The sequence below is a fragment of the Providencia sp. PROV205 genome, assembly GCF_028479505.1.
Classification (GTDB): domain Bacteria; phylum Pseudomonadota; class Gammaproteobacteria; order Enterobacterales; family Enterobacteriaceae; genus Providencia; species Providencia huaxiensis.
Window position 1 is genome coordinate 1 of the sequence record NZ_JAMPNU010000012.1, and the last position, 57,671, is coordinate 57,671.

The 57,671-nt window shown below is 40.8% G+C and carries 56 protein-coding genes (1 of these 56 running past the window's edge); 36 read left to right on the top strand and 20 right to left on the bottom strand.

All coding sequences use genetic code 11. The features are described from left to right. From PR800_RS08355 to PR800_RS08460, 22 genes are all read left to right on the top strand, one after another. A partial coding sequence (locus PR800_RS08355; RefSeq protein ID WP_272530555.1) for a PadR family transcriptional regulator occupies positions 1-532 on the top strand: 532 nt, incomplete at its 5' end. A 381-nt stretch (positions 533-913) separates the two neighbouring features. Beyond that, the gene (gene glnA, locus PR800_RS08360; protein WP_004262716.1) at positions 914-2,323 is read left to right on the top strand and encodes a glutamate--ammonia ligase; all 1,410 of its coding nucleotides are present in this window, start codon (positions 914-916) and stop codon (positions 2,321-2,323) included. A 156-nt stretch (positions 2,324-2,479) separates the two neighbouring features. Further along, positions 2,480-3,529, top strand: a complete 1,050-nt coding sequence (gene glnL / locus PR800_RS08365) for a nitrogen regulation protein NR(II) (protein WP_239978489.1) — start codon at positions 2,480-2,482, stop codon at positions 3,527-3,529. Positions 3,530-3,538: 9 nt separating this feature from the next. After that, on the top strand, positions 3,539-5,011 hold the full coding sequence (glnG, locus tag PR800_RS08370) for a nitrogen regulation protein NR(I) (protein ID WP_102138842.1): 1,473 nt from the start codon (positions 3,539-3,541) through the stop codon (positions 5,009-5,011). A gap of 551 nt (positions 5,012-5,562) precedes the next feature. Further along, positions 5,563-6,093 (top strand): fimbrial protein, encoded by a 531-nt coding sequence (locus PR800_RS08375; RefSeq protein ID WP_102138841.1) that lies wholly within the window; start codon positions 5,563-5,565, stop codon positions 6,091-6,093. A gap of 57 nt (positions 6,094-6,150) precedes the next feature. Then, on the top strand, positions 6,151-6,819 hold the full coding sequence (locus PR800_RS08380; protein WP_102138840.1) for a fimbrial biogenesis chaperone: 669 nt from the start codon (positions 6,151-6,153) through the stop codon (positions 6,817-6,819). 25 nt (positions 6,820-6,844) lie between these two features. Next, positions 6,845-9,367, top strand: a complete 2,523-nt coding sequence (locus PR800_RS08385) for a fimbria/pilus outer membrane usher protein (RefSeq protein WP_210844128.1) — start codon at positions 6,845-6,847, stop codon at positions 9,365-9,367. 14 nt (positions 9,368-9,381) lie between these two features. Then, a complete protein-coding gene (locus PR800_RS08390; protein ID WP_229597507.1) occupies positions 9,382-10,422 on the top strand; it encodes a fimbrial protein in 1,041 nt (346 codons plus the stop codon). An 8-nt stretch (positions 10,423-10,430) separates the two neighbouring features. Then, positions 10,431-10,946: a fimbrial protein gene (locus PR800_RS08395; RefSeq protein WP_166265975.1), complete on the top strand. Its 516-nt coding sequence runs from the start codon at positions 10,431-10,433 to the stop codon at positions 10,944-10,946. 15 nt (positions 10,947-10,961) lie between these two features. After that, positions 10,962-11,459, top strand: a complete 498-nt coding sequence (locus PR800_RS08400) for a fimbrial protein (RefSeq protein WP_102138837.1) — start codon at positions 10,962-10,964, stop codon at positions 11,457-11,459. A gap of 162 nt (positions 11,460-11,621) precedes the next feature. Continuing rightward, positions 11,622-11,900, top strand: a complete 279-nt coding sequence (locus PR800_RS08405; protein ID WP_195698053.1) for a helix-turn-helix domain-containing protein — start codon at positions 11,622-11,624, stop codon at positions 11,898-11,900. A gap of 31 nt (positions 11,901-11,931) precedes the next feature. After that, on the top strand, positions 11,932-12,252 hold the full coding sequence (locus PR800_RS08410; protein WP_195698052.1) for a helix-turn-helix domain-containing protein: 321 nt from the start codon (positions 11,932-11,934) through the stop codon (positions 12,250-12,252). 574 nt (positions 12,253-12,826) lie between these two features. Then, a complete protein-coding gene (locus PR800_RS08415; RefSeq protein ID WP_102138834.1) occupies positions 12,827-13,351 on the top strand; it encodes a fimbrial protein in 525 nt (174 codons plus the stop codon). Positions 13,352-13,410: 59 nt separating this feature from the next. Continuing rightward, positions 13,411-14,079, top strand: coding sequence for a fimbrial biogenesis chaperone (locus PR800_RS08420; protein WP_195698051.1), 669 nt, complete (start codon positions 13,411-13,413; stop codon positions 14,077-14,079). Between the two features lie 26 nt (positions 14,080-14,105). Beyond that, positions 14,106-16,616 carry a fimbria/pilus outer membrane usher protein gene (locus PR800_RS08425; RefSeq protein WP_206276008.1) on the top strand — a complete coding sequence of 837 codons (2,511 nt, stop codon included), beginning with the start codon at positions 14,106-14,108 and terminating at the stop codon, positions 16,614-16,616. A 14-nt stretch (positions 16,617-16,630) separates the two neighbouring features. Further along, on the top strand, positions 16,631-17,590 hold the full coding sequence (locus PR800_RS08430) for a fimbrial protein (protein ID WP_231068097.1): 960 nt from the start codon (positions 16,631-16,633) through the stop codon (positions 17,588-17,590). Between the two features lie 9 nt (positions 17,591-17,599). Next, positions 17,600-18,115: a fimbrial protein gene (locus tag PR800_RS08435; protein ID WP_239978511.1), complete on the top strand. Its 516-nt coding sequence runs from the start codon at positions 17,600-17,602 to the stop codon at positions 18,113-18,115. Between the two features lie 13 nt (positions 18,116-18,128). Then, positions 18,129-18,626, top strand: coding sequence for a fimbrial protein (locus tag PR800_RS08440; RefSeq protein ID WP_239978513.1), 498 nt, complete (start codon positions 18,129-18,131; stop codon positions 18,624-18,626). 51 nt (positions 18,627-18,677) lie between these two features. Next, a complete protein-coding gene (locus PR800_RS08445; RefSeq protein WP_102138829.1) occupies positions 18,678-18,974 on the top strand; it encodes a helix-turn-helix domain-containing protein in 297 nt (98 codons plus the stop codon). Then, positions 18,971-19,957 (top strand): fimbrial protein, encoded by a 987-nt coding sequence (locus PR800_RS08450; RefSeq protein ID WP_231068095.1) that lies wholly within the window; start codon positions 18,971-18,973, stop codon positions 19,955-19,957. The genes PR800_RS08445 and PR800_RS08450 overlap by 4 nt, the downstream gene beginning before the upstream one ends. Positions 19,958-20,145: 188 nt before the next feature. After that, positions 20,146-20,367, top strand: a complete 222-nt coding sequence (locus PR800_RS08455) for a helix-turn-helix domain-containing protein (RefSeq protein ID WP_102138827.1) — start codon at positions 20,146-20,148, stop codon at positions 20,365-20,367. A 99-nt stretch (positions 20,368-20,466) separates the two neighbouring features. Next, positions 20,467-20,754, top strand: a complete 288-nt coding sequence (locus tag PR800_RS08460) for a helix-turn-helix domain-containing protein (protein ID WP_102138826.1) — start codon at positions 20,467-20,469, stop codon at positions 20,752-20,754. A gap of 78 nt (positions 20,755-20,832) precedes the next feature. On the opposite strand, the gene PR800_RS08465 is transcribed toward PR800_RS08460, so the two are convergent. Then, positions 20,833-21,714: a LysR family transcriptional regulator gene (locus tag PR800_RS08465; RefSeq protein ID WP_210848635.1), complete on the bottom strand. Its 882-nt coding sequence runs from the start codon at positions 21,712-21,714 to the stop codon at positions 20,833-20,835. Positions 21,715-21,896: 182 nt separating this feature from the next. On the opposite strand from PR800_RS08465, the gene ampC reads away from it, so the two are divergent. Further along, a complete protein-coding gene (gene ampC, locus PR800_RS08470; RefSeq protein ID WP_272530557.1) occupies positions 21,897-23,039 on the top strand; it encodes a class C beta-lactamase in 1,143 nt (380 codons plus the stop codon). Positions 23,040-23,214: 175 nt separating this feature from the next. Here the strand turns inward: ampC and hemN are convergent, their stop codons facing one another. From hemN to greB, 14 genes are all read right to left on the bottom strand, one after another. Beyond that, positions 23,215-24,588, bottom strand: a complete 1,374-nt coding sequence (gene hemN / locus PR800_RS08475; RefSeq protein ID WP_166266009.1) for an oxygen-independent coproporphyrinogen III oxidase — start codon at positions 24,586-24,588, stop codon at positions 23,215-23,217. A 207-nt stretch (positions 24,589-24,795) separates the two neighbouring features. After that, complete coding sequence (gene yihI / locus PR800_RS08480; protein WP_102138823.1) at positions 24,796-25,311, bottom strand: Der GTPase-activating protein YihI; 516 nt, start codon at positions 25,309-25,311, stop codon at positions 24,796-24,798. A gap of 356 nt (positions 25,312-25,667) precedes the next feature. Further along, entirely contained in the window at positions 25,668-27,002 is a 1,335-nt protein-coding gene (locus PR800_RS08485; protein WP_102138822.1) for an NCS2 family permease, read from the bottom strand. A gap of 185 nt (positions 27,003-27,187) precedes the next feature. Further along, positions 27,188-27,940: an amino acid ABC transporter permease gene (locus PR800_RS08490; RefSeq protein ID WP_272530559.1), complete on the bottom strand. Its 753-nt coding sequence runs from the start codon at positions 27,938-27,940 to the stop codon at positions 27,188-27,190. A 1-nt stretch (position 27,941) separates the two neighbouring features. Continuing rightward, positions 27,942-28,694: an amino acid ABC transporter permease gene (locus tag PR800_RS08495; RefSeq protein WP_102138820.1), complete on the bottom strand. Its 753-nt coding sequence runs from the start codon at positions 28,692-28,694 to the stop codon at positions 27,942-27,944. A gap of 110 nt (positions 28,695-28,804) precedes the next feature. Next, the gene (locus PR800_RS08500) at positions 28,805-29,644 is read right to left on the bottom strand and encodes an ABC transporter substrate-binding protein (RefSeq protein WP_166266021.1); all 840 of its coding nucleotides are present in this window, start codon (positions 29,642-29,644) and stop codon (positions 28,805-28,807) included. Positions 29,645-29,983: 339 nt separating this feature from the next. After that, positions 29,984-30,700, bottom strand: a complete 717-nt coding sequence (gene phoU / locus PR800_RS08505; RefSeq protein WP_102138818.1) for a phosphate signaling complex protein PhoU — start codon at positions 30,698-30,700, stop codon at positions 29,984-29,986. Positions 30,701-30,713: 13 nt separating this feature from the next. Further along, entirely contained in the window at positions 30,714-31,490 is a 777-nt protein-coding gene (gene pstB / locus PR800_RS08510) for a phosphate ABC transporter ATP-binding protein PstB (protein ID WP_004262838.1), read from the bottom strand. Positions 31,491-31,528: 38 nt separating this feature from the next. Beyond that, complete coding sequence (gene pstA, locus PR800_RS08515; RefSeq protein ID WP_036958603.1) at positions 31,529-32,410, bottom strand: phosphate ABC transporter permease PstA; 882 nt, start codon at positions 32,408-32,410, stop codon at positions 31,529-31,531. A 1-nt stretch (position 32,411) separates the two neighbouring features. Continuing rightward, positions 32,412-33,368 carry a phosphate ABC transporter permease PstC gene (gene pstC / locus PR800_RS08520; protein ID WP_004262847.1) on the bottom strand — a complete coding sequence of 319 codons (957 nt, stop codon included), beginning with the start codon at positions 33,366-33,368 and terminating at the stop codon, positions 32,412-32,414. A gap of 130 nt (positions 33,369-33,498) precedes the next feature. Further along, positions 33,499-34,542, bottom strand: a complete 1,044-nt coding sequence (gene pstS, locus PR800_RS08525; protein WP_166266024.1) for a phosphate ABC transporter substrate-binding protein PstS — start codon at positions 34,540-34,542, stop codon at positions 33,499-33,501. A 473-nt stretch (positions 34,543-35,015) separates the two neighbouring features. After that, positions 35,016-36,347, bottom strand: coding sequence for a two-component system sensor histidine kinase EnvZ (envZ, locus tag PR800_RS08530; protein WP_102138816.1), 1,332 nt, complete (start codon positions 36,345-36,347; stop codon positions 35,016-35,018). Next, on the bottom strand, positions 36,344-37,063 hold the full coding sequence (ompR, locus tag PR800_RS08535; protein WP_004266122.1) for an osmolarity response regulator transcription factor OmpR: 720 nt from the start codon (positions 37,061-37,063) through the stop codon (positions 36,344-36,346). The genes envZ and ompR overlap by 4 nt, the downstream gene beginning before the upstream one ends. Before the next feature lie 116 nt (positions 37,064-37,179). After that, the gene (gene greB, locus PR800_RS08540; RefSeq protein ID WP_102138815.1) at positions 37,180-37,665 is read right to left on the bottom strand and encodes a transcription elongation factor GreB; all 486 of its coding nucleotides are present in this window, start codon (positions 37,663-37,665) and stop codon (positions 37,180-37,182) included. A gap of 183 nt (positions 37,666-37,848) precedes the next feature. On the opposite strand from greB, the gene PR800_RS08545 reads away from it, so the two are divergent. The 4 genes from PR800_RS08545 to PR800_RS08560 all read left to right on the top strand — a co-directional run bounded on the left by PR800_RS08545 (position 37,849) and on the right by PR800_RS08560 (position 43,345). Further along, on the top strand, positions 37,849-40,179 hold the full coding sequence (locus PR800_RS08545; RefSeq protein WP_272530564.1) for a Tex family protein: 2,331 nt from the start codon (positions 37,849-37,851) through the stop codon (positions 40,177-40,179). 341 nt (positions 40,180-40,520) lie between these two features. Then, on the top strand, positions 40,521-40,751 hold the full coding sequence (gene feoA, locus PR800_RS08550; protein WP_004262866.1) for a ferrous iron transporter A: 231 nt from the start codon (positions 40,521-40,523) through the stop codon (positions 40,749-40,751). A gap of 30 nt (positions 40,752-40,781) precedes the next feature. Then, positions 40,782-43,100, top strand: a complete 2,319-nt coding sequence (gene feoB, locus PR800_RS08555) for a Fe(2+) transporter permease subunit FeoB (RefSeq protein ID WP_102138813.1) — start codon at positions 40,782-40,784, stop codon at positions 43,098-43,100. 11 nt (positions 43,101-43,111) lie between these two features. Continuing rightward, complete coding sequence (locus tag PR800_RS08560; protein WP_102138812.1) at positions 43,112-43,345, top strand: FeoC-like transcriptional regulator; 234 nt, start codon at positions 43,112-43,114, stop codon at positions 43,343-43,345. 48 nt (positions 43,346-43,393) lie between these two features. Here PR800_RS08560 and bioH read toward each other — a convergent pair whose 3' ends face one another. Next, on the bottom strand, positions 43,394-44,173 hold the full coding sequence (gene bioH, locus PR800_RS08565) for a pimeloyl-ACP methyl ester esterase BioH (protein WP_102138811.1): 780 nt from the start codon (positions 44,171-44,173) through the stop codon (positions 43,394-43,396). A gap of 54 nt (positions 44,174-44,227) precedes the next feature. Between bioH and PR800_RS08570 the strand changes: the two genes are divergently transcribed. The 7 genes from PR800_RS08570 to PR800_RS08600 all read left to right on the top strand — a co-directional run bounded on the left by PR800_RS08570 (position 44,228) and on the right by PR800_RS08600 (position 51,340). Beyond that, the gene (locus PR800_RS08570) at positions 44,228-44,911 is read left to right on the top strand and encodes a DNA utilization protein GntX (RefSeq protein ID WP_166266030.1); all 684 of its coding nucleotides are present in this window, start codon (positions 44,228-44,230) and stop codon (positions 44,909-44,911) included. 63 nt (positions 44,912-44,974) lie between these two features. Beyond that, positions 44,975-45,553: a Fe-S biogenesis protein NfuA gene (gene nfuA, locus PR800_RS08575; RefSeq protein ID WP_004266130.1), complete on the top strand. Its 579-nt coding sequence runs from the start codon at positions 44,975-44,977 to the stop codon at positions 45,551-45,553. A gap of 89 nt (positions 45,554-45,642) precedes the next feature. Beyond that, positions 45,643-45,966 (top strand): thiosulfate sulfurtransferase GlpE, encoded by a 324-nt coding sequence (gene glpE, locus PR800_RS08580; protein WP_004262879.1) that lies wholly within the window; start codon positions 45,643-45,645, stop codon positions 45,964-45,966. A 16-nt stretch (positions 45,967-45,982) separates the two neighbouring features. Continuing rightward, on the top strand, positions 45,983-46,828 hold the full coding sequence (glpG, locus tag PR800_RS08585) for a rhomboid family intramembrane serine protease GlpG (RefSeq protein ID WP_102138809.1): 846 nt from the start codon (positions 45,983-45,985) through the stop codon (positions 46,826-46,828). A 28-nt stretch (positions 46,829-46,856) separates the two neighbouring features. Next, positions 46,857-47,615: a DeoR/GlpR family transcriptional regulator gene (locus tag PR800_RS08590; protein ID WP_004262881.1), complete on the top strand. Its 759-nt coding sequence runs from the start codon at positions 46,857-46,859 to the stop codon at positions 47,613-47,615. Between the two features lie 290 nt (positions 47,616-47,905). Then, entirely contained in the window at positions 47,906-49,411 is a 1,506-nt protein-coding gene (glpD, locus tag PR800_RS08595) for a glycerol-3-phosphate dehydrogenase (RefSeq protein ID WP_102138808.1), read from the top strand. Positions 49,412-49,768: 357 nt separating this feature from the next. After that, on the top strand, positions 49,769-51,340 hold the full coding sequence (locus PR800_RS08600) for an ATP-binding cassette domain-containing protein (RefSeq protein WP_272530565.1): 1,572 nt from the start codon (positions 49,769-49,771) through the stop codon (positions 51,338-51,340). 42 nt (positions 51,341-51,382) lie between these two features. Here the strand turns inward: PR800_RS08600 and PR800_RS08605 are convergent, their stop codons facing one another. Genes PR800_RS08605 through PR800_RS08615 form a run of 3 tightly spaced genes read right to left on the bottom strand, consistent with a single transcriptional unit; the run spans position 51,383 to position 52,832 of the window. Then, positions 51,383-51,907 (bottom strand): DUF2569 family protein, encoded by a 525-nt coding sequence (locus PR800_RS08605; protein ID WP_272530567.1) that lies wholly within the window; start codon positions 51,905-51,907, stop codon positions 51,383-51,385. A gap of 18 nt (positions 51,908-51,925) precedes the next feature. Beyond that, a complete protein-coding gene (locus tag PR800_RS08610; RefSeq protein WP_166266226.1) occupies positions 51,926-52,279 on the bottom strand; it encodes a DUF488 domain-containing protein in 354 nt (117 codons plus the stop codon). A gap of 40 nt (positions 52,280-52,319) precedes the next feature. Then, positions 52,320-52,832 (bottom strand): DUF2569 domain-containing protein, encoded by a 513-nt coding sequence (locus PR800_RS08615; RefSeq protein WP_102138806.1) that lies wholly within the window; start codon positions 52,830-52,832, stop codon positions 52,320-52,322. 160 nt (positions 52,833-52,992) lie between these two features. Here PR800_RS08615 and PR800_RS08620 point away from each other — a divergent pair, with 160 nt between their 5' ends. Then, complete coding sequence (locus PR800_RS08620) at positions 52,993-53,892, top strand: DNA-3-methyladenine glycosylase family protein (protein WP_102138805.1); 900 nt, start codon at positions 52,993-52,995, stop codon at positions 53,890-53,892. A 62-nt stretch (positions 53,893-53,954) separates the two neighbouring features. Here PR800_RS08620 and poxB read toward each other — a convergent pair whose 3' ends face one another. Then, entirely contained in the window at positions 53,955-55,679 is a 1,725-nt protein-coding gene (poxB, locus tag PR800_RS08625) for a ubiquinone-dependent pyruvate dehydrogenase (protein ID WP_102138804.1), read from the bottom strand. Positions 55,680-56,503: 824 nt separating this feature from the next. Between poxB and proP the strand changes: the two genes are divergently transcribed. Further along, positions 56,504-57,671, top strand: the 5' portion of a protein-coding gene (gene proP, locus PR800_RS08630) for a glycine betaine/L-proline transporter ProP (RefSeq protein WP_102138803.1). 335 nt of this gene lie beyond the right edge of the window; only the first 1,168 of its 1,503 coding nucleotides appear in the window; its start codon is at positions 56,504-56,506; the stop codon falls past the right edge of the window.

Consider the following 57,671-nt stretch of genomic DNA (forward strand, 5'->3'; position numbering starts at 1 on the left):
CGATGACCGCCAAAGAGGCCGTGGAAGAGGCAAAGGGCTGCGTCGTTTATTCGACCATGGTGATCTTCATATTATGGTACTTTCGTTAGTCGCTAAAAAACCAAGCTATGGCTACGAAATTATCAAAGATATTCAAGAAGCCTCAAATGGCTTATATGTGCCTAGTCCCGGTGTTATTTATCCAACTCTAACACTGTTAGAAGAACAAGGCTTCCTAGAGTCTCAGATTGTTGAGCGTAATCGCAAAAGTTTTACCATTACTCCTGAGGGAGCAGCCCATCTAGCTCAAAATAAAGAAATTGAAGCTGTTATTGCTCGCAAACTAGCAAAAGCGCGTGATATGCAACAAGGCAGTAATTTGGCGGAAGACATTGAAATGGCTGTTAGTCGCTTTAAAGCATTATTACGTCACAAAATGGTTTTAAAACAGCTAAATGAAGAACAAACTCGCCAAATTGCCTCAATTATCAATGATGCAGTAAAACAAATTGAAGAAGTGAATACGTTATTAACAAATAGCGATGAAGATTAATGTTGCTGTTTCACCTTGAGCAACCTTATTTCTTTTTTATCTCGTCAGCATTGTGCTCTAGCAGAGCACAATGCTAATTTTTTATTTGAATTCTCATCTATAAACGCCATTCGCACCAATTTGGTGCAAAAACAGAACCATTAGCACCAAACTAGTGCATTACATATAAAGAAAGCTAGATGGCTCCCTTCGTCCACACGTAACAATCAGTATTTACTATAATTAAAAAGTTGGCACGCTTTTCGCTTATCTATTTATAGAGCGCGTGCTAACTATTTTTATATAACTAATTTTATATAACTAACACGCCAGACAAACAACAGACATACTGTCAAATGATAGCTTGTGATTTGTTGATTAGACCCGACCAGGAGAGCCGAGATGTCCGCTGAACATGTTTTATCGTTAATTAAAGAGCACAATGTTAGATTTATTGATCTGCGTTTTACCGACACTAAAGGTAAAGAGCAACACATCACTATCCCTGCTCATCAAGTTGACGAAGACTTCTTTGAAGAAGGCCAGATGTTTGATGGTTCATCTATTGGTGGCTGGAAAGGCATCAATGAGTCAGACATGGTATTAATGCCAGACCCATCAACTGCAATGTTAGACCCGTTCTTTGCAGATATTACGTTAATTATACGCTGTGACATTTTAGAACCGGGCACTATGCAAGGTTATGACAGAGACCCGCGTTCAATTTCAAAACGTGCAGAAGATTTCCTGCGCTCAAGTGGGATCGCCGATATCGTTCTCTTTGGGCCAGAACCTGAATTTTTCGTTTTTGATGACATTCGTTTTGGCAACAACATGCACGGTAGCTACTACCATATCGATGATATCGAAGCGGCATGGAATACGGGAACCAAATACGAAGGTGGTAATAAAGGCCATCGCCCTGCAGTAAAAGGCGGTTATTTCCCAGTTCCACCAGTTGATTCATCACAAGACTTGCGTTCAGCTATGTGTACCACTATGGAAGAGATGGGCTTGGTTGTTGAAGCTCACCACCATGAAGTGGCAACCGCTGGGCAAAACGAAGTCGCAACCCGCTTTAATACCATGACGAAAAAAGCGGATGAAACCCAGATTTATAAATATGTTGTTCACAATGTTGCCCATGCCTACGGCAAAACAGCGACCTTTATGCCAAAACCTTTAGTGGGTGATAACGGCTCTGGTATGCACTGCCATATGTCTTTATCTAAAGGCGGTGTTAACCTGTTCGCAGGTGACAAATACGGTGGTTTATCCGAAATGGCGCTGTATTACATTGGCGGTATTATTAAGCATGCACGTGCGCTGAACGCATTTACAAACCCAACAACTAACTCATACAAACGCTTAGTTCCGGGCTTTGAAGCACCTGTAATGTTGGCATATTCTGCACGTAACCGCTCTGCTTCGATTCGTATTCCAGTCGTTGCGAGCACGAAAGCACGTCGTATTGAAGTTCGCTTCCCAGATCCAGCTGCTAACCCATATTTAGCGTTTGCTGCTCAGTTAATGGCAGGCCTTGATGGCATCATTAACAAGATCCACCCTGGTGATGCGATGGACAAAAATTTATATGACTTACCACCAGAAGAAGCCAAAGAAATTCCAACTGTTTCAGGCTCTTTAGACGAAGCGTTAGCGGAATTAGATAAAGACCGTGAATTCTTAACCCGTGGTGGTGTATTCACTAATGACGCTATCGATGCGTATATTGAATTAACCCGTGCCGACATCCAGCGTGTTCGTATGGCACCACACCCTCTCGAATTTGAAATGTACTACAGTGTGTAACACGCCGTTCCACTGTTAGTCTTTGTTGCCGTGAAGCACTTGCCCCATCTTTTGATGGGGCCTTTTATCTCTAACGTATTTACGCAACAAAAATCAAATATCGGTTGTTTGGTCTATCAGGTATAATGCACCAAAATAGTGCAGGAGCAACATTACATGAAAACCGAACATTTGCCAGCACCGGAACACATTCTCGACTCCCTCATTAATAGCGTGCTAATTTTGGATTACGATTTGGTTATCCATTACGCCAACCATGCTGCACTCCAGATCTTAACCCAAAGCCAGCGCAAGCTATACGGTACGCCTCTACCACTGTTATTCAGTTATTGTTCACTCAATGATGAACTCATGCTCAATAGCTTAAAAGAAGGCCATAGTTTTACCGAAAATGAAGTCACCTTAGTGTTTAACAACCATTCCCATGTGATGTCATTCAGCGCACAGCCTTTTTCAGAGCAATTTATTTTAGTTGAGCTTTCACAGTTAGATAGCCAACGGCGCTTGAGCCAAGAACTCGCACAGAATGCCCAGCAATTGGCCGCCCGCGAACTGATCCGTGGGCTTGCTCACGAAATCAAAAACCCTCTCGGAGGTTTGCGAGGCGCTGCGCAATTGCTATCTAAAGCGCTGCCTGCCCCACAATTAAATGAATATACTCAAGTGATTATCGAACAGGCTGACCGCCTGCGAGCACTGGTTGATCGGCTGCTTGGCCCACAATATCCAGGGCCGAAAACACAGCAAAGTATCCATCATATTATGGAAAATGTAACGCGGTTGGTGTCATTAGAAAAACCCGATAACGTGACATTAATTCGTGACTATGACCCAAGCCTGCCCGAATTAGAGTATTACCCAGACCAAATCGAGCAAGTGCTTCTAAATATCACCCGAAACGCATTACAAGCTCTCGCTGAAACGGGGGGTTATATCACCTTGCGTACACGAACTGCTTTTCAAGTCACACTGCAAGGCGAGCGTTATCGATTAGCTGCACGTATTGATATTGAAGATAACGGTCCCGGTATTCCATTGGCAATTCAGGATACGTTGTTTTATCCCATGGTGAGTGGACGGCCTGATGGGACCGGACTTGGCCTATCAATTGCCCGCAGTTTAGTCGACCAACACGCAGGAAAAATCGAGTTCACCAGTTGGCCAGGTCACACTGAGTTTTCCATTTATCTACCAATTAAGAAATAGGAGATAACCATGACGCAGGGAAAAATTTGGGTGGTTGATGACGATAGCTCCATCCGTTGGGTACTTGAGCGTGCATTAGATAATGCAAAGTTCGCTTGCACCTGCTTTGACAGTGCGGACGCTGTACTCGCCGCATTAGAAAATTCACTCCCTGATGTGTTGTTATCTGATATCCGTATGCCAGGCACAAATGGTATTGAACTGCTGAATACCATCAAACAATCATATCCCCTCCTGCCGATTATTATCATGACAGCACACTCTGACCTTGATGCTGCCGTAAATGCCTACCAGTCAGGTGCCTTTGATTACTTACCAAAACCTTTCGATATTGATGAAACCGTCGCATTAGTCGAACGCGCTCTGAATCATAGCCGTGAACAAAACCATACTGGCCGTGAAGCTAAACAGCCCGCTCCTGTTGTCTCTTCGACCATGATCGGAGAAGCACCGGCTATGCAAGAGGTTTATCGCATTATTGGTCGTTTATCGCGCTCATCAATTAGTGTGCTTATTAATGGTGAATCAGGAACAGGGAAAGAGTTAGTTGCCCACGCACTACATCAGCACAGCCCCCGTGCTGATGCCCCTTTTATTGCATTAAATATGGCCGCCATTCCCAAAGATTTAATTGAATCTGAGCTATTCGGCCACGAAAAAGGCGCATTTACGGGTGCGAATCAAGTACGTCAAGGGCGATTTGAGCAAGCTAACCATGGATCTCTGTTTCTAGATGAAATCGGTGATATGCCACTTGATGTACAAACTCGCTTATTACGCGTTCTGGCGGAAGGCCAATTCTATCGTATTGGCGGTTATACCCCAGTTAATGTGGATGTGCGGATTATTGCCGCCACCCACCAAGACCTTGAAAAACGGGTTAAAGAAGGCTTATTTCGTGAAGACTTATTTCACCGGTTAAATGTCATTCGAGTGCAATTACCGCCATTACGTGAACGCACTGAAGATATCCCACGTCTCGCCAATTATTTTCTACAAAATACGGCGAAAGAACTCGGTGTCGAGGCTAAAGTTCTCCACCCTGACAGCGAAAAAATTCTTCAACGCTATTACTGGTCGGGTAACGTTCGCCAATTGGAGAATGTCTGCCGTTGGTTAACCGTGATGGCAGCAAGCCAAGAAATCTTACCGCAAGATTTGCCCGATGATTTGCTTGAAGAGCATCCACAACAAAATACAGTGGTAAAATCATCGCAAACCGACGCCATACCAACACAATCGTTATCATCACACAATCCTAGTTCTGCTGCTCAGTGGTTTGAACTACTTGAAGAGTGGACTGATAACGCATTAATGGAGGGTAAAGAAGATCTCTTTGCACAAACCATCCCCTTACTTGAGCGTACAATGCTAAATTGCGCGTTAAAATACACCAATGGCCATAAACAAGAAGCCGCCCGTTTATTAGGCTGGGGAAGAAATACACTAACTCGTAAATTAAAAGAGCTAGGAATTGAATAACCCCCCAATTGACTATCCTATTAAGATAAGCGTGACTTAATTTATTATTTCATGCTTATCTTAATATTCAATAATTCCAAACTAACTCGCATCAGAAAAAGATATTTAAACGTTAAATAAATTACTATTAATGATGATAGTTTTAAGATTATACTTTTATTACAGTACATTTTAGACTATTTTTACTTTAAAATAAAAAAATTAAAATAATGTAATGATATTAAACACCACAAAAACACATCATGCGTTAAGTAATAACAAAAAAACACCAACTTAAAACTAATTTAATTATTTAATTTTTATTTTTATCTTCAGAAAAAATCCCAATATTGAAAAACCAACATTTATTAAAATATCCACAAAAAACCCACAACCTATAATGTGAATATCAAATACAAGATATAAAAATGACACCTCAAAAGGGCATTAAACCTAAATTACTCTCATATTGTTTATTTTTAAAATAAAAGCCAAAATACTCACCAGTTGAGTAATTGAATATATTCACTGACTCAATCTCATCATATAAATATCCTCTTGGAGAGTAATAAATGAAAAAAAATGTCTTTGCCTATTTAATTGCGGCATCGTCTGTTTTTGCCATTAATAATGTATTAGCGGCTGATGGAACTATCGATTTTACGGGTGAAATTACCGACCAGGCTTGTCAGTTTGCAACTGGTTCTGATGCATTTACCGTGAACTTAGGAAAAATCGCTAAAACGGCATTACCGAGTACAGGTAGCACGGCAGCAGCAACTAAATTTACTATCAAATTAGAAAACTGCCCGCAAACCGTGACTAGCGCAACGGTTAAATTTGATGCCACCAGTTACGCAGGTGATAATAGTGTACTCCAGTTAACCGACCCTACTGCTGCGACAACAGCACAAAACGTTGGTATTCAAATTCAGGACGTCACCGGAACAACCGTTCCGTTATTTACTGAATCTAGTGCGTATGCATTAAAAGAAAAGACAGTAAATAATTTAGATTTTACTGCTCGTTATATTGCAATGTCTGATAGCGTTGGCGTTGGTCAAGCAAACTCAACCGCAACCTTCACTATCAATTATAACTAATTGGCTTTTAGGGTTTAAAGGGATTTAAACCTTATTCCTCTATTCAATGGTACTAATATGAAACGCTTAGTTTATTTTTTTATTTCTTCATTTTTATTGATTAATTTAGCCCATGCAGGCGTTATTATTGGCGGCACCCGTGTTATTTATAATGAGGGAAATAAAGATGTCAGTATTAGTGTCGAAAACCCTGATAAAATTCCTTATTTAATTCAATCATGGATTGATGGTATTGATGAAAATAAGCAATCCGCATTTACCATTACACCACCATTATTTAGATTAAATGCAGATAAAACCAATGCGTTAAGAATATTTTTAACCGAGAATACCTTACCGACAGATAAAGAATCATTATTTTGGTTAAATATAAAAACGATCCCAGCAACAGAGCGCACGGAAAATTCATTACAAATTGCCTTTAAAACACAAATGAAATTAATTTATCGTCCTTCTGCAATTAAAAACGTTGATTTTGTTGAAGAACAAAAAAAATTAACTTGGTCAAAAACAGGCAATATGATTACGGTAAAAAACCCGACGCCGTATTTTATGAATTTCCAAAGCATAACCTTTAACGGTAAAAAGGCGAATGACGTCTCTTATGCTGCACCGTTTTCTAGCACTTCTTTTGAGATTAACGATGCTGCCACTCATGGCACGGTGAAATGGGAAGTCATTAATGACTACGGCTCTGCATCTGAACTGGCTGAAGCGAAAATATAGCCCAAAATTGATTTAGGTTGTTAAAATGAGAATAAATAAAATATGCTTTAGCCTACTTATTTATTTAGGCTATACGGTACCTTTATACGCTGAAAATGCCATCGGCAATAATACAACAGAGGGAAATATCTATTTTGATCCTGATTTCTTAGAGTTACCCAATAAAGATGCGGTCGATTTAAGCCAATTTGAAAATAACCAACAATTGGCTGGTAATTATTACGTTGATATTTATGTCAATACCAACTTAATCGGAGCAAAAAGTTTAAAGTTTGATAAAAATACCGAGAATAAACTTGTTCCCTGTTTAACACTGGATGATTTAAAAAGCTTCGACATTAAAATTGCAGATTATCCTGAGCTACAAAATAGCCAAACAGGCTGCGTCAATTTAGCAATCATTCCTGACGCAACAAGCCAATTTGAATTTGATTCACAGCGGTTATACCTCAGTATTCCGCAAATCGCGCTGGCGAAAAACCCGAGGGGTTATGTTGACCTTGCAGATATCGATAACGGTATTACCGCTCTATTACTGAATTACAGCTATAGCGGTTCTAAAAATACCGATCGTAAAGGTGGAGAAGACACCACCTCAAACTACGTCAATTTACGCCCCGGCTTAAATATTGGGGCATGGCGTTTGCGCAACTATACCACGTGGTCCAACAGCACAGGGCAGCCCAATAAATGGGATACTATTTATACTTACGCCTCCCGTGGGATCAACCGCATAAAAAGCCAACTAACCTTGGGAGACAGCGTATCTCCGTCAGACGTATTTGACAGTGTACCGTTTCGTGGGGCTCAGCTCGCCACCGATGATGATATGTACCCTGAAAGTCTGCGTGGCTATGCGCCAGTCGTGCGCGGGATAGCTCGCAGCAACGCACAGGTTACCATTCGCCAAAACGGTTACACCATCTACCAAACCGATGTGGCAGCAGGCCCCTTTGAAATCACTGACCTCTATCCAACCGGCAGCAGCGGTGACTTACATGTGACGATAAAAGAGTCGAACGGCAGCGAACAGGTGCAAATTGTACCCTTTGCCTCACTCCCCGTGCTGCAACGTGAGGGTTATTTATCTTATAGCACCACCGCAGGTGAATACCGTTCATATGATAGCCATGTAGATAAAACCAAATTTGGTCAGTTCACTTTGGTATACGGTTTACCCTATGGCATCACTATGTTCGGAGGAAGTCAGTTCAGTGAAAAATACCAATCTTATTCGATAGGTGCTGGGCAAAACTTGGGGCGCTTCGGGGCGCTGTCTATTGATATTACCCAATCTCACGCCAAAATGCGTGATGACAGCAAAGAACGTGGTCAGTCTTACCGCTTTAGATATAACAAAAACCTCAATGATATCGGCACCAATATTGCTTTGGCAGGTTACCGCTATTCGACCCAAGGGTATTACAGTTTATCCGAGGTGTTTGATACCTTCCGTGATACCACTTACACTCCTGAAATCGAACGCCGCCGTAATCGCGGTGAAATCACCCTCAGCCAAAACCTAGGGGATACTTACGGTTCTATTTCAATGGGTTATATTAATGAAGATTATTGGAATAGTGACCGCAAAACACAGTCAGCAACCCTTGGCTATAACAATAGCTGGCAAGGGATCAGTTACGGGCTGAATTACACCTATAACAAGAATACCAGCAGCTATTCGCAGAGTGCTGGGGCAAAAAAATACAGTGATGAAGACCATTTATTTACTTTTTCGGTCAATATTCCGTTCAGTTTGTTTGAAGATACCGCCTACATTAACTTTGCCAGTAACCACAGTAGCCGAGACTCCAGTTCGAGTAGCATCGGTGTATCAGCATCTCACCTGAACAACCGTTTAAATTGGAGCATGCAACAAAGTTTAGCCGATCAGGGGCAAGGCAGTTCTGGTAATGCGAACTCCACCTATAAAGGCAGGTATGGTGAAATTTCTGGTGGTGCTAGCTATAGCAAAGATAACTATAACCTGTACTACGGAACTAACGGCAGCCTTGTCGCTCACCCGGGCGGGTTAGTGTTAGGGCAACAACTGGGTGAGACTGCTGCGCTGGTAGAAGTGCCTGATGCAGGGAATGTTCCCATATTAAACCAAGCGGGTGTAGTAACCAATAACCAAGGTTATGCGTTAGTGCCGTACGTCACCGCTTACCGCAAAAATACCATCGATATTGATACCTCGGCGTTACCTGACAACACAGAAATGGAACTCACTAGCCAGTCTGTCTCCCCAAGCCGTGGAGCGCTAGTGAAATCCAGTTTCACTGCCAATGTCGGTTATCGCGCCATTATGGTATTGAATTTTGCAGATGGGAAGCCCGTACCATTCGGCGCACAAGCCATATTTAAAGATAACCCACAATTAAATAATCTAGTGGGTAATAATGGCGAAGTTTATTTATCCGGTTTAACTGAGAGTGGGAACTTTATTATTCAATATAACGAGAAACAACAGTGTCAGGTTAATTATAACTTAGCCGGTGTTTCGGATTATATGGGGTTATATAAAACTACTGCGGTATGCCGATAAGAGGGAAATACGTAATGAAATTTATAGTGTTATTCACCACAACTATTATTTTAATAGCAGGTAAAGCTAATGCAGCTTACAACTGTTTTATCGGTCAACCTGTTAGAGAAGCGTTTATAGATGGCAAGCATATTATTAACATTCCATTTGACAATACATTTACAGGGGACTTAAAAACAATTATTGCAAATTCTAGTGCTCCATTAGATATGTATGTTAATAATATAGGCAAAGACTTCAATCCTCAGTGTAACGGTTTAGATTCTTACAACTCAAATATTGGTCCGGTCTACTACCAATATGCTTATGCTAATAGGCAAACATCTCAAACCCCTCTCGTTACAAATGTGCATGGAATATCTCAATATGTAAGATTTGTGGCTGATAGTTGCCCTTCATGTCCTGCCAGTATACAGTTTCCACGGACAGCCTATAACTATATTAGCAAAAATGCTAAATTTGGTGCGTTTAACGCTGGATTAGCTGGTCACTTTACCCTCACACTAGTCAAAACAGGGCCGGTAACTAAATCTGGATATATAGATAGTGGAATAATAGCGACAAAATCCAATCGCAATGAAGCCGCGGGATCTACTTTTTATAAAACGGCAACCTTGGCAATTAGACCAAACTCTATCTATATCAATGTGCTTAACTGTTCTTTAAAACAGGGTACCTACAATATTAATCTAGGTGATTGGTATGATACCCAGTTTAAAAAAGTCGGTGATACCAGCAGCAATATAGATATTCCAATTAAATTATCTTGTGCTGCAGGCACTAATATTAAAGTCAATGTCACATCTGACGCGATAGATAATGCACCAACAGGTAAATTAAGTTTACGTGGTTCGAATAAAGCTACAGGCGTTGCAGTACAATTATTAGATAACGCAAGTAACCCCATCCCTCTAAATACTCAGTGGACACAACAAAATAATGTGCCTGAAAGCGACTATATTTTTGGCTGGAAAGCTCGCTATATTAAAACAGCAGACAAAATTACTCCCGGAAGTGCGAATGCAACAGCCACCGTTAATATTCGCTACGAATAGAGGCTTTCATGAAAAAAATAATATTCACACTATTAACTATAAATATTTTTTATCAACCCTTATTGGTTAATGCAGCTGATACTGTAACACTAAATTTCACAGGCAATATCAAAGCCGCTACCTGTAATATCTCTGGCGGCAACAATATTGATATTGACTTAAAACGTTTACCGATTGATATATTTAATGGCGCGCAGACAGGATCCGACTGGAGAAATTTTGATATTCATTTAAATAACTGTTCGTCATTTATCAACCAAATCAAACTGACATTTGCAGGTACTGCGGACACGGCTGATACGACTAGCTTATATAAAAACCTAGGTACTGCTCAAAATATAGCTGTGCAATTACAAAGTGGTGATGGTGCCACACCGTTAGGCAATCAAAAAATATTACAAGTGCCCTTAAATGGGCAATCTGATATCGCTATTCCACTGCGTGCGCGGGCTTTTAGCATGGCAGGTAATGTCGTGGCTGGATCTATTTCAGCCAATGTCACCGCTACCATCACCTATTTATAAACTGGAGCTTATAATATGAAAAAAATGGTGCTTTTATTCTGTCTTGCTTCCAGCCCCGCATTGGCAGCAGACCAACAAATTAATATCAATGTACATGGTTATGTCGCAGTTATGCCCTGCGAATTAGAAACCATCAATCATGTCATTGACCTGAAAAAAGTCAATGCTTGGAATATTCGGGATACACAAACTTCACCGTGGGTTGATTTCTCAATTAAATTGAAAAATTGCCCTATGGGTACCAAGGAAGCCATTATGGAGATTAAAGGCACACCAGATTCAACCACAACGGATTATTTTGTTAATACCGGTAGTGCTAAAAACGTCGCATTAAACTTAGCCCACCATGCAAATAAAGCCACGATAAAAAACGGTGAAAAAATTATGGTGCCCGTTAATGAACAAACCCGCAAAGTTGATATTCCGCTATCAGCGAGAATGGCAGGCTATGGCTCAGGCATGACAAGTGGTTCATTTAATAGCCATCTTGATTTTACATTTGTTTATCATTAACAAAGTCTGGCTATTATCTTGACTAATATCCAAATAAAAACTGTATAGTTCGAATGCGTGTGATTTAAATCAAGATAGAAACCATAATACCTGATAGATATATCTTGAAGGTACAAGGCATTCTTTTACTTATTAAGAATAAAAAATCAATGAGGTTGAATAATGAGCAATTATTACCCTGTCTCTGCGGTTATTGGCCATAAAATAAAATCATTGCGTAAAGATAAAGGGCTATCTCTTATAGCCCTTGCTAAAAACATTGGCATTAGTGAACAACAGCAATTACGCTATGAACGGGGAAATAACCGAATATCAATAGACAGACTAAAGCAGTATTCCAATTATTTTGATGTCAATATTAGTTATTTTTTTTCATTTAATGAAGATGAAAAAATAAAAATTAAAAATGGTAATGAAATTAAAAAATCATTCCCCTTATAGTATTTTTACTTAATCATTATTGGTTATTAGTATGAAAAAAAACACATCTAAAATTGTCGGAGCACGGATCCGCTCACTCAGAAAAGATCAAAACATGAGTATTCAGCAACTCAGTACATTGCTCGGGATCAGCCAACAGCATCAATCCCGCCATGAACTTGGAGAAATACGAATTCATGTTGATACTCTTTATTCTATTTCTCAAATATTAGAACTTGATATTCAGGAATTAATTATTGATTTTGCCATCCCAATACCAGTTAGCAAAATGGATAGTAAACAGAATAGAAGAAAAATATTGCAAGCTGAAAGCCTATTATCGCCAGAACATAATTTCAATTTATACAAATAGTGTTAACAATAAAATAATATAGCATATCGTTAGGCTATTGCTCTTTTTTACCAATTAAAAATAATCTTCGCTCATGTAGTCTTAATTCAATCATATCAAATTAAGACTACACATCTAGTCTTATCTAACCAATAAAAACAAAATATAGCACATTTAGACCTACCAAATCCGATAACTATACTATTATTTCATTTTTCGATAGTAAAAATACAACATCCACTGTATGTGGTCTAATATGTCAAAACCGTATAACCCCAAATAATCACCATATGAGAGATAAATTAAACTTATATCCCTCCTTATAATTATTCTTGGTTTTATATCGTTATTTAACTTTAGTCAAAAAACCATTGAAAATTATATTTGACTTAGTTCAATATAGTATATCAATCCCTCTCTTATAGCGTGTTAACTCAATTAAAAAACTTAAATTCATTAATATTTGATTATATATTTCCAATTTTAACAAAACTTGTTTATTTTAAAAAATAGTCCCAAAATACTCTTCAATTGAGTAACTATTGCTTTTATATACTCAATGAAAAATAAATAATTATCTTTTGGAGAAAAACAAATGAAAAAGAACTTACTTGCATCATTAATTGCTGCAACCTCAATCGTTGCTGTTAATAATGCATTAGCAGCAGATGGTACTATCGACTTTACAGGTGAAATCATTGACCAAGCATGCGAATTAGCAGCTGGCTCTGATGCACTAAAAGTAAACTTAGGACAAGTATCTAAAAAAGCATTGCCAAACGCAGGAAGTACAGCGGCAGCAACTAAATTTACAATTAAATTAATTAATTGCCCTGCTACAGTAACAACAGCTTCAGTGAAATTTGATGCTGATTCTTATATTGGTGATGATGAAGTTATTAAATTAAAAGAAGAAACGGGTGTTGCAACTGGCGTTGGTATTCAAATTACTGATGATACGAATAAAATTGTTCCATTATTTACTGCCTCTAAAGCATATCCATTACAACAAAATGTGGAAAATAATTTAGATTTCAGAGCGCGTTATATTGCTAAGTCTGACACAGTGACTCCTGGTCCTGCAAATGCGACAGCAACTTTCACAATCAATTATAACTAAGTAATAAATAAGGTTTAAAAGGACTTAAGCCTTATCTAATAATAATCAATGGTGGTATTATGAAATCTATTATCTATATTTTCATTTCCTTATTAGCACTAATAAACACTGCGAATGCTGGTGTTATTATTGGTGGAACCCGTGTTATTTATAACGAGGGAAACAAAGATGTCAGCATCAGTGTAGAAAATCCAGATAAAATCCCTTATTTGATTCAATCTTGGATAGATAATATAGATGAAAAAAAGCAGTCTGATTTCTCTATTACACCACCATTATTTAGACTAAATGCAGATAGAACTAATGCACTTAGAATATTTTTAACAGAAAATAAATTACCTAATGATAGAGAATCATTGTTCTGGTTAAATATAAAAACGATCCCAGCAACAGAAAGAACAGAAAACTCACTACAAATTGCCTTTAAAACGCAAATGAAATTAATTTATCGCCCTAAAGCATTAAAAGAGGTTAATTTTATTGAAGAGCAAAAAAAATTAGTGTGGTCTAAATCTGGAAATAAAATTACGGTTAAAAACCCAACGCCGTATTTTATGAATTTCCAGAGCATCAGCTTTAACGGAACAAAAGCTAATGATGTTTCTTATGCGGCACCTTTCTCAAGTGCAACTTTTGACGTTAATAACTCAACTACTAATGGAACAATTAAATGGGAAGTTATTAATGATTATGGTGCAGCACCAGAAGCACTCGAAAAGAAAATATAAAATTATAAAATAAGTTGGGCTTTATCATGAAAATAAATAAAATATCTCTAGGCCTACTATTATATTTAGGCTATACCGCATCGCTATATGCTGAAGAAAAAACAGAAAATAATGTCTACTTTGACCCTGACTTTTTAGAGTTACCAAATAAAGATTCGGTTGATTTGTCGCAGTTTGAGAATAATGAACAACTAGCTGGTGCCTACTATGTTGATATTTATGTCAACACTAACTTAATTGGTGCTAAAAATCTTAAATTTGAAAAAAATAACCATAACCAATTAGTTCCGTGTTTATCACTGGCTGATATTAAAGAATTTGGTATCAAAACAGCGGAATACCCTGAATTGCAAACCGCAGGCAGTCACTGTGTAAACCTTGCAGCTATTCCTGATGCCACAAGTAATTTTGAATTCGATTCTCAACGTTTATATTTAAGCATCCCCCAAATCGCATTGGATAGAAACCCAAGGGGTTACGTTGACTTAGCCAATATCGATAATGGGATCAACGCACTGCTATTAAATTACAGCTATAACGGCTCTAAAAATTACGATCGCAAAAGTAGTGGTTCGGATAATACATCTCATTATGTAAATTTAAGACCCGGCTTAAATATTGGAGCGTGGCGGTTACGCAATTACACAACATGGTCAAGTAGCACTGACCAATCCGGTAAATGGGATACTATCTATACCTACGCATCACGTGGCATTAATAGCATCAAAAGTCAGTTAACCTTGGGGGATAGTGTTTCACCTTCGATGGTTTTTGACAGCGTGCCATTCCGTGGTGCCCAGCTTGCGACAGATGATGATATGTCCCCTGAGAGTTTACGCGGCTACGCCCCCGTCGTTCGTGGGATTGCCCGCAGTAACGCACAGGTGACGATCCGCCAAAATGGTTACATTATATACCAAACCGAGGTTGCTGCAGGCCCTTTCGAAATCAATGACTTATACCCAACAGGGGGAAGTGGTGATTTACATGTCACAATAAAAGAATCCAATGGTAGCGAGCAATATCAGATCGTTCCTTTTGCCTCATTACCCGTATTGCAGCGTGAAGGATATTTTTCTTATAGCGTAACGGGCGGTGAATACCGCGCTTATGACAGTAGCATTGATAAAACAAAATTTGGTCAGTTCACCTTAATCTATGGTTTACCGTATGGTATTACCGCTTATGGTGGTAGCCAAGTGAGTGAGCATTACCAATCTTACTCCATCGGTACAGGCCAAAACCTTGGACGGTTTGGTGCATTATCCATTGACGTTACTCATGCAAATTCAACGCTGAGTAATGACGTTAAGGAAAAAGGCCAGTCATATCGTTTCCGCTATAACAAAAATATCAACGATATTGGTACTAATATCGCATTAGCTGGTTACCGTTACTCTACTAAAGGCTTTTACAGTTTAGCAGAAGTCTTTGATGGTTATAGAAATACAAACTATGCTCCAGAAATTGAACGCCGCCGTAATCGTGGTGAAATTACGCTCAGCCAAAACTTAGGGGATAACTTTGGTTCAATTTCCGTGGGCTATATCAATGAAGACTACTGGAATAGTGACCGTAAAACACAATCTGCCACCGTGGGTTACAACAACAGTTGGCAAGGCATTAGTTATAGCTTGAATTATACCTATAACAAAAATACCAATAGCTACTCCTATAGCTCCGGCAGTCGCACGAAAAGTGAAGATGACCATCAATTAGCGTTCTCGGTCAGTGTGCCGTTTACTGTGTTTGATAACACCTTCTATTACAACTTTAACAGTAACAGCAGCAGTAACGGCCCAAGCACAGGCAGTATTGGGCTTTCTGCTTCACAACTCAATAATCGCTTGAATTGGAGCATGCAGCAGGGTTTCACCACTCAAGAACAAGGTACGAGCGGCAATATGAACGCCTCTTATAAAGGCCAATATGGTGAAGTTTCAGGCGGAACTGGCTATAGCAAAGACAACTATAACCTTTATTACGGGGTTAATGGCAGCTTAGTGGCTCACTCTGGCGGCCTTGTACTCGGTCAACAATTAGGCGAAACCGCGGCTATTGTTGAAATCCCAGATGCAGGTGATGTACCCGTCTTAAACCAAGCAGGGGTTGTCACTAATAACCAAGGTTATGCACTCGTGCCTTATGTTACGGCTTACCGTAAAAATGTGATTGATATTGACACTTCTGAACTACCTGAAAATACAGAAATGGAGTTAACCAGCCAAAGTGTTGCACCAAGCCGTGGTGCACTGGTGAAAGCCAGCTTTGCCGCAAATGTCGGATATCGAGCCATTATGATATTAACTTTTGCTGATGGCAAACCTGTACCTTTTGGTGCCCAAGCGATATTTAAAGATAATCCACAGTTAAATAACATGGTTGGTAATGATGGTGAAATTTATTTATCTGGTTTAGCTGAAAATGGCAGTTTTATTATTCAATATAACGATAAACAACAGTGCCAAGTAAATTATAACTTAGCAGGCATATCGAATTATATGGGTTTATATAAAACAACTGCTGTTTGCCGATAATAAGGAGGCCAGTTATGAATAATCTTATTTATAAATCGATATTAACTATGAGTTTTATATATTTATACTCAGGATATGCTAATGCAGCTTGTGTTCAAAATCCCACATGGAGAAACATACAAAAAACAATACCTAATGAAACAATCAACATACAATATGATGACACTAGGTCTTATCAATTAAAATCTATATCTTTACCGATTTATTCGGGGACTTATAACCCGACTAATGGTGTTGGTCAAGATTGTGGCGGAAATCAAGTTGGTATTTATCTAGCACCAGTCAGTAATGGTATGGCCGTAAGTGGAATTAATGGTATTGGTATCAAAGCGAGAATTAATAGCTTTGGGCCAGATACTTTCTTTCCTGTAAATGGTCCATATACGGCAACTACATGGACATTTACGAATCCGACATGGGATATTCGTATAGAAAAAACAGGTCATGTTACTTCTGGTGGGATTATTTCAACACGGCAACTCGCTAGATTTTATCAACAAAATAGAAAAACAGGTACTGATTTTATTATTTCAACTGTCTCTTTTTCCACTAACTATCGAATAAATGTACTCAGTTGCTCACTAAAAAATTCAGTTCCTACCATTAACTTAGGTGATTGGTATGATACCCAATTTCCCGCTGTTGGCAGTACCAGTACAAATATCAATATTCCCATTACATTAAACTGCATGGCGGGCACCAATATTAAAGCGACGGTAACAAGCTCTAAATATGAAGATACGGCTACAGGAAAATTAGCTCTAACGGGACCTGGTAGTGCCACTGGTGTCGCAATACAATTGCTGGATAAAAATAATAACCCGATCAAATTGAACACTATGAATAGCCTGCAAAATAATGTGCCTGCTGGTGACTATATGTTCAATTGGAAGGCTCGCTATATCAAAACGGCCGCGAGTATCACGCCAGGTACAGCAAACGCCTCTGCGACTGTAAATATTCGCTATGAGTAGGAATAAAAAATGAAAAAAATATCTAAAAATTTACTTTTACTTAGTAGCTTAATATTCAGTGGAAATTCATTTGCTGCTAGCACAGTGACATTGAATTTTACCGGAAATATTAAAGCCGCAACTTGCAATATTACCGGTGGGAATAACATTGATATTGACCTGAAAAATATTTCTGCTGATGTATTTCGTAATGCAAGTTCAGGTTCTAACTGGAACACATTTAATATCAGCCTAAATAATTGTTCATCTTTTATTAACCAAGTAAAACTGACATTTACAGGAACCGTGGATACTGCGGATGCAGCCAGCTTATACAAAAACCAAGGTACGGCTAAAAACCTAGCTGTTCAACTACAAAATGGTAATGGAACAACCGCTTTAGGTAACCAAAAAGTATTACAAGTTCCGACAAATGGGCAAGCGAATATTAATATTCCATTACGCACACGTGCCTTTAGCTCATTAGGTAATGCCACTCCGGGAACTATTTCCGCCAATATTACGGCAACCATTACCTATTTATAAAAGAGAGAATAATATGAGACATTTTATCCTATTACTATCACTAATGAGCTGTTCTTTAACTGCATTTGGGCTAACAGCAAATATTAAAGTGCATGGCGTCGTTATTGCAGCGCCTTGTGAGGTTGAAAAAAATAACTATTTAATCGATTTGAAAAAAATTAATATTTGGAATATCAAAGATACGCAAAAGTCTCCGTGGGTTGATTTTTCCGTGAAGCTAAAAAATTGCCCTGTCGGCACCACCAAAGCTGTAATGAAAATATCCGGCACACCAGACTCAACAGTAACTGAACATTTTATTAATAATGGTTCGGCGAAAAATGTGGCATTAAATTTAGCCAATACCGCCAATAAAACAACAATAAAAAATGGCGATACCATTACCGCGAATGTGAATACACAAACGCGAAATGTTGAAATACCACTATCAGCACGAGTCTCGGGTTATGGAAGTGGTATGGTTGCAGGTTCATTTAAAAGCCATTTAGAATTTACATTTACATATCAGTAAGTAAGTTTGTTTTGATTATATCAGTTTTAATAGGGGAAAGGGGAAAGCGGTATGCCTAATTACTATCCTATATCAAAAATAATTGGCAATAAAATCACCTATTACCGAAAAATGAAAGGCATGACATTAGAAAATTTATCTAATATCGTGGGTGTAAGTGAACAACAACAGTCACGCTATGAACGTGGTATTAATCGAATTAATATTGATAGGCTTTATCATTACTCTAAGATATTTGAAATTGATATTATGGCTTTTTTTATTTTCAATTCTAAGGAGATCAATGAGATTGAGCATTCAGAAGAAAGACATTTAATAAAAAAAGTAAATGTTAAGGATATTTTATGACTAAAAAGAAAATTTTACTGGTAATAATAGGATCGGTTTTTGCTTATTCTGCATATACACAAGCAGCCTGTATTCAAAACCCTAATTTACGGAATGTTGTGGTGAATGTACCGGCAAGAACCTATTCACTGCAATATGATGATACAGGGGCTCGTGATTTAGCCACTATTCAAGTCAATTTTAAGAGCTCACATATCAATACATATTCAGGCCCAATGAGTAATGGCCGGTGTGGTGATGCCTATTTACATGCTGACTATGTGAATGGTTGGGTACCAAACGGTAATAAAATTGCAACCAGTAATATACCGGGTATTAGCATCCAAGTAAAAGCAACCGAAATTGGTTTCTTAAATACACGTTATGGGCCACCAACAGGTGCCAACCCTGCCGCTTGGGGAATTCCTAATCCATATTGGACCATCACCATTAAAAAAACTGGGCAAGTCACACAAGGTGGAAATTTAAAGGCAGGGCATGTGGGAAGACTAACACAGCGTAACCCAGCACCACATAACAGTACGTGGAATTTAACATCGTTGAATATTCCAGCAGGTGCTATCAAAATTAATGTATTAAAGTGCTCAACAAAAGCAAATAGTTACAATGTTAACTTAGGAACTTGGTATGACACTCAATTTAAATCTGTGGGCTCTACCAGCAATAGTGTCAATATACCCATTACATTAAGCTGCGCTGCGGGCACCAATCTAAAAGTGACAGTCACAAGTAGTGCTGGGTATGTTGATACCAATACAGGGAAGATTAAATTGTCTGGGCAAGGGCAAGCGACCGGAGTCGCTATCCAATTATTGGATAGAAACAGTAACCCGATAAAGCTCAACTCAAAGTTCACTTTGCAAAACAATGTTGCAGGTGGCGATTATATTTTTAATTGGAAAGCTAGATATATTAAGACTGCTAATAATATAACTGCAGGAACTGCAAACTCAACAGCGTCGGTTAACATAAGATATGAATAAATAGCATTCAACATTCATCATAAAAAGATATTAATTTATTTATAATTTGATTTTTATTGCTAACATCGAAAAATATCATCGAACAATTGATAAATAGCAAATTTACTATTTTATTAAAATGGTTAAAATAGAGGAGTAATCTTTCATAGTGTTTATTTAGAAATAAAAAGATAACTATAGGAGTATACATGCCTTATTCAGTATCTTACCTAATTGGCAAAAAAATACTTTTTTATCGGAAAACGAATGGACTTTCAGTTAATGAATTATCCGAGGTTATTGGCATCAGCCCACAACAGCAGTCACGATATGAAAGAGGCGTGAATAGAATTACTTTAGATAGATTGTTCCAATATGCAACGTATTTTGAGATTGATATTAAAAAATTCTTTCAGTCTCATGACATTTAATGAATAAATTAATTAGTAATATCAACACTAGAAAAATTACATTAAAAATATTTAATTATATTCACATTGAAATATTCAAAATAAATTAGAGAGAGAATCATGAAACGAAAAATATCTAAATCCGTCGGTTTAAAAATAAGATCATTAAGAGAAAGTCACGGAATGAGTGGTAAAGAGTTAAGCATGTTGTTAGGTATTAGCCAACAGCACCAATCACGCTATGAAAATGGTGAAGTTAATATTCATGTCGATACCATTTACCAATTGGCACAAATATTTAATGTTTCGCCAATCTATTTCTTTACTGAAACCATTACGAATATTAATAGTACAGAACTCCCTATTAATAAAAAGAATTATTTCTCTGCTGAAGCTTTGGTATTCTAACAGCTAAATATGAGCATTATAATATGCCAATAGATTAAATATCGGTGCTATTTCTATTTATAGCATAGCACCGAATTATTATTCTTTTTTAGACTCCTCCACCAACCAATTGCGAAATATCGCCATCGCTGGTGTCATGACTCTCGACTTTAAACGGCTTAACCAATATCCACCCAGTGTTACAGATACATCAAAAGGTTGAACTAACTCCCCTGCACTTAATTCATGGCTAAACATGCAACTTGGCACCAATGCCACGCTGTCAGTTAATAACGCAGCCTCAACCATTAATCGAGAAGAATCAAATACAGGCCCTTTGACACGCCATGGTTCCACTTCTGCGGCTAAAAACCATTTCTCCCACTCATCTTTACGGTAAGAACGCATTAACTGGTGGGATTTTAAATCTAATGGGTGATTAAGTAAGCTCGCGACTTTCTCTGAACAAAGCACCGTATGCGCCGTTGAAAATAAGGGGATATTTTCTACCAGGGGCCATAGCCCTTCACCAAAGCGAATTGCAAAATCAACGCCTTCAGCGGCTAAATTCACCACATTATTATGAGTCATAATGCGTAAATCAATATAAGGATATAGCTCCGAAAATTGCGTTAGTCTTGGCAATAACCAGCCCACAGCAAATGTGCCAACAACTGAAATACTTAAGGTTTCTCGATAATGACCATCTTCAAATTGCAACAATAGTGACTCAATTTGGTCAAAAGAGCGGCTCAAAACAGGCAATAATGCAAAACCTTCTTCAGTTAATGCAAGCCCTCGAGGTAAACGAATAAATAGTTCTAGTCCCAATTGCTCCTCTAACAGCCTAACTTGTTGGCTGACAGCCGCCTGAGTAACATTCAATTCTATTCCTGCTCGCGTAAAGCTTAAATGCCGTGCTGAAGCTTCAAAAGCCCTAAGCGCATTGAGAGGAAGCCGATGACGATAATTTTCTGCCATAAGATTTTCTTTTACCTCATCGAATTTTATATCGTTTTAAATAATGATTGAAAGCATGCATACTACTTTGAAATCGCGGTTTAACCGCCTAATAGCCTATATTAAAGCACTTTATATTTACAATGAAGCGCTTTCAGTTCCTGTTAGCAATAACTTAAACTTGTACTTATTGGAATAACTCTATGAAAACCCTTTTTCGTCAGGGGCGAATTTTTGTCGCTCTGAGTTTGGCGTTAACCACGCTATCCGCTAATGCGTTCACTCAAAAGGATGTGGATGACATTATTAAACCTCTGATGGAACAAAAACAGATCTCTGGAATGTCTGTCGCCATTTCCGTTGATGGAAAACACTATATTTATCATTATGGTGTGCAATCTAAGCAAAGCTTAGTGCCTGTCAGTGATAAGACTTTATTTGAGATTGGCTCTTTATCTAAAACATTCACAGCCACACTCGCAGCCTATGCACAAAACCAAGGAAAACTCGATTTCTCGCAAAAGGTAAGCCACTATCTTCCTGAATTAAAAGGGTCTGCTTTTGACCAAATCACAGTAATGAACTTGGCAACTCACACTTCCGGTTTATCGTTATTTGTGCCTGATAGCATTACGAATTCAGCGGAATTATTCCGTTATTACCAGCAGTGGCAACCTGAAAAAGCTATTGGACAATATCGCTCTTACTCAAATCTTGGCGTGGGATTACTCGGCATCGTTACGGCTAAACAACTCAAAATGCCATTTGAACAAGCGATGGAAAAACTGATGCTGCCTGCGCTTGGGCTGAAACATACCTATATTCATGTCCCTAAAAATCAACAGAAAAATTATGCTCAAGGCTATAATAAGAACAATCAACCCGTTCGTGTAACACCACAAATTTTAGATGCTGAATCTTATGGTTTGAAATCTAGCGCTAAAGATCTAATTCGCTTCTTAGATATTAATATGCAAACAAAGAAAGTCGCTAAACCGTGGCAGGAAGCCATAGAGAACACGCATGCTGGGTTCTATATGACCGATTCATTTGTGCAAGATATGATGTGGGAAAGTTACTCATGGCCTGTATCCATTTCTCAATTACAGCAAGGTAACCGAGATGAAATGGCATTACAGCCACAAAAGGTCGAAGCGATTACACCAGCACTACCGCCAGAAACACAAGCTTTCTACAACAAAACCGGCTCAACCAATGGTTTTGCAACCTATGCGGCATTTATTCCTGAAGACCGAATTGCGGTTGTGATTTTGTCCAACAAATGGTATCCCATCCCTGATCGCATCAGTGCGGCTTATCAGCTAATCGAAAAAGCGAAATACTAGCCCCCGCAGAAGATGCTGAATGTGGAATAACGCTATAACGAATATTTAATACTCAAAATAGTTCGTTCTGCCGCTAGGCGGCAAGAGAAGCTAAGCCCTAGGAGCATACATAAAGTATGTGACTAGGGTTAGCGAACGCAGCCAACAACGCGACAGGGCGAAATATGAAGAGTATTTAGATGACACGGGAAAACTGCCGCTGCCTCATCTGCCCACGTAAATAAACATCAAAACACATACAAATATTCCGAATAAGTAAACGCCCTTGAGGCGTAACTTTAATACCTTTGTCTGTCATTTCGACCAACCCATCTTCTGCCATTGGCTTCAATAACTCTAAATCCTCTTTAAAATAGGATTTAAAATCAATTGGATAGATTGCTTCAATTTGGGCAAAATCCAATTGGAAGTTACAGATTAAAATTTTGATGACATCACGGCGTAGGCAATCGTCATCGGTTAAAACGAGGCCACGCCACAGCGCTTGGCCTTTCTCTTCAACTTGCGCATAATAGGTTTTCAAATCTTTCTGATTTTGCGCGTAGTTATCACCTAACATACTGATTGCAGAAACGCCTAGCCCCAGCAAATCACAGTCGCCTTGAGTTGTATATCCTTGGAAATTACGGTGTAGAACCCCTTCCCGTTGTGCCACGGCAAGCTCATCTTCAGGGCGAGCAAAGTGGTCCATACCAATAAATTGATAGCCATCTCTGGTGAGGGTCGCGATTGTGTCTTGCAAAATATCGAGTTTTTGCTCTGCGCTCGGTAAGTCTTCATCTTTAATTTTACGCTGCGCTGCAAATAAATTAGGTAAGTGTGCATAATTGAACACACTTAAGCGATCTGGTGATAATTCAGCCACTTTTTTTAGGGTAAACGCAAAGCTTTCAGGGGTTTGCTTAGGTAAACCATAAATTAAATCAATACTCGTTGAGGAAAACCCCGTCTCTTTAGCCCGTTTAATTAGGGAAAAAATAAATTCTTCATCCTGTTCACGGTTAACCAGCACCTGAACCTCTTTATTAAAATCCTGAACGCCCATGCTTAGGCGGTTAAACCCTTCATGGCGCAGATGGTCTATCATATCCAGTTCAATTTCACGCGGGTCGATTTCAATCGACATTTCCACATCATCTGCAAAATTAAAGTGTTTTTTCAATAAACCAACTAAATGACTAACTTGGACTTTATCGAGATAAGTTGGAGTACCACCGCCCCAATGCATTTGAGTCACAATGCGGTTTTTTAATAAAGCGGCTCGTTGGATAATTTCTTTTTCAATTACTTTAAGGTATTCATCAGCTTTATGTTTTTGGCGTGTCACTAATTTATTACAGCCACAGAAATAACAAAGCTTATGGCAAAAAGGGATGTGGACATAGAGCGATAAAGGTCGATCGGGATAACGTTTTGTTGCTTGAACAAACGCATTCTCATCGTAGTCTTGGTTGAATTCCAAGGCTGTAGGATACGAGGTATAACGAGGCCCTGAATAATTGTATTTTTGAATGAGAGAAAGATCCCAAACAATATTTTGCTCTGACATAACATTCCTCAATTGACCAAAAGCTCAAACCATAATAACGGGTTGCACCTTATTTAATTGTTATTTGGTGAGTGTGAAAGTTTCACAACTTAAATAATATTATAAAGTATGTTAGCGAAAAGAGATTTGATACAACATCAAAGAAAAGTGAGTTAGCAGAAAAAATAGCTAAATCCCCCGCTAGCACGAGGGATCTTTTAAACGAAATTATTTACTTTTTAAGATGCGCATAATGTCATCAAGTTTTTCTTCGTCTTCTTCCTCTTCTTCTTCGCTATATTCAATACCGAGAATATTCATCAATTCATCAATGCGATCTAAACAGGTATCAACATACTGCTGCTCTTGTGCTGTGATGGTTTCGCCATCTTCCAGACGCGCTAAAATGCTATCTAAACGATCATCGCTTTCCAGCATTTCCAGCTCTTTTTCTGGCGTCAATTTTTCTTTGACAGTCGGCTGTTTTTTCTCAACCACAGGTTTCGTGGCCTGTTTTTCATCCACAATTAAAGGCACAGGCTTTTTGCTACCTAAACGAGGGTCGGTTGAACCATTTTGCCCGCCATTTTGCTTGTTAGATGCTTGTTCTACATAACGGCTACCGGATTTATGACCACGATGTTTTTTCTCGCGTTTACGCTCACGGCCTTCCGCATTAATTTCTTCTTTGGTTTTACGGTATTTTTTCTTTGGCTTAGCAGCCGGTTTTTTTGGTGCATTCATGGTCTGATACCTTGATAAAGTCAGTTTCTGCTGCGAAATCTAGCAGGATCCCATAAAGGGGGAAAGCACTAGTTTGCAATTTCAGCGGATTTTTTATCCCACCCTGCCTTCGCAACAGTACTTTATTGATTATACCTTAAATAATTTTTGTTGCATGCAAGTAACAAGACGGGAAAGCCATCTGAAGGGGGATTAATCTTCCAAGTGGTTTTATAGAGAGCCATCTTGAGAAATATTCTAAATAATTCAAGTTGTGGCTAGGCGTCAATCGAGGTTATCTCGGGGAGCATACATAAGTATGTGACCCGAGTAGCCGAGTGAAGACAACAACGCCACAGCTTGAAGTATGACGAATATTAGGCGTCGACGAGCACCATTTTTAGTAGGAACATCGCCGCCACTAAAATCACACACAGACCCAGGTCACGCCAGCGTCCGGTACCAATTTTCATTGCACAGTACGCAATAAAGCCTAGCGCAATACCTTCTGTGATTGAGAAACTAAATGGCATCATCACAGCGGTAATGAATGCGGGTACAGACTCGGTTAAGTCATCCCACTTCACGCGAGTTAAGCTTGAAGTCATCAGCACGCCCACGTAAATCAAGGCACCCGCAGTAGCATAAGCTGGAACCATGCCTGCAAGAGGTGAGATAAACATGGTCAATAGGAATAAAACACCAACGACAATCGCAGTTAAACCTGTGCGCCCACCGACAGAAACACCAGAAGAACTTTCGATATATGCAGTGACAGAAGAGGTCCCCATCGCTGAACCTGCGACAGAACTCAAGCTGTCCACATATAACGCTTGTTTCATTCGTGGGAAAGTCCCGCGTTCATTCGTAATACCCGCTTTGTCAGTCACACCTATCATGGTGCCTGATGAGTCAAACAAGTTAACTAACATAAAGGCAAAAATCACACCGGATAGCGCTAAGTCTAAAGAGCCAGAGAAATCAACTTGCCCCACAACGCTCGTGATACTCGGCGGCATTGAGAATATCCCAGAATATTTCACATCCCCTAGAGCTAGGCCAATCAATGTTGTCACTGCAATAGAAACTAATACCGCGGCATGAATATTGCGTGCGGCAAGAATAGCGATAATAAAGAAACCGAGTGCTCCCAGCCAAACATTATGGTGGGTTAAGTTACCGATAGAAACTAACGTGTCCGGATTCGCAACAATAATACCGGAGTTTTTCAGCCCCATCATGGCAATAAATAAACCGATACCGCTGGTAATACCAACGCGTAGGCTAAGAGGAATATTGGCGATAATCCAATAACGAATGCGAAATAGCGTCAGAATAAATAACCCGACAGCTCCCCAGAATACCGCGCCCATCGCGATTTCCCATGAGTACCCCATCGCTCCAACAACAACAAAAGCAAAGAAGGCATTCAGCCCCATGGCTGGCGCAACAGCAATAGGTAAATTCGCCAGTAATCCCATCAAAATACTGCCAATAGCCGCAATCAAACAGGTAGTGACAAATACCGCTTTGATATCCATTCCTGCAACTGAGAGAATTTGAGGGTTAACGAAGACAATATAGACCATCGTTAAGAAGGTAGTGAAGCCAGCAACAACCTCAGTTCTTGCTGTGGTGCCATGTTCTTGTAATTTAAAAACACGCTGAAACAAGCCCTGCGGTTGTGCCGAGCTAGAAGATTGATTACTCATTAGATATCGCGCCCAAAAAAAGTTTTTTTCGCCCTATACTACAATTAAAAATCACAAAAGAAAACGATTGCGTAAACTGTAATGGGCAAAAATGTCCTAACTAACTGATACACTTGAGTGAAATAATAAAAGAATTGATGGTAACTAATAGAAGAAGTGGCGGTTATTTCACCACCACGTTTAATTTAAGACAGTGCTAATAGTTTTTGTCGACGCCAAAACAATAAACGATGTTTCGCTGCCAGTTTCTGAGGCTGATGTTGCGCACTAAGCCTTTTCGCCACCCTATTTGCAATAATTTCTACCGCAAAGCACATCACAAAATAAATAAATGCGACGAATAAGAAAACTTCAAGAGGATAAACCATTTCACGGTTATTCACTTGTGTCGCCAAAAATGACAGCTCAGCGACCCCAACAATATAAGCCAATGAGGTATCTTTAATTAATGCCACCCACTGGTTAATAAATGACGGAACCATCATACGTAAAGCCTGTGGTAATACGATATTCCACAATACCTGCCAGCGGCTAAACCCCAAGGACATCCCGGCTTGCCACTGCCCTTTACCTATCGCTAAAATACCCGCTTTCACGGCATGAGCCAAATATGCAGAGGTAATCAATGCCAATGCACATACAACTGTCGCTATCCCAGGAATTTCCGTGCCCGATAACATCGGCAACAAGAAATAGGTCCAAAAAATCAGCATAATTACTGGAATTGCACGGAAAAAACCTAATACTGCAGCGAATAGGTTAACCCAAAAACCTCGCAGCATGGCTAATGCAATCCCCCCCAATGTACCTAATACAATAGAAGCTGCACCAGCAAGCAAGCTAATGACTAACGTCAGTGCTGCGCCTTCTAATGGGCCATCCGGGAAAGTGCCAAATAACAAATATTGCCAGTTCTGCTCAATAATCGAAAAATCCATCTTATACCCCCTGAGCCAAATTACGCTGCTGGCGCCACTGGCCCCAACCTTCCATCACTGCAATAATGGCAATATACAAAACGGTTGCCACGCCAAAGGCTGCGAAGGTTTGTAATGTCTGGCTATCTACTTGGCGAGAAACATAAGACAGTTCCGCTACACCTATTGCCATTGTTAATGATGAATTTTTCACCACATTCATATATTGGCCTAGTAGCGGAGGCATAGCGATTTTTACTGCTTGCGGTAATACCACCAGTTTCATGGCCTGCCATGAAGTTAGCCCTAATGCAAATGCCGCATATTTTTGCCCCTGACGAACACCGCGGATCCCTGCTCGAATTTCTTCAGCGATAAATGGCACGGTATACAGGGTCAAACCAATAAAGCCCGCTAAAAATTCAAATGACGGCCAACCCACTGTTATTCCAAGTAAATGGATTTCATGGGGGGTATTGAGCCACTCCATCGCAGCAGTAGGTAAAATTTCACCGGAAGCGAAGTACCAAAAGAATAACTGCACCAACAAAGGTGTATTTCTGAAAATAGAGATATAGATACTCACGGCCCAACGCACAGGAGCAATTTGGCTATCCTTTGCTGATGCAACGATAAAACCCAATACAGTGGCTGCAACAATGGTACAAATCGAGATCCAAACAGTGATCAAAAAGCCGTAGCCAAACCACTCTAGATACTGCGGCGCTAGTAAATGAGCAGACCAAAAATCACCATTTAAAAATTTTTCAAACATTGTTCACGACCTATTGCCTTCACCGCTTGTGATTAAAAACTCATCCCTTATAACCAAGAACCCCACACAGAGTGCGGGGCTTCAACTCACTGAGTACTTACTGTTACCCATTAAGACTGTGGCTGTTGCTCACTCAGTGGCGCGAATTTAAAGTCTCCGCGTGGTTGTGCTGCTTTAGTATCTGGCCCAAACCAACGGTTATAGATCACCTCGGCTTTACCGTCTTTTTCCAGTTTCAACAGTGTTTCGTTGACGTTTTCAACCAAACGAGTTTCACCTTTGCTTGCTGCCAATGCTTGGTATTCTTTTGTTAGGCTAAATGGAGAGATTTCAAAGTCTGCCTTCACTTTTTCAGGTAAATTACCTAATAAGCCAACCAATTTGGCATCATCTTGAGTAATAGCTTGGACGTTACCATTACGCAGTGCCGCGAACGCTTGCGGGGTATCGTCATAAGAAATCACTTTTGTGTCAGGGAAACGTTCACGTAAAGTGACTTCCTGCACAGTGCCTTTATCTGCGCCAATACGCAGTGGTTTGATGTCATCTGGTGTTTTTAATACGCCTTTACGGGCAATAAATTTTTGGCCTGTCGCAAAATCAGGAATAGAAAAATCAACTTGTTTTGCGCGTTCATCTGTAATGGTGAAGTTAGCACCGATTAGGTCAACTTTACCTGAAGTCAGGAGTGGAATACGGTTTGCTGGGTTAGTGGGGCGAAGCTCTAGTTTCACACCTAGGCCATTTGCTATTTCTTGTGCAATATCAATATCATAACCCGCTAATTTTTTAGTTTGTGGGTCAATAAAACCAAATGGTGGGTTACTATCAAATACCGAAATACGGATCACACCCGCTTGTTTGATATCATCTAATTTATCTGCGCTAGCGACATTCGCTGTCAGCGCTAAACCTGTAAGTAAAACAGTCGTTAGAATACGAGCTTTCATTGAACACCCCTGACGGTAAATTTTTGTAAATCGACCATCACAAGCTATCAACTATTGCTTAGCACTTGAAATAATATTAAATAATATATTTATATCAAAATGGAATATAAGACCAAACAAAAAAGGGCCACCTTGATAACAAAGTGCCCCAAACATGGTTAAACCATCAATAGACTCTTATTGAGCAAGAAGAAAGTCGGTAGAAGAACGTGTTAGAGTATTCATCGTAATAAATAGGCTATCGAATACATTAACCTCATTCATCAATACTCTAAATTGTTCGTGTTGTGGCTAGCCGAGCGAAGCTAACACCGCCACAGCACGAAATATGACGAGCATTTAATCGTCTTTAGTCAACATTTTTTCGAGACTATCTCCCCCCACATGGCGGAAATCTTGCCCCTTCACATAGTAGAAAATAAACTCACAGATATTTTGGCAACGGTCGCCGATACGCTCAATTGAACGAGCGCAGAACAGTGCTGTTAATACACTCGGGATCGTCCGTGGGTCTTCCATCATATAAGTCATCAATTGGCGCACGATGCCCTCATACTCTTGGTCAACTTTCTCATCTTCACGATAGATACGAATGGCTTCTTCGAGATCCATTCGTGCGAATGCATCTAATACGTCATGTAGCATTTGTACTGTGTGGCGGCCTAATGATTCTAAACTCACTAACAGAGGCTGATGTTGATGAGAGAATTTTTCCAATGCGGTTTGGCAAATTTTGTCCGCAACATCACCGATTCTTTCCAGCTCAGCAATGGTTTTTGAAATCGCCATAATCAGGCGCAAATCACTCGCTGTTGGTTGGCGCTTCGCGATGATTTTAACGCATTCTTCATCAATGGCCACTTCCATCATATTGACTTTATGGTCATTTTCGATAACTTCACGCGCTAGGGCTTCATCCTGATTATGCATGGCAGTAATGGCTTTGGTAAGCTGCTCTTCGACCAGTCCTCCCATCGTCATCAATTCAGTATGGATATGTTCCAGTTCAGCATTGAACTGCCCCGATATATGTTTGTTGTGATTCAGCGTATCCATCGTCGGCTCCATATCAACCGTAGCGGCCAGTAATATAATCTTCAGTTTGCTTCATTTCTGGGGTAGTAAACATTTTGTCAGTATGGTTAAACTCGACTAACTCCCCTAGATACATGAAAGCCGTATAGTCAGAACAGCGTGCTGCTTGTTGCATATTATGGGTAACAATGACCACTGTGTATTCTGACTTTAATTCACTAATTAGTTCTTCAATTCGACCGGTTGAAATTGGGTCAAGGGCAGAACAAGGCTCATCCAACAATAAAACCTCTGGGCGAATAGCAATACCACGAGCAATACAGAGACGCTGTTGCTGCCCACCCGACAAGCTATAACCACTTTGGTGTAGCTTATCTTTGGTTTCATTCCATAATGCAGCCTTTGTTAACGCCCACTGCACGCGTTCGTCCATTTCCACACGGGATAACTTTTCAAATAAACGCACACCAAATGCAATATTATCGTAGATTGACATCGGAAATGGTGTTGGTTTTTGGAATACCATACCGACTTTTGCACGTAACAGCGCGATATCTTGTTTATCAGTCAGGATATTTTGGCCATCCAGTAAAATTTCACCTTCTGCGCGCTGCTCGCCATACAGTTCATACATTTTATTGAAGGTACGCAATAGTGTCGATTTACCACAGCCTGATGGGCCGATAAACGCAGTTACTTTATTTTTTTCAATGTCTAAAGAGATATTTTTCAGTGCGTGAAACTTGCCATAATAGAAGTTGAGGTCACGGACTTTAATTTTACTGTTTGCAATATCGTTTGCATTAATCATGGTTTGCTTTTCTCTCTAAATCTTTATTTATCTGGTGCTTAGTGTTTTTTCTGTGCGAACACAACACGTGCAATGATGTTAATGAGCAGGACACATAGGGTAATTAACAGAACCCCTGCCCATGCAAGCTCTTGCCATTCAGAGAACGGGCTCATTGCAAATTTGAAGATTGTCACTGGTAAGTTGGCGATGGGTTCGCTCATATCTGTACTCCAGAACTGATTTGACAGTGAAGTAAACAGAAGCGGTGCGGTTTCCCCTGCTATACGCGCAATTGCAAGTAAGATCCCAGTGATAATCCCTGACACCGACGCTTTTAACGTAATAGATAAAATCATTTTCCATTTTGGTGTGCCAAGTGCATAAGCGGCTTCACGCAAGCTATCTGGAACTAGTTTCAACATGTTTTCAGTGGTTCGGATAACAATTGGAATTTGCAGCAATGCAAGCGCCACAACCCCAGCCCAACCCGAGAAGTGCTGCATTTGAGCAACCACAATGGTGTACACAAACAACCCGACAACGATAGATGGAGCTGATAATAAAATGTCATTAATAAAGCGGGTAACTGAAGCTAACCATGACTTACGGCCATACTCTGCTAAATAAATTCCCGCTAAAATCCCTAAAGGCGTACCAATAACTGTCGCCCATAAGATTAATAAACCACTTCCTACGATGGCATTTGCCAGCCCGCCACCTTCCGTATTCGGTGGTGGAGTCATTTCAGTAAACAGATTGAGGGACATGCCATCAATCCCTTTAGTGACAGTAGAAAACAAAATCCACACTAACCAGAACAAGCCGAAAGCCATGGTTAACATTGAAACAAATAGAGCCATTCTGTTAACTTGGCGGCGCCACGCTTGACGGCGTGCTCGTTCTTTTTCATTCACTGCGATAGGTTGAGATATCGACATATTAACGGCCCTCATTCTTCGCAAGACGCATGACCATCAACTTGGAAATTGCTAACACAATGAAAGTGATAACAAACAGGATAAGTCCAAGCTCCATCAAGGCCGAGGTATGTAAACCGCTCTCTGCTTCCGCAAACTCATTTGCGAGTGCCGAGGTGATACTGTTACCAGGCATGAACAGTGATGCGCTATCAAGTTGGTAAGTATTACCAATCACGAAAGTCACCGCCATGGTTTCACCCAGCGCACGACCAAGGCCTAACATCACACCACCAATGACCCCATTACGGGTATACGGCAACACGATATTCCAAATCACTTCCCATGTTGTACAGCCAATCCCGTAGGCTGACTCTTTCATCATCACAGGTGTTTGTTCAAATACATCGCGCATCACTGACGCAATATAAGGAATAATCATAATCGCGAGGATAATCCCCGCTGCTAAAATACCGATCCCGAATGCAGGCCCTGAAAATAATTCACCGACAATCGGCACACTCGACATCACATTACCAACTGGTTCTTGGAAATATTCGGCAAACAGGGGTGCAAAGACAAATAACCCCCACATCCCATAAACAATACTTGGGATAGCAGCAAGAAGTTCAATCGCGATACCAAGAGGACGTTTTAACCAATTAGGCGCCAGCTCTGTTAGGAATAACGCTATACCAAAACTAACGGGAACGGCGATAATCAGAGCGATTAACGATGTAACGATAGTGCCGTAAATAGGCACAAGGGCACCGAATTCTTCCGCTGGAGCATCCCACTCTTTGGTCCATAAAAACGAAAACCCAAACTTTTGCATACTTGGCCAAGATGCAAAAATAAGGGAGATAATAATGCCTCCGAGCATTAACAAAGTGATGAGCGCGGCAATCTTTACCAGTGCACTAAAAATCACATCACCTGATTTGCTGGGAGCTCTAAATGCCGTTGTTTTCTCGGCCATGCGCTTTGTTCTCATTTCATTCCTGCTCTTTTTCACAGGATTGCGTTACAACGATGAGCGGGTAAGCCCTGTTCCTCAGCACTTACCCGCCATTTCCAACCCTAAGTGCACTTAGAAAACCTAAGCTCACCTAGAATAATGCTTTACCTTGGCTATCTTTAACTTCTGTTTTCCATGCTGCACGTACTGCGGTCACGACTTCTTGAGGTAGAATTGCGTAATCTAATGCTTCCGCTTGTTTACCACCTTTATCATAAGCCCAGTTGAAGAAGTCAAGAACTGCTTTGCCTTTTTCCGCATTCGCTTGCTGCTTGTGAACTAAGATAAATGTGGTTGAAGTAATCGGCCATGCATTCGCGCCATCACGGTTTGTTAAATCTTGAGCAAAAGATTTAGACCAGTCAACTTTCTTCGCTGCTGCGCTGAAACTTTCACCCGTTGGTGAAACCGCTTCGCCATCGGCAGAGATTAATTTAGTATACGCAAGGTTGTTCTGTTTTGCGTAAGCATATTCAACATAACCGATAGAACCTGGTAGACGCTGTACGAAAGCGGCAACGCCATCATTTCCTTTACCGCCTACGCTATTTTTCGGCCAGTTAACGGTTGAACCTGCACCAACGTCTGATTTCCAGCTTGCGCTGACTTTAGCAAGGTAGCTCGTGAATACGAACGTGGTACCCGAACCGTCAGAACGTCTAACGACTGCAATAGCTTGGTCTGGCAAGCTAACATTTGGGTTCAATTTAGCAATTGCTGGGTCATTCCATTTAGTGATTTTGCCTAAATAGATGTCACCTAATGTGTTGCCATCTAACGTCAGTTGCCCTGACTCAATACCTTTTACATTGACAGCCAGTACCACACCACCGATAACAGTAGGGAATTGGAACAAGCCATCTTCTTTTAATTTTTCATCAGTCAATGGGGCATCGGATGCACCAAAATCAACTGTTCTTGCATTAATTTGTTTGACACCACCAGAAGAACCAATCCCCTGATAGTTTACTTTATTAGCTGTTTCTTTCTGATAAGAGTCTGCCCACTTCGCATAAACAGGAGCAGGAAAGGTCGCGCCAGCTCCGGTCAGGCTGGTAGCAGCAAAAGAAGACATTGCGGTCAGAGATAAAGTTGCTGCCATTACGCTTGCTAAGGTGGTACGCGTCATTTTCATAATCCCTCCGGGGATGTATAGAAACAATCAAGTATAAAATTGTTGGGTGTATGTCACGGTAGGAAAAATAGGACAATTTAGTTACGACAACATGTCGTTTTTATGACAGTTTTATGACAATTGCTGATTTTTTCACTGGAGAGAAAACAAAAACGAAGGGAAGTGAATCTTTATATTATAAAATTCAAATAGTTAAAAAATTTCAGTTTCAACATTGATACCAAAAAGAAAAATGACAGACTGTCATAAAAGCGAAAAATTTTTTATCCTGCAACCATAAAATAATACTCAAAACAATTTGTGTTGCAGCCAACAACGCTGCGGCGCAAAGTGTGAAGAGTAGAAAGATAGCTCTAAATAGTTCAAGTTGTAGGTAGGCGCCAAACGAAGATATCCCTAGGAGCATACACAAGTATGTGACTAGGGTAGTTGAGTGTAGGCAACACCCCTACAGCTTGAAATATGACGAGATATCAGTCTTCTTTTTCTTTAAGAGGGAGAAGAGCCCTAATCGCAAACCCACCACGCTCACTCTTATGGATCTCAATACTCCCTTCGTGGGCATCAACAATTCGGCGAATAATTGCCAGTCCTAGCCCTGTTCCTTTGTTGCTACGGGCTTTTTCACCTTGCACAAATGGCTGGAACAGACGATGAATATCTTCTTCTTTGATACCCGCACCGTCATCTTCGACTTGGAACCAAACTGAGTCTTCCGTTTTACCACTACTGACCTTGATCCAGCCATTACCATAGCGGTAGGCATTAACAATCATATTGGTAATCGCGCGTTTAATTGCTAATGGGTTACCATTAACAATCATTGAGCCAGGCTCAAGTGCGGTTTCAATTTCGCCTACGACGTTACTTTCTGAGTTCACTGCTTCCATCAAGATAGCGTTAAGGTCACAGAATTCCATATCCATTTCTTGACCCGTTTTCAGGTAAGACATGAATTGGCCGATGATCGCATCACACTCTTCAATATCTTTATTAATGGATTCTGCCAGGTAGCTATCTTCTGGGCTCATCATTTCTGTTGCTAAACGAATACGGGTTAAGGGGGTTCTTAGGTCATGGCTTACCCCTGCCATTAAGACAGTTCGGTCATTTTCTAAGGTTTTAATCCCTGCTGCCATGTGGTTAAAAGACCGAATAGCGGCCCTGACCTCGGTGGCACCTTTTTCCTGCATTGGGGGTAAAACAAACCCCTTACCAACTTCTCCGGCGTGGTATTCTAATTCAAGTAATGGCTTGTTTTGGTAGCGTATATACAACCATACCCCCGCAAAAATGGTGAGAAAAATCGTTAATGTATAGCGAAAAACAAGGGAGAACTGGTTTTGCCCAATTTCAGTCAGTGGAACTCGCACCCAAATATCAGGTGCAAGATAAGACGTTAACCATAGAATGGGGTACTCTCGGCCTAATTCGAGGTGAACACTTGCCTTGCCACCAATATATTCCGACATATGTTCGCTTAGGAAATCATACTCTTTTGCCCAATTCAGCCCTTCTTCCATCGCTGCTGAGTGTGCATAAAAGGTGATCCCTAATTCATTGTAGATTTTCTTACGCAACGCGGGAGATACCCGCACTGAGGTTCCATCTTGTAGGACCATTTTCTCTGTCATTAATGTTCTTACTTCGTATGCCAGCACCTTATTGAATTGTTGTAAGCTAGGCATCACAACAAAATTCAACACAACCATATAGCTGGTTACGAGGCTCGCAAACAGTAAGGCTACAAATAAAAATAACGAGCGAGAAAATGTACTACGCCTTGAGAACCTCAGTCGCTTCATGCTTTACTTCCATCAGGAACAAACACATAACCCAATCCCCAAACCGTCTGAATATAACGAGGATGTGCTGGGTCTTCTTCAACCATGCGACGCAAACGTGAGATCTGAACATCAATAGAACGTTCCATCGCACTGTATTCACGGCCTCGCGCTAAGCTCATTAGCTTGTCACGCGACAACGGTTCCCTTGGATAAGAAACCAATACTTTTAACACCGCGAATTCACCGCTAGTTAACGGCATATTTTCATCACCTTGAAACATTTCTCGCGTCCCAAGATTTAATTTGAATTTACCAAAGGTAATTATCGCATCATCTTGAGATGGCGCGCCCGGTAATTCATTAGCTTGACGACGTAATACCGCACGAATACGAGCTAGCAATTCCCGTGGATTAAAAGGTTTTGGAATATAGTCGTCCGCACCGATTTCTAAGCCAACGATACGATCCACTTCTTCGCCTTTCGCTGTCACCATAATAATTGGAATTGGGTTATTTTGACTACGTAAGCGACGACAAATTGATAAGCCATCTTCGCCCGGCAGCATTAAATCTAAGACGATCAAGTGAATAGATTCCCTCGTCAGGATTCTGTCCATCTGTTCAGCGTTTGCAGCACTTCTTACCTGAAAACCCTGCTCAGTGAGGTAGCGTTCCAGCAGCGCACGTAAACGCATATCATCATCGACGACAAGAACCTTATAACTTTCCTGCATTTTGTAGCCCTCAAGATGTGCATCTTTCAAATTATTTTTTTAATGAATGTAAGTAAAACAATATTAATGCTCACTAATTTACCACTAACATGGGATTTAATGAATCATTTTACACTTCAGACGGTTAGTGGCTTGTAGCTTATTTCTAATACAAAATAAGTCACCTGCCCTCCCGGCGTATTTACTGTTATTTCATCATCAACCTGTTTACCTATCAAGGCTCGCGCTACGGGAGAATCAATTGAAATCCATTGTTTCGTAGGGTTGAATTCATCAGCACCGACGATACGGAATATTCTGATATTTTCATTTTCATCTTCTAGTTTAACCCATGCGCCAAAAAACACACGGCCTTCTTGGCGAGGATCAGGCTCGATAATCCTTAACTGATCTAACCTTTTAGATAAAAAACGGATGCGTCTATCAATTTCACGCAACCTTTTTTTGCCGTAAATATATTCTGCATTTTCTGAGCGATCCCCTTGAGCTGCGGCCTCTGAAACAGATTGAGTTACCCGAGGGCGTTCATCCTTCCACAGGTATTTCAATTCTTTATCTAACGCATCCCAACCTTCACGTGTAATTAAAAGACTTTTAGTCATAACCTTCAAATATTAGCCAATGGAGCCCATAATTATAATATTTTATAGAACATAATCTGAGACTTTCCTACCAATAGGCTCAAATTCAGTCTGGAAATTCTCGTTACCACCAAGTATAACAGTGCAATAAATTTTTAACTGTTCTTCCAGTAGGTATTTAAACAGTAGGTATTGAAACTCGACATGAATGAAACTCTAAGCCAAATTATTGCAGCGGAACTGCAAGCCCAGCCGAAACAAGTTTTTTCTGCCATCACGCTATTAGATGAAGGAAATACTGTCCCGTTTATTGCGCGTTACCGTAAAGAGGTTACCGGTGGGTTGGACGATACTCAGCTTCGCCAGCTAGAAAGCCGTTTAGGGTACTTGCGCGAATTGAATGACCGTAAGCAAACCATCCTCAAGTCGATAGAAGAACAAGGTAAATTGACACCAGAGCTTGCCTCCGCTATCAACACAACGCTCAATAAAACCGAACTTGAAGACCTGTATCTTCCTTATAAACCAAAACGTCGCACCCGCGGGCAAATTGCTATTGAAGCAGGGCTCGAGCCTTTAGCGGATACCCTGTGGAATGACCCAAGCCAGTCACCTGATGAACTCGCAAAAACCTATATCGATGCAGATAAAGGTGTGGCGGATGTTAAAGCCGCTTTAGATGGTGCTCGCTATATCCTTATGGAGCGTTTCGCCGAAGATGCAGCTCTTTTAGCGAAAGTTCGCGACTATATCTGGAAAAATGCCCACCTTGTTTCTGTTGTTGCTGAAGGTAAGCAAGAAGAAGGGGTAAAATTTAGTGACTACTTTGAACATCACGAACCCGTTGCTCAGGTTCCTTCTCACCGAGCCCTTGCAATGTTCCGTGGTCGTAACGAAGGGATTTTACAGCTTTCATTAAACTGCGACCCTCAGTTTGATGAACCACCAAAAGAAAGTTACTGCGAAGAAATTATCACCCGCCATTTAGATATTCGTTTAAATAATGCTCCTGCTGACCAATGGCGTAAAGCCGTGATCAGCTGGACATGGCGTGTCAAAGTATTACTGCACTTAGAAACAGAAGTCATGAGCTCACTGCGCGAAAAAGCTGAAGAGGAAGCTATTAACGTGTTTGCTCGTAACCTCAGTGACTTACTGATGGCGGCTCCAGCGGGAATGCGTGCCACCATGGGCTTAGACCCTGGCTTGCGTACTGGCGTGAAAGTTGCTGTCGTGGATGCAACAGGTAAATTAATTGCAACGGATACGATTTATCCACATACCGGACAAGCCGCAAAATCGGCAACCATCGTTGCGGCACTTTGCCAAAAACATAACGTCGAATTAGTGGCCATTGGTAACGGTACAGCTTCTCGTGAAACGGAACGTTTCTTTGCTGAAGTCCAAAAACAGTACCCTGAAGTCACTGCGCAGAAAGTTATTGTCAGCGAAGCTGGCGCTTCTGTTTATTCCGCTTCTGAACTTGCGGCTTTGGAATTCCCAAGCTTAGATGTGTCTTTACGTGGTGCCGTATCTATTGCTCGTCGCCTACAAGACCCGTTGGCTGAATTAGTGAAAATTGACCCTAAATCCATTGGGGTTGGCCAATATCAGCATGATGTCAGCCAAACACAATTAGCGCGTAAACTCGATGCAGTTGTCGAAGACTGTGTAAACTCCGTTGGTGTTGACTTAAATACCGCTTCCGTTGCCTTACTGACTCGCGTTGCCGGTTTAAGCAAAATGATTGCGCAAAACGTGGTGGATTGGCGCGACCAGAATGGCCAGTTTAGTGATAGAAAACAGTTGCTCAAAGTTGCACGCCTTGGGCCAAAAGCCTTTGAACAGTGTGCGGGCTTCTTGCGTATCACCAATGGTGAAAACCCGTTAGATGCTTCTACTGTTCACCCTGAAGCTTACCCGATTGTTGAAAAAATTCTTGAGTCTGTCCGCCAGCCACTCAAAGAAATTATGGGCAACTCACAGGTGCTTAATACCTTGAGCCCACGTGACTTTACCACTGAGCAATTCGGGGTTCCAACTGTCACCGATATCATTAAAGAACTGGAAAAACCGGGTCGTGACCCACGCCCTGAGTTTAAAACTGCCACCTTTGCCGAAGGTGTAGAAACCATGAAAGACCTGACTTCTGGCATGATCTTAGAAGGTGCAGTCACCAATGTGACCAACTTCGGCGCTTTTGTGGATATTGGTGTTCACCAAGACGGTTTAGTTCATATTTCTTCACTTTCAAATAGTTATGTCGAAGACCCACACAAGGTGGTAAAAGCGGGCGACATTGTGAAAGTTAAAGTGTTAGATGTGGATATTGCACGCAAACGTATTGCATTAACGATGCGTTTAGATGAACAAGCGGGTGATTCTAACAGTGCCCCTCGCCGTGCAGCCCCTGAACAGGACAAAAATGCGCGTAAGGCGCCTCAATCAAGAGGTAACTCACGCCAAAACAACGCATCTTCAGGTAACAGCGCCATGAGTGATGCCCTTGCCGCGGCATTCGGTAAGAAACGTTAACTTTCTTTATGGGCATCGCAATGTACCTATTGTGATGCCCATTTCAATAAATAATGCTGTGATTGATTAGTTCAAACAATATATTGGGTATAATTCAGCCGTCTCCCCTTCACTGACTCCACCATTAATTTCGCTAGCGGAACACCGTAAACTCAATGCTTCGTTGATCCACATCAAGTCAAATTGACGAAAAAAGAGGCTAAATATAACAAAAGGTGGATGATTATGATTCTCATTGTTAATTAGATTTATTTTTGTTTGGCGACTTTATTACCTGAGCAATTGCACTCTTTAACAATTGTCATCGATATCATTATTAATTAAATGATTAGGAAGACACTATGGCAATACTTCCTCAATGCAGTTACAAAATACTAGGCTTCTCTCCAGAGATTAGTCCTGCATACCGACAAAAACTGCTCTCACTTGGTTTACTTCCGGGTTCTGTCTTTAAAGTGGTGCGCTTAGCGCCTTTTGGTGATCCTGTTCAAATAGAAACTCATCGTGTCAGCTTAGTGCTACGCAAAAAGGATCTTGCCCTACTCAACTTAGATGAAGCGACCACCGCTTAAGTATTTCTTTTTTTATTATTGGCAAACACTATGAAACGATTAACGATCGGCTTAATTGGTAACCCCAATGCAGGCAAAACGACCTTATTCAACCAGCTCACAGGGTCAAGGCAGCGGGTCGGTAACTGGGCGGGGGTCACTGTTGAACGAAAAGTGGGCCGCTTCCATACAGATGACCACAAAATCGAACTTGTTGACCTACCCGGCACCTATTCTCTGACCACTATTTCTGAGCAAACCTCTCTTGACGAACAAATCGCCTGCTACTTTATTTTAAGTGGTGAGGCAGACATGCTCATTAATGTTGTCGATGCGTCTAATTTAGAGCGTAACCTCTACCTGACATTGCAATTAGTCGAGTTAGGCGTTCCATGTATTGTCGCCTTGAATATGTTGGATATCGCTCAAAGCCAACATATTGATATTAATATTGCTGAATTAGAAAAACAGCTCGGCTGCCCTGTGATCCCAATGGTTTCAACTCGAGCAACTGGTATCGATAAACTGAAAAAAGCCATTGATACACATCCACAAAATAGCCAGCAAGCCCTTGTGGAATATCCAGCACAGTTATTGCAAGCTGTAGACTCACTATCTGAACAAATTTCAGCACAACAATTTAGCCACCAGCAGCGCCGCTGGTTAGCATTACAGATCCTCGAAGGGGACATATATAGCCGCCAACGCGCAGAAATATCTGAAGGACAATTGCTGGCGATACGCCAAACACTGAAAGAAGGCTTAAACGAAGAACCTGAATTACTCATTGCCGACGCACGTTATCAATCTATTGCAACCATTTGCAATGCTGCGATTAACAATAGTGCCGCTGAACCAAATCGACTAACACAATCACTGGATAAATTTATTCTGAGCCGTTGGCTCGGCGTACCTATTTTCTTGTTTGTGATGTATTTGATGTTCGTTTTAGCCATCAACATCGGTGGCGCCTTACAACCCTTCTTTGAAGGTGCGTCAGAAGCGATATTTATTCATGGTATTCAGTGGGTTGGTGCCTACTTTAGCTTCCCTGATTGGCTAACTATTTTCCTTGCCCAAGGTGTTGGTGGCGGTATTAACACGGTTTTACCGTTAGTGCCACAAATTGGGATGATGTATCTGTTTCTTTCAATACTGGAAGATTCGGGCTATATGGCGCGAGCCGCTTTCGTGATGGACCGCCTCATGCAAGCCTTAGGTTTACCGGGTAAATCTTTCGTGCCTTTGATTGTCGGTTTTGGCTGTAACGTACCGTCAATTATGGGTGCACGCACGCTCGACGCACCGCGCGAAAGGCTAATTACGGTCTTAATGGCACCATTTATGTCTTGTGGTGCAAGATTAGCTATTTTCGCCGTTTTTGCTGCCGCTTTCTTCGGCAAAAATGGGGCGAGCGTGGTCTTTTCACTCTATATTTTAGGGATTGTTGTCGCTATCTTAACTGGGTTACTACTAAAACATACTCTAATGCGTGGCGAAGCTTCTCCGTTTATCATGGAACTTCCGGTTTACCATGTGCCACATATCAAAACACTGCTGATTCAAACATGGCAGCGCCTAAAAGGCTTCGTGGTACGTGCAGGTAAAGTCATCATCGTTGCCAGTATCTTTATTGGCGCATTAAATAGCTTCTCTTTCTCTGGTAAACCTGTTGATAATATAAATGATTCCGCACTGGCTTCTGTCAGTAAAGTGATAACCCCTGCTTTACAGCCTATCGGTGTTCATGCAGATAACTGGCAAGCAACTGTTGGGTTGATTACCGGAGCGATGGCCAAAGAAGTGGTAGTGGGAACACTAAATACCCTGTATACCGCTGAAGCCATTACTTCTGAGCCGTTCGATGCAGAATCTTTCAATTTATGGGAAGAACTGGGAGATGCGGTTTCTGAAACTTGGGATAGCTTAAAAGAGACCTTTACCTTAAGCGCGTTATCGAACCCTATTGAAGCCAGTAAAGGCGATGGAGAAATGGAATCCGGCTCAATGGGTACCATGGCAGCGAAATTTGGTTCAGGAATTGCAGCCTATAGCTACCTCATCTTCGTCTTACTGTATGTGCCTTGCGTCTCAGTAATGGGTGCTATTGCACGTGAAACCAATAAAAGTTGGATGAGCTTCTCCATTCTGTGGGGCTTAAATGTGGCTTATAGCCTTGCGGCTCTGTTTTACCAAGTTGCCACATTTAGCGAACACCCACAAAGCAGCTTGATTACTATAGCCGCGGTTGTTCTGTTCAACCTTGCCTTGTTCATATTCTTACGTCGCATGCGTAGCCGCGTAACCCTGAACATCAAGAACAGAACCGCAGAGCAATGTTCTGGCTGTTCAAGTGATGCGTGCCACTAAGGAATAAAACGATGACTAGCTTGCTGCAAATAAGAGATTTAATCGCCTTATATGGGCAAGCTGACATCGCGCTACTCAGTGAGCAGCTAAATACACCGGCTCCATTAATTCAAGCAATGGTTGAGAAACTCGTTAGCTTAGAGAAAATTGAACAAGTCGATATCAGTGCTTGTTTAACAGGCAGTAGCTGTAAAGGCTGCCCTGAAAGCACTGATTGCACTCATTTTGTATATAAAATCAAATAATAGGCACACCACAAAAAAATCAGCCTCGAATTAGGCTGATTTTTTTATTTATTCCTCGATGCGACTTTGAAAATCCAACAGGTATTCGCAAAACTCATCAGGATGAGAAATAAATGGTGCGTGAGCACTATTTCGAACAATGACAGATGGCGAATTAGGGTAAAGTTCATCTAAAATTGGCACTATTTTGCGCGGTACCAAGCCATCGAGATAACCATAAATACGCAAGAAAGGAATAGGTAACAGCTTTAATTCCTCGCGCAAATCTTCGGTGCGCAATGATTCAAGCCCTGCATTTAACGTTTCAACCGTTGGAATAGGCTGTTCGAGTACCACAGATTTCAAGGTTTTTGCGTCGTTTCTGGCGCTTTCTGTCCCTAATGTCTGCAATGCTAAAAAACGCTCGACTGTGCGATGAAAATCAGCCGAAAGTTGCTGCTCGAAACCTAATAAAACCTCTGGCCGGATCCCTGCCCAACCGTTTTCTTCGGCTTTAAAACACGGAGAGGAAGCAACCGTAATGAGCCCTTTAACTTCATAGGGATGGTCAAGCGCGATACGGCTTGCAACTAGCCCGCCAAGTGACCAACCAAGCCAAATCGCGTTTTTAGGTGCTTGTTCCCACAAAATATTCGCCATCGATTGAATATTCATGGGGGAAAAACCTTGGCTACGCCCATAGCCCGGCAGGTCAACCAAATGAACCCGAAAGTGCGAAGCGATTCGCGGAATAATTGTTTGCCAGACTTGGGCATTCAGCCCCCATCCGTGCAGCAACACAAGATCTTGTTTACCTTCACCAACGGTCTGCCAATATAACTTTGCCATCGTTACACTCTCTTCATTCATTTATTTGTCAATTCGTTTTAACGGGACGCTACTATGCTAACAATGGAAGGGGGCTGCTGGCTATGCCATCAATCACTAAAGTTACCTCATCAGGGTGTTTGTAGTTTTTGCCTCAAAGGACTGCCTAAAATGCCAACTTGCTGTTTACGTTGTGCTTTACCCTGTGAACAGCCGACCATGGAATGCGGACGCTGCTTAAAGAGCCCACCCCCATGGCAGAGAATTATCACTGTAACCCCCTACCAAGCCGCTTTACGCATGTTAATTCATCGTTTTAAATTTCAAAAACAACCTCAGCTTGCTTTTACTTTAGCACGTATCTTTGCATTATTTTGGCTCACAGGTTATCGCCAACAACAATGGCAAAAACCGGACTTAATCATCACCATTCCACTGCATCGTCGCCGTCTATGGTGGAGAGGATTTGACCACATGGCATTAATAGGCGAAAATTTGTCCAGATGGTTAAATATCCCCTATTCGCAAAATTCATTATCGCGTAGTCGTGCTACACTGGCACAGACTACACTAAAACGTGAGTATCGCCGAAACAACCTAAAGGGAGCATTTACCTTAAACGACTCTGTTTCAAACCTACATGTTGCTGTTATTGATGATGTTATTACAACAGGTTCTACCATGAATAGCGCAGCACAATTGTTGATTTGTGCGGGAGCGCATACTGTTGATGCATGGTCACTGTGTCGCACCTTGTAGGAAAGGGGTAAATGGGCGTATTATAACCAACTAAAGCAGTCAACTATTATTGAGCAAATGATTATGATTAATATTACTGAAGCAGCACAGGCTCATTTTGCCAAGTTGTTGGAAAATCAAGAGCCAGGAACTCAAATCCGTGTTTTTGTTATCAACCCAGGCACGCCAACCGCCGAATGCGGTGTGTCGTACTGCCCTCCGGGTGCCGTTGAAGCCACAGATAAAGAACTAAAGTTCGAGAAATTATCTGCTTATGTTGATGAAATTAGCGCCCCATTCTTGGATGATGCCGAAATTGACTTCGTCACCGACCAACTCGGCTCACAACTGACGTTAAAAGCACCAAACGCCAAAATGCGTAAAGTCTCTGATGACGCACCATTAATTGAGCGTGTTGAGTATGTTTTACAGTCACAAATTAACCCACAACTTGCCAGCCACGGTGGCCGTGTTTCCCTGATGGAAATCACCGACGAAGGCTTTGCAATTTTGCAATTTGGTGGCGGCTGTAACGGCTGTTCAATGGTCGATGTCACCCTTAAAGAAGGTATCGAGAAAGAACTTCTCAAAATGTTTGAAGGTGAGCTAAAAGGCGTTAAAGACCTGACCGAGCACCAACGTGGCGAGCACTCTTTCTATTAATCAATACCACGAATATTTGGCACTCGGTTCTTTACGGGTGCCTATCATTTAACCTTTTATGGGTTGTTACCTACTGTATTCGGTATTTTATGGACCATTTTGAAACATTAACACCAGAGCAAGCCTACCAACATTGGTTAGACGGCACCGCCATACTGGTAGATGTGCGAGACCCACAAAGTTTTCGTGCAGGCCATGCGAGTGGGGCCTATCACCTCACCAATGAGTCACTGAGCCAGTTTCTAGAACAAACGGATTACGAACAACCTGTTATGGTGATGTGTTACCATGGGCACAGTAGCCAAGGTGCTGCACAGTATCTGATCAACATTGGCTTTGAATCTGTATATAGCATCAATGGTGGATTTGAAGCTTGGTTAAGGGAATATCCACAAGCCGTTACGGCTCTCTAGATGAGAAAACGCATTCATGATCCACATCACCTCCTTTGCTAATCCCAGAATGGCGCAAGCTTTTGTTGACTATATGGCGAGCAAAAATATTCACCTAAAAATAAAGCCATCACAGGAACAAGCCGTCTTTGAGCTTTGGCTAGAAGATGAGCAGCTTCAACCTCAAGTCCAAAAAGAATTAGATATTTTTCTACAAGACCCAAATCACCCTCGCTACTTAGAAGCCAGTTGGCACACAGGAAGCGCAGATACTCAATTTCAATATCGCAATTATCTAACTTGGGGTTATCTTAAAGAGCAATCTGGCCCTTTAACTATCGCTGTTATTTTATTGTCGATTGTTGTATATCTTTGGGTAGAAATGACCGATGCTCGAGAAGTTCTACGTTATTTGGCATGGCCTATTGGCGACCAACAAACGGAACTTTGGCGTTGGTTTAGTCCTGCATTGGTGCACTTTTCGCTATCACACATTGGTTTCAATCTTGCACTATGGTGGTTTCTCGCTGGGCAAGTTGAGCGAAAACTCGGGACGGGCAAGTTATTCACTATCTTACTGGTCTCTGCGCTATTTAGTAACTGGGGGCAATCGCTATTTAGTGAAAACAACTTTGGCGGCTTATCCGGTGTCGTCTATGCCCTTGTCAGCTATGTGTGGTTAACGGGTGAACGTCGGCCAGAAAGTGGCGTTAGCGTTCCTCGAGGGTTAATGATTTTCTCCATTATCTGGCTTTTTTTCGGTTACTTCGATGTTTTAGGCATGCATATCGCCAATGCCGCACATACTTCAGGGTTAATTATCGGCTTATTAATGGGAGTATGGGATAATAGACACAGTTTTAAACACCAGAGCTCCAGATAAAACATTTTAATAATTAGAGGCTAACGCTGTGAAACAAACCCAGAGACATGATGCAATAGTTGAGCTTGTGCGTCTTCAGGGATATGTCAGTACTGAAGAACTCGTCGAACACTTTGAGGTTAGCCCTCAAACAATCCGTCGAGACCTCAATGATCTCGCTGAACAAAATAAAATTCAGCGGCACCACGGTGGCGCAGCACTGCCTTCAAGTTCTGTAAATGCGGCCTATAATGACCGTAAAATCATGTGGTCAGATGAAAAAGCGCGTATCGCACAACATGTTGCAAGCCAGATCCCTGATGGTGCAACACTGTTTATAGACATTGGTACCACACCCGAAGCCGTTGCCCATGCATTGGTTAATCACAAAAACCTACGTGTGGTGACCAATAACCTCAACGTTGCCACGTTGCTGATGCCAAAAGAAGACTTTCGCCTCATTTTAGCCGGTGGTGAAGTACGCTCACGGGATGGCGGTATTGTCGGTGAAGCGACTCTCGATTTTATTTCCCAATTTAGATTAGATTACGGCATTTTAGGTATCAGTGGCATTGATATGGATGGCTCATTACTTGAGTTCGATTACCACGAAGTTCGTACCAAACGCGCAATTATTGAAAACTCACGCTGTGTCATGCTTGTCACCGACCATTCTAAATTTGGTCGTAACGCGATGGTTAACTTGGGCAATATGAACCTGATTGACTACTTATTTACTGACAAACAGCCACCAGATAGTATTCTCAAAGTCATTGAGCAACATAATGTTCAATTAGAGCTTTGTTAATCAAATAGTTATTCTCATGATGGTAGTCCTCACTGCCATCATGCTTCTTGCTATCCCCCTATTTTAGCCCTCAGCCTTACCATCATTTTTTCTTTTTCGCGCGAAATTCTCTTTTTTCCATTGTGAATAACAATATTTTATGTGTGGGTATTGAAAAAAAATTGTTACCAATATCACGCAGTTGTTATTTTTTTCATTAATAATAGTTGGCATCACTATCTATTTTGACTACAATTAAATGAGCGAAAACGAACATTATTGAAAGTGTTTCGAACATCTCAGGGGGATGCATGGAAACTAAAGACTTGATTGTCATCGGCGGCGGGATCAACGGCGCTGGAATTGCAGCAGATGCTGCAGGTCGTGGATTATCAGTATTACTGCTCGAAGCTCAAGACTTAGCAAGTGCCACTTCATCTGCGAGTTCTAAACTCATTCATGGTGGCTTACGTTACTTAGAACATTATGAATTTAGATTAGTGAGCGAAGCATTGGCTGAACGTGAAGTGCTATTACGATTAGCGCCACATATTGCCTTCCCAATGCGCTTCCGCTTACCGCATCAGCCTCATTTACGTCCAGCTTGGATGATCCGTATTGGCCTGTTCTTATATGACCATTTAGGCAAACGTGTGAGCTTACCAAGCAGTAAAGGGCTGAAATTCAACCAAAATTCCGTACTCAAACCTGAATTAACGAAAGGTTTTGAATATTCTGACTGTTGGGTTGATGATGCGCGTTTAGTTGTGTTAAACGCTCAAGAAGTGGTACGTAAAAATGGTGAAGTTCGCACTCGCACAAAAGTGACTCGCGCTTACCGTGAAAATGGCTTATGGGTTGTTGAAGCTCAAGACTTACGTACGGGTGAAACCCATACATGGAAAGCGAAAGGGCTGGTTAATGCCACTGGGCCTTGGGTAAAAGAGTTCTTTGATGATGGCCTGAAATTAAAATCACCTTACGGTATTCGCCTGATCAAAGGTAGCCACATTGTCGTTCCGCGTGCTCATGATGAACCACAAGCGTATATCTTACAAAATGAAGATAACCGTATTGTATTTGTTATTCCATGGATGGATGAATTTTCTATCATCGGCACCACTGACGTAGAATATAAAGGTGACCCGAAAGACGTCAAAATTGATGAGAACGAAGTTAACTATTTACTGAAAGTGTATAACGACCACTTCAAAAAACAGTTAACCGTGAGTGATATTGTTTGGGACTACTCAGGTGTTCGCCCACTGTGCGACGATGAGTCAGACTCACCACAAGCTATTACTCGTGATTACACATTGGATATTCACGATGAGCAAGGCCAAGCACCATTGTTGTCGGTATTTGGTGGTAAATTAACAACTTATCGTAAGTTAGCGGAAGCTGCTGTAAATAAATTAGCCACTTACTATCCAAATGCAGGTAGTCCATGGACTAAAAATGGTCAGTTACCAGGTGGTGATATCGAAGGTTGTGACCGTGATGGTTATGCACGTGTATTACGTCAACATTATCAATGGCTTCCTGAAGGCTTAGCGCTACGTTTTGCTAGAACTTACGGTAGCAACAGTAAATTGATCCTTGAAGGCGCGAATTCACTCAGTGACCTTGGTGAAGCATTCTCTGCGAATGTCTATGAAGCGGAATTACGTTACTTAGTCAAACATGAGTGGGTAACAGAGTTGGATGATGCTATTTGGCGTCGCACTAAATTGGGTATGTGGCTGAATGAAGAAGAAAAACAGCGCATTGCTCATTGGTTAGCAAAAAATGGGTTGTCAGAGAATACCTCTGCATAATCGTAAAAATCTCGTTGTTATAAAATCTCGTTGTTAATGGAAAAAGCCAGTCGCAGTTGTTGACTGGCTTTTTCTATTTTTAAATCGTTTTTTCTATTTTTAAATAATTAGTACGACTTTCAGAAAAAACCCAATCACGATAAGTTGCACAAATCAATTTGACCTGTTTATAATGTATGCGAATTTATCTCTCACCCAACTTCGCAGGTACGCCTCACGATGAACTAAGCACTGCCAGAAAATATTTTCCAATACCCTTTTGGTATTCATTTTTCTGTTCCTGGCAGGCAACCGCTTTCATCGACGCTTCTTGATAAGTCAACGACGTTGTCTGTCCTCATTATTTTGGAGGTGCATATGACGATTGTTTGTCACTTTTCACAGCTCAATATTGAATTTAACCAAACCGCTCTTTTTTCACCGCTAAGTGGGACGTTGTCATGCCAAAAAAATGCCCTAATTGGGCATAATGGCAAAGGAAAATCCGTCTTGATGCGTATTCTTGCTAGCCAATTATCCCCTACGCAAGGAAATGTACATTGGAACCGCCCCTTTATCTATGTCGAGCAATTAACGCGACTAGCGGGAGAAACGCTTGTCGATGCTTTAGGTATATCTGAGCTTTATCACGCATTCTTACGCATTGAGGCAGGAAATGGTTCTTTGGCAGATTTTGAGCTCACAGAAGATAAATGGCATTTACCTTCCCAATGGCAAAGTTTATTGGACTCTGCAGGGCTCTCTATCTCAATGGAAGCCCCCATTGCCCATTTAAGTGGAGGTGAACGTACTCGCCTAGCCCTTTGCCGTGCATTTCTTCATCAAGACCACTTTTTGCTACTTGATGAACCGGATAACCATTTAGATACACAAAGTCGGCAATGGCTTAGCCAAAAACTCACAGAGCACCGAGCTGGTTGTCTCGTTATTTCTCACAACAGAACCCTGTTAGGCGAAATGGATGCTATTTTTGAATTAACGGAAAAAGGGTTACACGAGTATGGGGGGAATTATGCGTTATACGATACCCAAAAAACCGCGGAAATCGCTGCAATCGATGCACAAAGTGAGCGCTTAGAAAAACGTATTCATCAAGAGAAAAAACAGCAACAAGCCACATTACAAAAAGCCGCCCAACGCAAGAAACAGGGAGAGAAAATTCGCTATGGTGGGTCGCAATCCTTATTACTGCTTGATATGCAAAAAAACCGGGCAGAGAAAAGGCAATCAAACGTCGCAGAGCGGCACCAACGGGTTATGGATAACCTACAAAATCAACAACAGGAAAACCAAGAGAAAGCCCGCCATATCAAGCCACAAAAAATGACAATTAACTATCAAAATGAAGGTAATAAAGTCACCATTTTTGCTTCTGACTTGCGTTTGCCTTACGGTTATTCGTCACCTCTTTCATTCACCATATACAGTGGGGAGCATTGGCATATTCAAGGGCGTAATGGTTGTGGGAAATCAACCCTACTTAAGGTTCTTGCTGGCCTGTTGCCATCAGATTCAGGAGAGTGCCGCCTCAGTGGGGAGTTTTGCTATTTAGACCAACACCTCAACTTACTCGATAAAACATTACCTGTTGCTGAAGCCCTTCATCAATACCAACCCTTGTTTACAGTAGAACAGTGGCGCACGCAATTAGGTATGTTACGAATACGAGGAGATAAATCATTACTGCCACTACAGCAGCTCAGTGGTGGGGAGCAACTAAAAGCAACACTATTGGCGCTCACACATAGCCCGAGCCCACCCGCTATTTTATTACTCGATGAACCGGATAACCATTTAGACTTGGATTCAAAACAACTACTTGAAGCGCTATTGCAGGATTACCAAGGAACACTCTTGCTGGTTTCTCACGATGAAACCTTTATTGCAAACTGCAATATAACCCATACGCTAAATCTTTCTGATAAATAACCATACGTTAGGCCACAGCCAAAATAGGAGTGGCCGTATACTTTAATGGATAAATGTATTTTTGACGCGATGAGAAGCTAAAAAGTAGGGGATCCATAACACGCAATAAAAGCTGCCATTTATAGCGGTAATAATATTTGAGTGATTGATTTCCAAACCAAATATATATGGGAATATAAAACGAGCAACCAATACCATTAACGTAAATAACACCATGGTGGTGATAAACAGCCACTTCGCCTGTTTTTTCCATTTAACCGCAGCGATAAATGTCCAAAGAAATAGGGCAATTAGAACACCATAACCTATTTGTAAGAGGTAAAAACCTGTCGCAAAGCCTGGAATATAAAAATCAGAATCTGCATGAGTTGCCAATGGCCATGCTGTTTGTACTTGTGAAATTTCTTGCAATAACATCATGACGGTTTTGTACAGCATATAAAACAGACCAATAACCGGTAAAATTAACCATCCACTGATCCCCTGTAACGGCTTTTTAACTACCGGGTGAGCCACTGGTGATATTATTGCGGGCTCTGCTTGCGTGGCTGATTGCTGAATATCCATTCAAATAACCTTTATTTACTATTTACTTTGCATTTTTTCTTCAAGAAATGCCTTGAGTACAATTGCTTGATTATGTTCTGTATTTTTAGCACTGTATAACAGTGTTAAGTCACCTTGCTTTGCTTGTGAAACCAATACCTGCCAAGCTGTTGTGTTATTAAGTTCCTGCTGATATCGCTCGATAAATTGTGCAAACTGATCGGTGTTCTGATGAAACCATTTTCGTAGCTCATTGGAAGGTGCAACGTCTTTATTCCAAGCGTCGTGTTGTAAATCTGTTTTTTTTATTCCTCTTGGCCACAGTCTATCAATAAGCACGCGATAACCGTCGTTATCGTCAACAGGGTCATAAACTCGTTTGCATTTAATCATCATTTACCTACCCAATAAGTAAACCGCATAATTTTATTTATTAATTTACAAAGGTATTTTTAACACGCTTTGAAACTAAAAAATATGGTATCCAAATGGCACAAGCAATTAGAGCCCGAAAAATATCTTTGATATCGGAGGCTTCGACCTCTAAATCCAATAAAATACTTGCGAGTATAATATCCGTAACCGTCAAAACTAAAGAAAAGATCTGGAAAAAAATATAAATTTTAATTGTGAGCTTTTTCGTTGTAAAAAAAACATAACTGAGGAAAAGTAAGGTGGCGTATAAAATAACATTACCTAAAACCTCAAAGTAGATTAGCTCTTTAAATAATGGAATAAATGAACTTGATTGTGGATCTGTTAATTCAACCCAATATTCAATCACTTGAGCATTTTGCCCATAAATCGAAAAAGGCAAAATAATCAAGGACAATATTATCCCTAACATGGGTAAAATAAGCCATCCACCAATACCTTTTAATTCTTTCCTTGGTTGTGGTGATGGTACCGAAGTGCCATGAGATGAACTGTGACCTTCAGTTTTCATTTACACTTCCTTATTATCCTTATTAAACAGACAAATAATATCAATACAAAATAAATAACCCTATATAAGATAGCATACCTACTCAACAAAAAATGAGTAACTAAATGCGCTAATTCACAATTATATTGCTAATAAAGAACAATCTGACAAGGCCATCATTATGCAAATATTTACCGCACAGTTACCACTCCCTACCAATTACCTCTATGGTGATTTTTTTGCCTTTCATTTAAGAGATCAACACAATGTTGCGGAAATAGTGGAAGAAAATACATTACACAAAGGCATAATATGGCAACAACATGCCACAAAAATGACATTAGAGCTAAAAAAACAACAAGCAATAATTTCATTAGAAATTGATCCCCCATCTGTCATTGTCAATGAACAAGACCTGTTAACGTTGGCACAGCATGTACTTGGCTTGAAACAGAATATTGATGAGTTCGAAAAATACTACTGTGAAAACCCAACACTGGGCCAGCTCATTGAAAAACAAAGAGGATTACGAATTTATCAATCTGCCAGTGCATTTGAAGCATTAGTTTGGGCTATTATTGGCCAACAAATCAGTGTTCACGCAGCTATTGCCATTCGTCGACGATTCATCCAAGCCGTGGGGATCCAGCACACTTCGGGTATTTGGTGTTTTCCCGATACACCACAGGTCAAATCAGTTGATGACGAAACGCTACGCCAAACGGGTTTTTCGAAGGGGAAAATTACCGCCCTCAGAGCCCTTTGTGAAGCCATCGAAAATCAACAAATTGATTTATCACAGCATGTCACTCACTCCAATGCGAATCAAATAACTGAACAATTATTAAAAATCAAAGGAATTGGCCCTTGGACTGTGAGCTATGCTTTACTCAGAGGATTCAACTACTTAGATGGCTCTTTACATGGAGATGTTGCGGTAAGGCGTAATTTGCAAACATTGCTCGATAAACCAGAACAACCCAACGCCAAAGAAACAGAAAAATGGTTAGCGCAATTCTCCCCATGGCGTGCGCTGGTTGCCGCTCATTTATGGCGTAGCCAATCAGCCGCAGGGTATTGATTAATCAAAAAAAGCCCACTTCACATTGAGAAGTGGGCTTTCCAGCTATACGCAATATCGATTTAACGTAGCCAGTTCGTTTTCACTAATTGAACGACTTCATCACCACGACCACTCATAATCGCTTTTAACATATACAGGCTAAAGCCTTTCGCTTCTTGCGCTGCAATTTCTGGCGGCATAGACAGCTCTTGTTTGGCGGTCAAGACATCAACGACCACCGGCCCATCATGGGCAAACGCTTCTTTTAATGCGCCGTCTAGGTCTTCACTTTTTTCAACACGGATCCCTTTAATACCCGCAGCATTCGCAATCGCTGCAAAGTTAGGGTTATGTAAATCCGTTCCTGCTGTCAAGAAACCGGCAACTTTCATTTCCATGGCAACAAAGCCAAGTACGCCATTGTTATGAATGATGATTTTTACTGGTAATTGCATTTGAGAAAGAGAGATAAAATCGCCCATTAGCATACTGAAACCACCATCACCACACATTGCAACCACTTGACGTTTTTTATCAACGGCTTGTGCACCAATAGCTTGTGGCATCGCGTTTGCCATTGACCCATGGTTAAAAGAGCCAATTAAACGGCGCTTACCGTTCATTTTCAAATAACGCGCAGCCCATACTGTCGGGGTTCCCACGTCACAAGTGAAAATCGCGTCATCAGCGGCTAATTCACTAATTTTTGTTGCAAGATACTGTGGATGTATTAACCCTTCATGACCCGGTTTAGCAAGATCATCTAACCCTTTTCTAGCCTCTGAATAATGTTTTAAAGCACCGTCGAGGTGTTTTGTCTCTTGTTTCGTCTCTAGGTGTGGCTGTAACGCATCCAATGTCGCTTTGATATCTCCAATCAACCCCATATCAATATGGCAATGGGAGCCCAAGCTGCCCGCATTAATATCAACCTGAATGATTTTAGCTTCACTTGGGTAGAAAGGACGGTATGGAAATTGTGTCCCGAGCAAAACGACCGTATCTGCGTTCATCATTGCGTGGTAACCTGATGAAAAACCTATTAAACCTGTCATTCCAACGCTGTATGGGTTATCCCATTCAATATGTTCTTTACCACGTAACGCGTGTACTACCGGTGCTTTTAGTGTTTCTGCTAGCTTAACCACTTCATCATGGGCACCCGCGCAGCCATTACCACAGAATAACGTGATATTCTTAGACTGATTCAGCAGTTCAGCAAGTTTTTCGATTTCACTTCGCTGAGGCATAATCAGTGGAGCTTGTGGCTGATACCACGTTTCTTTCGCTGACTCTGGCGCATCTTTTAGCGCAATATCACCCGGTATCACAACAACGGATACCCCTTTATTCAGAATCGCTTTACGCATAGCGATACCAAGAACTTGTGGAATTTGCTCTGGATTAGAGACCATTTCACAATAATGGCTGCATTCGCGAAATAATTCAGTTGGGTGGGTTTCTTGGAAATAGTTACTACCAATTTCACTGGATGGGATATGAGCTGCGATCGCTAATACGGGCACTCGATTACGGTGGCAATCATACAACCCATTTATAAGGTGCATATTTCCTGGCCCACAAGAGCCCGCACAGACGGCTAAATTGCCGGTTAACTGAGCTTCTGAACCCGCAGCAAAAGCAGCAACTTCCTCATGGCGAGTACCTAGCCACTCAATAGCGCCTTGACGACGCAAGCTGTCGGTTAAGCCATTCAACGAGTCTCCTGTAACGCCCCAAATACGTTTAACACCTGCATTATCAAGTACTTTTGCAATATAGGATGCAACACTCTGTTTTTTCATAATGGCACTCTTTTAAGTCGGATGTGGTACCCTTGATATCTTGCAGTTCAAAATATGAAAGGGACCTTTTTAGATGTATAGCAACATTCAAAATAGAATCTTGTCATACTCGCTTATATCAAACTCAATATTGACAATAAATTGATTGTAACTAAGTAAATTCTTCATTCCTACTCATCAAATTAAATATAAGACAGAACAGCATAATCCACCGTTATTATCAAAAGAAGAGGATAGCAACAAGATAAATAAACAGGCGAGTTATTAACAACTTAAATACAATGAGAGCATCAGAAAAGGATTAGATTATCTTCATATATTATTCATCGCAACAGCGCCATTATTTCAACAATATTAAATCGCTAGCCTTATATATTTATGACAGACTGAAACTTGCCAAATGAAATGGTATTGAATTGATTTAAAACAATTTATTTTCAGTCCATTTATTATCCAAATTCTATTTTTTCGAATATTCGGCTCAATCGTCTAGCCACCAACACAAAACCCTGCAAAGAAAAATGAATTGGTATAAAACACCTTCATTTTACATTTATCCGATATTAATGTAGTATTGAATGTGTATTTATTAATTCAAGGTGGTTTTCTTGCTGTATTTACAACACAAGTACTCTCATTTCTCTACCCATTACATACCTGCTTTAGCCTGTTATTTCAGCGCTACATAAAAACACTAAAAACTTATCTATTGCGAAAACAACGTCTATTCTAAATAATAAGGTTTTATATTTTTCGATGTATGAAAACCCATATCTTAAATGCTGTTGTTTCGATTATTGAAATTAAAATAAGAGGATGGTTTCATGAGATTCAAGAAGAAAAAAGAAAAACCGTTAAATATTAGTGATATTACTATTATTGATGACGGTAAACTCAAAAAAGCAATTACCGCGGCTTCGCTGGGTAATGCGATGGAATGGTTTGATTTTGGGGTATACGGTTTCTTAGCCTATGTTCTAGGTCAGGTTTTCTTTCCAGACGCATCACCGAGCGTCCAGATGATTGCCGCATTAGCCACGTTCTCCGTGCCTTTCTTAGTTAGGCCATTAGGTGGGGTCGTTTTCGGTATCTTAGGTGATAAGTACGGCCGTCAAAAAGTCCTTTCGATGACAATTATTATTATGGCAATCAGTACCTTCTGTATCGGTTTGATCCCATCCTATGAGAGCATCGGTATCTGGGCGCCAATTCTGTTATTAATTGCTAAGTTAGCTCAAGGTTTCTCGGTAGGTGGCGAATATTCTGGTGCTGCAATCTTCGTTGCAGAATACTCACCAGACCGTAAACGTGGTTTTATGGGCAGTTGGTTAGATTTTGGCTCTATCGCTGGTTTCGTTTTAGGTGCAGGTGTCGTTGTCCTGATATCGAGCATTGTTGGAGAAGCCAACTTCCATGATTGGGGCTGGAGAATTCCGTTCTTCTTAGCATTACCGTTAGGGATCATCGGGTTATATCTACGTCATTCACTGGAAGAAACTCCTGCGTTCCAACAACATGTTGAATCGTTAGAAAAACAAGATAAAGCCAATATTCAAAATCCACCAAAAATCTCAGTACGTGAAGTGGCGACTAAGTATTGGAAAAGCTTGATGATTTGTGTTGGCTTGGTTATCGCAACTAATGTGACTTACTATATGTTGCTGACCTACATGCCAAGTTACTTATCACACAACCTGAATTATTCTACTGACCATGGTGTGCTAATTATTATTGCAATTATGATTGGTATGTTATTTGTTCAACCAATTATCGGTTTAACCAGTGATAAAATTGGTCGCCGCCCATTTGTTATTACCGGTAGTGTCGGTCTGATTTTATTGGCATACCCTGCATTTATGTTAATCAACAGTGGTTCTGTTGGCTTAATTTTCCTAGGTTTATTAATTTTAGCGGTGCTGTTGAACTGTTTTACCGGGGTTATGGCTTCCATTTTACCCGCGATTTTCCCGACACATATTCGTTACAGTGCGT

Bases quoted from the DNA above. Each gene is read 5' to 3' on its own strand.
- glnA (WP_004262716.1), top strand. From the start codon at position 914: ATGTCCGCTGAACATGTTTTATCGTTAATTAAAGAGCACAATGTTAGA.
- glnL (WP_239978489.1), top strand. From the start codon at position 2,480: ATGAAAACCGAACATTTGCCAGCACCGGAACACATTCTCGACTCCCTC.
- glnG (WP_102138842.1), top strand. From the start codon at position 3,539: ATGACGCAGGGAAAAATTTGGGTGGTTGATGACGATAGCTCCATCCGT.
- PR800_RS08375 (WP_102138841.1), top strand. From the start codon at position 5,563: ATGAAAAAAAATGTCTTTGCCTATTTAATTGCGGCATCGTCTGTTTTT.
- PR800_RS08380 (WP_102138840.1), top strand. From the start codon at position 6,151: ATGAAACGCTTAGTTTATTTTTTTATTTCTTCATTTTTATTGATTAAT.
- PR800_RS08385 (WP_210844128.1), top strand. From the start codon at position 6,845: ATGAGAATAAATAAAATATGCTTTAGCCTACTTATTTATTTAGGCTAT.
- PR800_RS08390 (WP_229597507.1), top strand. From the start codon at position 9,382: ATGAAATTTATAGTGTTATTCACCACAACTATTATTTTAATAGCAGGT.
- PR800_RS08395 (WP_166265975.1), top strand. From the start codon at position 10,431: ATGAAAAAAATAATATTCACACTATTAACTATAAATATTTTTTATCAA.
- PR800_RS08400 (WP_102138837.1), top strand. From the start codon at position 10,962: ATGAAAAAAATGGTGCTTTTATTCTGTCTTGCTTCCAGCCCCGCATTG.
- PR800_RS08405 (WP_195698053.1), top strand. From the start codon at position 11,622: ATGAGCAATTATTACCCTGTCTCTGCGGTTATTGGCCATAAAATAAAA.
- PR800_RS08410 (WP_195698052.1), top strand. From the start codon at position 11,932: ATGAAAAAAAACACATCTAAAATTGTCGGAGCACGGATCCGCTCACTC.
- PR800_RS08415 (WP_102138834.1), top strand. From the start codon at position 12,827: ATGAAAAAGAACTTACTTGCATCATTAATTGCTGCAACCTCAATCGTT.
- PR800_RS08420 (WP_195698051.1), top strand. From the start codon at position 13,411: ATGAAATCTATTATCTATATTTTCATTTCCTTATTAGCACTAATAAAC.
- PR800_RS08425 (WP_206276008.1), top strand. From the start codon at position 14,106: ATGAAAATAAATAAAATATCTCTAGGCCTACTATTATATTTAGGCTAT.
- PR800_RS08430 (WP_231068097.1), top strand. From the start codon at position 16,631: ATGAATAATCTTATTTATAAATCGATATTAACTATGAGTTTTATATAT.
- PR800_RS08435 (WP_239978511.1), top strand. From the start codon at position 17,600: ATGAAAAAAATATCTAAAAATTTACTTTTACTTAGTAGCTTAATATTC.
- PR800_RS08440 (WP_239978513.1), top strand. From the start codon at position 18,129: ATGAGACATTTTATCCTATTACTATCACTAATGAGCTGTTCTTTAACT.
- PR800_RS08445 (WP_102138829.1), top strand. From the start codon at position 18,678: ATGCCTAATTACTATCCTATATCAAAAATAATTGGCAATAAAATCACC.
- PR800_RS08450 (WP_231068095.1), top strand. From the start codon at position 18,971: ATGACTAAAAAGAAAATTTTACTGGTAATAATAGGATCGGTTTTTGCT.
- PR800_RS08455 (WP_102138827.1), top strand. From the start codon at position 20,146: ATGCCTTATTCAGTATCTTACCTAATTGGCAAAAAAATACTTTTTTAT.
- PR800_RS08460 (WP_102138826.1), top strand. From the start codon at position 20,467: ATGAAACGAAAAATATCTAAATCCGTCGGTTTAAAAATAAGATCATTA.
- PR800_RS08465 (WP_210848635.1), bottom strand. From the start codon at position 21,714: ATGGCAGAAAATTATCGTCATCGGCTTCCTCTCAATGCGCTTAGGGCT.
- ampC (WP_272530557.1), top strand. From the start codon at position 21,897: ATGAAAACCCTTTTTCGTCAGGGGCGAATTTTTGTCGCTCTGAGTTTG.
- hemN (WP_166266009.1), bottom strand. From the start codon at position 24,588: ATGTCAGAGCAAAATATTGTTTGGGATCTTTCTCTCATTCAAAAATAC.
- yihI (WP_102138823.1), bottom strand. From the start codon at position 25,311: ATGAATGCACCAAAAAAACCGGCTGCTAAGCCAAAGAAAAAATACCGT.
- PR800_RS08485 (WP_102138822.1), bottom strand. From the start codon at position 27,002: ATGAGTAATCAATCTTCTAGCTCGGCACAACCGCAGGGCTTGTTTCAG.
- PR800_RS08490 (WP_272530559.1), bottom strand. From the start codon at position 27,940: ATGGATTTTTCGATTATTGAGCAGAACTGGCAATATTTGTTATTTGGC.
- PR800_RS08495 (WP_102138820.1), bottom strand. From the start codon at position 28,694: ATGTTTGAAAAATTTTTAAATGGTGATTTTTGGTCTGCTCATTTACTA.
- PR800_RS08500 (WP_166266021.1), bottom strand. From the start codon at position 29,644: ATGAAAGCTCGTATTCTAACGACTGTTTTACTTACAGGTTTAGCGCTG.
- phoU (WP_102138818.1), bottom strand. From the start codon at position 30,700: ATGGATACGCTGAATCACAACAAACATATATCGGGGCAGTTCAATGCT.
- pstB (WP_004262838.1), bottom strand. From the start codon at position 31,490: ATGATTAATGCAAACGATATTGCAAACAGTAAAATTAAAGTCCGTGAC.
- pstA (WP_036958603.1), bottom strand. From the start codon at position 32,410: ATGTCGATATCTCAACCTATCGCAGTGAATGAAAAAGAACGAGCACGC.
- pstC (WP_004262847.1), bottom strand. From the start codon at position 33,368: ATGGCCGAGAAAACAACGGCATTTAGAGCTCCCAGCAAATCAGGTGAT.
- pstS (WP_166266024.1), bottom strand. From the start codon at position 34,542: ATGAAAATGACGCGTACCACCTTAGCAAGCGTAATGGCAGCAACTTTA.
- envZ (WP_102138816.1), bottom strand. From the start codon at position 36,347: ATGAAGCGACTGAGGTTCTCAAGGCGTAGTACATTTTCTCGCTCGTTA.
- ompR (WP_004266122.1), bottom strand. From the start codon at position 37,063: ATGCAGGAAAGTTATAAGGTTCTTGTCGTCGATGATGATATGCGTTTA.
- greB (WP_102138815.1), bottom strand. From the start codon at position 37,665: ATGACTAAAAGTCTTTTAATTACACGTGAAGGTTGGGATGCGTTAGAT.
- PR800_RS08545 (WP_272530564.1), top strand. From the start codon at position 37,849: ATGAATGAAACTCTAAGCCAAATTATTGCAGCGGAACTGCAAGCCCAG.
- feoA (WP_004262866.1), top strand. From the start codon at position 40,521: ATGGCAATACTTCCTCAATGCAGTTACAAAATACTAGGCTTCTCTCCA.
- feoB (WP_102138813.1), top strand. From the start codon at position 40,782: ATGAAACGATTAACGATCGGCTTAATTGGTAACCCCAATGCAGGCAAA.
- PR800_RS08560 (WP_102138812.1), top strand. From the start codon at position 43,112: ATGACTAGCTTGCTGCAAATAAGAGATTTAATCGCCTTATATGGGCAA.
- bioH (WP_102138811.1), bottom strand. From the start codon at position 44,173: ATGGCAAAGTTATATTGGCAGACCGTTGGTGAAGGTAAACAAGATCTT.
- PR800_RS08570 (WP_166266030.1), top strand. From the start codon at position 44,228: ATGCTAACAATGGAAGGGGGCTGCTGGCTATGCCATCAATCACTAAAG.
- nfuA (WP_004266130.1), top strand. From the start codon at position 44,975: ATGATTAATATTACTGAAGCAGCACAGGCTCATTTTGCCAAGTTGTTG.
- glpE (WP_004262879.1), top strand. From the start codon at position 45,643: ATGGACCATTTTGAAACATTAACACCAGAGCAAGCCTACCAACATTGG.
- glpG (WP_102138809.1), top strand. From the start codon at position 45,983: ATGATCCACATCACCTCCTTTGCTAATCCCAGAATGGCGCAAGCTTTT.
- glpD (WP_102138808.1), top strand. From the start codon at position 47,906: ATGGAAACTAAAGACTTGATTGTCATCGGCGGCGGGATCAACGGCGCT.
- PR800_RS08600 (WP_272530565.1), top strand. From the start codon at position 49,769: ATGACGATTGTTTGTCACTTTTCACAGCTCAATATTGAATTTAACCAA.
- PR800_RS08605 (WP_272530567.1), bottom strand. From the start codon at position 51,907: ATGGATATTCAGCAATCAGCCACGCAAGCAGAGCCCGCAATAATATCA.
- PR800_RS08610 (WP_166266226.1), bottom strand. From the start codon at position 52,279: ATGATTAAATGCAAACGAGTTTATGACCCTGTTGACGATAACGACGGT.
- PR800_RS08615 (WP_102138806.1), bottom strand. From the start codon at position 52,832: ATGAAAACTGAAGGTCACAGTTCATCTCATGGCACTTCGGTACCATCA.
- PR800_RS08620 (WP_102138805.1), top strand. From the start codon at position 52,993: ATGCAAATATTTACCGCACAGTTACCACTCCCTACCAATTACCTCTAT.
- poxB (WP_102138804.1), bottom strand. From the start codon at position 55,679: ATGAAAAAACAGAGTGTTGCATCCTATATTGCAAAAGTACTTGATAAT.